The 54,364-nt window shown below is 64.5% G+C and carries 60 protein-coding genes and 2 riboswitches (2 of these 62 cut by a window edge); of the genes, 38 read left to right on the top strand and 22 right to left on the bottom strand.

Annotation, left to right across the window (positions count from 1 at the left end):
- The 19 genes from V3596_RS06015 to V3596_RS05925 all read left to right on the top strand — a co-directional run.
- Positions 1–1,047 carry the 3' portion of a replication endonuclease gene (locus tag V3596_RS06015; protein ID WP_334276782.1) on the top strand. The gene continues 939 nt to the left of window position 1, outside the view, so 1,047 of the gene's 1,986 nt are visible here — the last part of the coding sequence; its start codon lies off the left edge, out of view; the stop codon is at positions 1,045–1,047.
- The gene (locus tag V3596_RS06010; RefSeq protein ID WP_334276781.1) at positions 1,025–1,210 is read left to right on the top strand and encodes a KOW motif-containing protein; all 186 of its coding nucleotides are present in this window, start codon (positions 1,025–1,027) and stop codon (positions 1,208–1,210) included. The genes V3596_RS06015 and V3596_RS06010 overlap by 23 nt, the downstream gene beginning before the upstream one ends.
- Before the next feature lie 56 nt (positions 1,211–1,266).
- A complete protein-coding gene (locus V3596_RS06005; protein ID WP_334276780.1) occupies positions 1,267–1,518 on the top strand; it encodes a hypothetical protein in 252 nt (83 codons plus the stop codon).
- Complete coding sequence (locus V3596_RS06000) at positions 1,515–1,994, top strand: hypothetical protein (RefSeq protein WP_334276779.1); 480 nt, start codon at positions 1,515–1,517, stop codon at positions 1,992–1,994. Before V3596_RS06005 ends, V3596_RS06000 begins: the two co-directional genes overlap by 4 nt.
- Positions 1,991–2,602 (top strand): hypothetical protein, encoded by a 612-nt coding sequence (locus V3596_RS05995; RefSeq protein ID WP_334276777.1) that lies wholly within the window; start codon positions 1,991–1,993, stop codon positions 2,600–2,602. The genes V3596_RS06000 and V3596_RS05995 overlap by 4 nt, the downstream gene beginning before the upstream one ends.
- A 147-nt stretch (positions 2,603–2,749) precedes the next feature.
- A complete protein-coding gene (locus tag V3596_RS05990) occupies positions 2,750–2,902 on the top strand; it encodes a hypothetical protein (protein ID WP_334276776.1) in 153 nt (50 codons plus the stop codon).
- 14 nt (positions 2,903–2,916) lie between these two features.
- Positions 2,917–3,747 (top strand): major capsid protein P2, encoded by an 831-nt coding sequence (locus tag V3596_RS05985; protein WP_334276775.1) that lies wholly within the window; start codon positions 2,917–2,919, stop codon positions 3,745–3,747.
- A 12-nt stretch (positions 3,748–3,759) separates the two neighbouring features.
- Complete coding sequence (locus V3596_RS05980) at positions 3,760–4,029, top strand: hypothetical protein (protein ID WP_334276773.1); 270 nt, start codon at positions 3,760–3,762, stop codon at positions 4,027–4,029.
- 9 nt (positions 4,030–4,038) lie between these two features.
- Positions 4,039–4,350, top strand: coding sequence for a hypothetical protein (locus V3596_RS05975; protein ID WP_334276771.1), 312 nt, complete (start codon positions 4,039–4,041; stop codon positions 4,348–4,350).
- Positions 4,329–4,724, top strand: a complete 396-nt coding sequence (locus V3596_RS05970; protein WP_334276770.1) for a hypothetical protein — start codon at positions 4,329–4,331, stop codon at positions 4,722–4,724. The genes V3596_RS05975 and V3596_RS05970 overlap by 22 nt, the downstream gene beginning before the upstream one ends.
- A complete protein-coding gene (locus V3596_RS05965; RefSeq protein ID WP_334276769.1) occupies positions 4,721–5,479 on the top strand; it encodes a hypothetical protein in 759 nt (252 codons plus the stop codon). Before V3596_RS05970 ends, V3596_RS05965 begins: the two co-directional genes overlap by 4 nt.
- A 9-nt stretch (positions 5,480–5,488) precedes the next feature.
- Positions 5,489–6,070 (top strand): hypothetical protein, encoded by a 582-nt coding sequence (locus tag V3596_RS05960; RefSeq protein ID WP_334276768.1) that lies wholly within the window; start codon positions 5,489–5,491, stop codon positions 6,068–6,070.
- 3 nt (positions 6,071–6,073) lie between these two features.
- The gene (locus tag V3596_RS05955) at positions 6,074–6,415 is read left to right on the top strand and encodes a hypothetical protein (RefSeq protein WP_334276766.1); all 342 of its coding nucleotides are present in this window, start codon (positions 6,074–6,076) and stop codon (positions 6,413–6,415) included.
- A complete protein-coding gene (locus tag V3596_RS05950; RefSeq protein WP_334276764.1) occupies positions 6,415–6,750 on the top strand; it encodes a hypothetical protein in 336 nt (111 codons plus the stop codon). The genes V3596_RS05955 and V3596_RS05950 overlap by 1 nt, the downstream gene beginning before the upstream one ends.
- Before the next feature lie 3 nt (positions 6,751–6,753).
- The gene (locus V3596_RS05945) at positions 6,754–7,353 is read left to right on the top strand and encodes a lytic transglycosylase domain-containing protein (protein ID WP_334276762.1); all 600 of its coding nucleotides are present in this window, start codon (positions 6,754–6,756) and stop codon (positions 7,351–7,353) included.
- A gap of 11 nt (positions 7,354–7,364) precedes the next feature.
- On the top strand, positions 7,365–7,532 hold the full coding sequence (locus V3596_RS05940; protein ID WP_334276761.1) for a hypothetical protein: 168 nt from the start codon (positions 7,365–7,367) through the stop codon (positions 7,530–7,532).
- Between the two features lie 2 nt (positions 7,533–7,534).
- A complete protein-coding gene (locus tag V3596_RS05935) occupies positions 7,535–7,822 on the top strand; it encodes a hypothetical protein (RefSeq protein WP_334276760.1) in 288 nt (95 codons plus the stop codon).
- Positions 7,823–7,825: 3 nt separating this feature from the next.
- A complete protein-coding gene (locus V3596_RS05930; protein ID WP_334276759.1) occupies positions 7,826–7,993 on the top strand; it encodes a hypothetical protein in 168 nt (55 codons plus the stop codon).
- Positions 7,993–8,151, top strand: a complete 159-nt coding sequence (locus V3596_RS05925; RefSeq protein WP_334276758.1) for a hypothetical protein — start codon at positions 7,993–7,995, stop codon at positions 8,149–8,151. The genes V3596_RS05930 and V3596_RS05925 overlap by 1 nt, the downstream gene beginning before the upstream one ends.
- Positions 8,152–8,207: 56 nt before the next feature.
- Here V3596_RS05925 and V3596_RS05920 read toward each other — a convergent pair whose 3' ends face one another.
- Positions 8,208–8,447 carry a hypothetical protein gene (locus tag V3596_RS05920; RefSeq protein WP_334276757.1) on the bottom strand — a complete coding sequence of 80 codons (240 nt, stop codon included), beginning with the start codon at positions 8,445–8,447 and terminating at the stop codon, positions 8,208–8,210.
- Between the two features lie 386 nt (positions 8,448–8,833).
- Here V3596_RS05920 and V3596_RS05915 point away from each other — a divergent pair, with 386 nt between their 5' ends.
- The 3 genes from V3596_RS05915 (at position 8,834) to V3596_RS05905 (ending at position 11,412) form a co-directional block, all read left to right on the top strand.
- Positions 8,834–9,283: a hypothetical protein gene (locus tag V3596_RS05915; protein WP_334276756.1), complete on the top strand. Its 450-nt coding sequence runs from the start codon at positions 8,834–8,836 to the stop codon at positions 9,281–9,283.
- A gap of 298 nt (positions 9,284–9,581) precedes the next feature.
- Positions 9,582–10,421 (top strand): ParB/RepB/Spo0J family partition protein, encoded by an 840-nt coding sequence (locus V3596_RS05910; protein WP_334276754.1) that lies wholly within the window; start codon positions 9,582–9,584, stop codon positions 10,419–10,421.
- Position 10,422: 1 nt separating this feature from the next.
- Positions 10,423–11,412, top strand: a complete 990-nt coding sequence (locus V3596_RS05905; RefSeq protein ID WP_334276752.1) for a zonular occludens toxin domain-containing protein — start codon at positions 10,423–10,425, stop codon at positions 11,410–11,412.
- A 24-nt stretch (positions 11,413–11,436) separates the two neighbouring features.
- Here V3596_RS05905 and V3596_RS05900 read toward each other — a convergent pair whose 3' ends face one another.
- The 7 genes from V3596_RS05900 to V3596_RS05875 all read right to left on the bottom strand — a co-directional run bounded on the left by V3596_RS05900 (position 11,437) and on the right by V3596_RS05875 (position 16,016).
- Complete coding sequence (locus tag V3596_RS05900; RefSeq protein WP_334276750.1) at positions 11,437–11,739, bottom strand: DUF2523 domain-containing protein; 303 nt, start codon at positions 11,737–11,739, stop codon at positions 11,437–11,439.
- 1 nt (position 11,740) lies between these two features.
- Positions 11,741–11,932 (bottom strand): virulence factor TspB C-terminal domain-related protein, encoded by a 192-nt coding sequence (locus tag V3596_RS21740; RefSeq protein WP_416383968.1) that lies wholly within the window; start codon positions 11,930–11,932, stop codon positions 11,741–11,743.
- A 1,378-nt stretch (positions 11,933–13,310) separates the two neighbouring features.
- Complete coding sequence (locus V3596_RS05895) at positions 13,311–13,496, bottom strand: major capsid protein (RefSeq protein WP_334276748.1); 186 nt, start codon at positions 13,494–13,496, stop codon at positions 13,311–13,313.
- A gap of 68 nt (positions 13,497–13,564) precedes the next feature.
- Entirely contained in the window at positions 13,565–13,870 is a 306-nt protein-coding gene (locus V3596_RS05890) for a hypothetical protein (protein ID WP_334276747.1), read from the bottom strand.
- 435 nt (positions 13,871–14,305) lie between these two features.
- Positions 14,306–14,509, bottom strand: a complete 204-nt coding sequence (locus tag V3596_RS05885) for a hypothetical protein (RefSeq protein WP_334276746.1) — start codon at positions 14,507–14,509, stop codon at positions 14,306–14,308.
- Between the two features lie 9 nt (positions 14,510–14,518).
- Entirely contained in the window at positions 14,519–14,821 is a 303-nt protein-coding gene (locus V3596_RS05880) for a hypothetical protein (RefSeq protein ID WP_334276745.1), read from the bottom strand.
- A gap of 28 nt (positions 14,822–14,849) precedes the next feature.
- A complete protein-coding gene (locus tag V3596_RS05875; protein ID WP_334276744.1) occupies positions 14,850–16,016 on the bottom strand; it encodes a replication initiation factor domain-containing protein in 1,167 nt (388 codons plus the stop codon).
- Positions 16,017–16,387: 371 nt separating this feature from the next.
- Between V3596_RS05875 and V3596_RS05870 the strand changes: the two genes are divergently transcribed.
- Together V3596_RS05870 and V3596_RS05865 are read left to right on the top strand one after the other, a co-directional pair.
- Entirely contained in the window at positions 16,388–16,849 is a 462-nt protein-coding gene (locus tag V3596_RS05870; protein ID WP_334276742.1) for a DUF2726 domain-containing protein, read from the top strand.
- Between the two features lie 85 nt (positions 16,850–16,934).
- Positions 16,935–17,297, top strand: a complete 363-nt coding sequence (locus V3596_RS05865) for a hypothetical protein (RefSeq protein ID WP_334276740.1) — start codon at positions 16,935–16,937, stop codon at positions 17,295–17,297.
- A gap of 95 nt (positions 17,298–17,392) precedes the next feature.
- On the opposite strand, the gene V3596_RS05860 is transcribed toward V3596_RS05865, so the two are convergent.
- Positions 17,393–18,178 carry a hypothetical protein gene (locus V3596_RS05860; protein ID WP_334276738.1) on the bottom strand — a complete coding sequence of 262 codons (786 nt, stop codon included), beginning with the start codon at positions 18,176–18,178 and terminating at the stop codon, positions 17,393–17,395.
- 96 nt (positions 18,179–18,274) lie between these two features.
- On the opposite strand from V3596_RS05860, the gene V3596_RS05855 reads away from it, so the two are divergent.
- Complete coding sequence (locus V3596_RS05855) at positions 18,275–21,625, top strand: amidohydrolase family protein (RefSeq protein WP_334276737.1); 3,351 nt, start codon at positions 18,275–18,277, stop codon at positions 21,623–21,625.
- 78 nt (positions 21,626–21,703) lie between these two features.
- On the opposite strand, the gene V3596_RS05850 is transcribed toward V3596_RS05855, so the two are convergent.
- From V3596_RS05850 to V3596_RS05840, 3 genes are read right to left on the bottom strand one after another with little or no spacing between them, the layout of a single operon-like run.
- Positions 21,704–23,242 carry a Do family serine endopeptidase gene (locus V3596_RS05850; protein ID WP_334276736.1) on the bottom strand — a complete coding sequence of 513 codons (1,539 nt, stop codon included), beginning with the start codon at positions 23,240–23,242 and terminating at the stop codon, positions 21,704–21,706.
- Positions 23,243–23,297: 55 nt separating this feature from the next.
- A complete protein-coding gene (locus tag V3596_RS05845) occupies positions 23,298–24,659 on the bottom strand; it encodes an ATP-binding protein (RefSeq protein WP_334276734.1) in 1,362 nt (453 codons plus the stop codon).
- A complete protein-coding gene (locus tag V3596_RS05840) occupies positions 24,656–25,315 on the bottom strand; it encodes a response regulator transcription factor (RefSeq protein WP_334276733.1) in 660 nt (219 codons plus the stop codon). The genes V3596_RS05845 and V3596_RS05840 overlap by 4 nt, the downstream gene beginning before the upstream one ends.
- 57 nt (positions 25,316–25,372) lie before the next feature.
- Positions 25,373–25,477: riboswitch (glycine riboswitch) on the top strand.
- Between the two features lie 9 nt (positions 25,478–25,486).
- Positions 25,487–25,596: riboswitch (glycine riboswitch) on the top strand.
- Between the two features lie 63 nt (positions 25,597–25,659).
- Here V3596_RS05840 and gcvT point away from each other — a divergent pair.
- The 5 genes from gcvT to V3596_RS05815 all read left to right on the top strand — a co-directional run bounded on the left by gcvT (position 25,660) and on the right by V3596_RS05815 (position 33,235).
- Entirely contained in the window at positions 25,660–26,775 is a 1,116-nt protein-coding gene (gene gcvT, locus V3596_RS05835; RefSeq protein WP_334276732.1) for a glycine cleavage system aminomethyltransferase GcvT, read from the top strand.
- Between the two features lie 58 nt (positions 26,776–26,833).
- Positions 26,834–27,208: a glycine cleavage system protein GcvH gene (gene gcvH / locus V3596_RS05830; RefSeq protein ID WP_334276730.1), complete on the top strand. Its 375-nt coding sequence runs from the start codon at positions 26,834–26,836 to the stop codon at positions 27,206–27,208.
- Between the two features lie 119 nt (positions 27,209–27,327).
- The gene (gene gcvP / locus V3596_RS05825; RefSeq protein ID WP_334276729.1) at positions 27,328–30,204 is read left to right on the top strand and encodes an aminomethyl-transferring glycine dehydrogenase; all 2,877 of its coding nucleotides are present in this window, start codon (positions 27,328–27,330) and stop codon (positions 30,202–30,204) included.
- Positions 30,205–30,278: 74 nt separating this feature from the next.
- Complete coding sequence (locus V3596_RS05820; RefSeq protein WP_334276728.1) at positions 30,279–31,667, top strand: L-serine ammonia-lyase; 1,389 nt, start codon at positions 30,279–30,281, stop codon at positions 31,665–31,667.
- A 125-nt stretch (positions 31,668–31,792) separates the two neighbouring features.
- Complete coding sequence (locus V3596_RS05815) at positions 31,793–33,235, top strand: MFS transporter (RefSeq protein WP_334276726.1); 1,443 nt, start codon at positions 31,793–31,795, stop codon at positions 33,233–33,235.
- Here the strand turns inward: V3596_RS05815 and V3596_RS05810 are convergent.
- The 6 genes from V3596_RS05810 to aroC form a co-directional block, all read right to left on the bottom strand.
- The gene (locus V3596_RS05810) at positions 33,223–33,450 is read right to left on the bottom strand and encodes a hypothetical protein (protein WP_334276725.1); all 228 of its coding nucleotides are present in this window, start codon (positions 33,448–33,450) and stop codon (positions 33,223–33,225) included. The two genes, V3596_RS05815 and V3596_RS05810, sit on opposite strands and share 13 nt — an antisense overlap.
- A 126-nt stretch (positions 33,451–33,576) precedes the next feature.
- Positions 33,577–34,515: an exopolyphosphatase gene (locus tag V3596_RS05805; protein ID WP_334276723.1), complete on the bottom strand. Its 939-nt coding sequence runs from the start codon at positions 34,513–34,515 to the stop codon at positions 33,577–33,579.
- Between the two features lie 97 nt (positions 34,516–34,612).
- Positions 34,613–37,861: an efflux RND transporter permease subunit gene (locus tag V3596_RS05800; RefSeq protein ID WP_334276722.1), complete on the bottom strand. Its 3,249-nt coding sequence runs from the start codon at positions 37,859–37,861 to the stop codon at positions 34,613–34,615.
- Between the two features lie 17 nt (positions 37,862–37,878).
- Positions 37,879–39,042 (bottom strand): efflux RND transporter periplasmic adaptor subunit, encoded by a 1,164-nt coding sequence (locus V3596_RS05795; RefSeq protein ID WP_334276720.1) that lies wholly within the window; start codon positions 39,040–39,042, stop codon positions 37,879–37,881.
- A gap of 145 nt (positions 39,043–39,187) precedes the next feature.
- Positions 39,188–40,366 (bottom strand): MFS transporter, encoded by a 1,179-nt coding sequence (locus V3596_RS05790; RefSeq protein ID WP_334276718.1) that lies wholly within the window; start codon positions 40,364–40,366, stop codon positions 39,188–39,190.
- Entirely contained in the window at positions 40,366–41,463 is a 1,098-nt protein-coding gene (gene aroC, locus V3596_RS05785) for a chorismate synthase (protein WP_334276717.1), read from the bottom strand. The genes V3596_RS05790 and aroC overlap by 1 nt, the downstream gene beginning before the upstream one ends.
- Positions 41,464–41,634: 171 nt before the next feature.
- Here aroC and uxaC point away from each other — a divergent pair, with 171 nt between their 5' ends.
- From uxaC to V3596_RS05765, 4 genes are read left to right on the top strand one after another with little or no spacing between them, the layout of a single operon-like run.
- Positions 41,635–43,029 carry a glucuronate isomerase gene (gene uxaC / locus V3596_RS05780; protein ID WP_334276716.1) on the top strand — a complete coding sequence of 465 codons (1,395 nt, stop codon included), beginning with the start codon at positions 41,635–41,637 and terminating at the stop codon, positions 43,027–43,029.
- Between the two features lie 5 nt (positions 43,030–43,034).
- Positions 43,035–44,639 carry a UxaA family hydrolase gene (locus V3596_RS05775; RefSeq protein ID WP_334276714.1) on the top strand — a complete coding sequence of 535 codons (1,605 nt, stop codon included), beginning with the start codon at positions 43,035–43,037 and terminating at the stop codon, positions 44,637–44,639.
- Positions 44,636–46,024: a tagaturonate reductase gene (locus tag V3596_RS05770; protein ID WP_334276712.1), complete on the top strand. Its 1,389-nt coding sequence runs from the start codon at positions 44,636–44,638 to the stop codon at positions 46,022–46,024. The genes V3596_RS05775 and V3596_RS05770 overlap by 4 nt, the downstream gene beginning before the upstream one ends.
- The gene (locus tag V3596_RS05765) at positions 46,021–46,707 is read left to right on the top strand and encodes a GntR family transcriptional regulator (protein WP_334276711.1); all 687 of its coding nucleotides are present in this window, start codon (positions 46,021–46,023) and stop codon (positions 46,705–46,707) included. Before V3596_RS05770 ends, V3596_RS05765 begins: the two co-directional genes overlap by 4 nt.
- Here V3596_RS05765 and V3596_RS05760 read toward each other — a convergent pair.
- The gene (locus tag V3596_RS05760) at positions 46,697–47,161 is read right to left on the bottom strand and encodes a CBS domain-containing protein (protein ID WP_334276710.1); all 465 of its coding nucleotides are present in this window, start codon (positions 47,159–47,161) and stop codon (positions 46,697–46,699) included. The two genes, V3596_RS05765 and V3596_RS05760, sit on opposite strands and share 11 nt — an antisense overlap.
- Positions 47,162–47,242: 81 nt before the next feature.
- Here V3596_RS05760 and V3596_RS05755 point away from each other — a divergent pair, with 81 nt between their 5' ends.
- The 4 genes from V3596_RS05755 (at position 47,243) to V3596_RS05740 (ending at position 51,926) form a co-directional block, all read left to right on the top strand.
- Positions 47,243–48,535 (top strand): O-acetylhomoserine aminocarboxypropyltransferase, encoded by a 1,293-nt coding sequence (locus V3596_RS05755; protein WP_334276709.1) that lies wholly within the window; start codon positions 47,243–47,245, stop codon positions 48,533–48,535.
- Entirely contained in the window at positions 48,532–49,332 is an 801-nt protein-coding gene (locus V3596_RS05750) for an alpha/beta fold hydrolase (protein ID WP_334276708.1), read from the top strand. The genes V3596_RS05755 and V3596_RS05750 overlap by 4 nt, the downstream gene beginning before the upstream one ends.
- 10 nt (positions 49,333–49,342) lie before the next feature.
- Positions 49,343–49,666, top strand: coding sequence for an Mpo1-like protein (locus tag V3596_RS05745; RefSeq protein ID WP_334276707.1), 324 nt, complete (start codon positions 49,343–49,345; stop codon positions 49,664–49,666).
- A 106-nt stretch (positions 49,667–49,772) separates the two neighbouring features.
- Positions 49,773–51,926 (top strand): S46 family peptidase, encoded by a 2,154-nt coding sequence (locus V3596_RS05740; protein ID WP_416383963.1) that lies wholly within the window; start codon positions 49,773–49,775, stop codon positions 51,924–51,926.
- A gap of 15 nt (positions 51,927–51,941) precedes the next feature.
- On the opposite strand, the gene V3596_RS05735 is transcribed toward V3596_RS05740, so the two are convergent.
- The 3 genes from V3596_RS05735 to kbl form a co-directional block, all read right to left on the bottom strand.
- Positions 51,942–52,739: a MipA/OmpV family protein gene (locus tag V3596_RS05735; RefSeq protein WP_334276705.1), complete on the bottom strand. Its 798-nt coding sequence runs from the start codon at positions 52,737–52,739 to the stop codon at positions 51,942–51,944.
- A 96-nt stretch (positions 52,740–52,835) separates the two neighbouring features.
- Positions 52,836–53,789, bottom strand: coding sequence for an NAD-dependent epimerase/dehydratase family protein (locus tag V3596_RS05730; RefSeq protein WP_334276704.1), 954 nt, complete (start codon positions 53,787–53,789; stop codon positions 52,836–52,838).
- Between the two features lie 85 nt (positions 53,790–53,874).
- On the bottom strand, positions 53,875–54,364 hold the end of the coding sequence (kbl, locus tag V3596_RS05725; RefSeq protein ID WP_334276703.1) for a glycine C-acetyltransferase. It continues 710 nt past the right edge of the window; 490 of the gene's 1,200 nt are visible here — the last part of the coding sequence; its start codon lies off the right edge, out of view; the stop codon is at positions 53,875–53,877.

The following is a 54,364-nucleotide window of genomic DNA, read 5'->3' as shown; positions in this document are numbered from 1 at the left end:
GCTGCGGCCGACAGAGCCGGCCTTGACTTGTACGGATTCCGGATCGCAGAGCCAAACCATGACGCCACCCCCCACTGGCATGCGCTGTTGTTCTTCCCAGAAACTGCGGTTCCTCGGGGGCGTCGTCAGCCTGGACGGCCGCGTGAAGCGTACCGAGTCATGGTGCGTTTGCTGCGGCGCTATTTTCTGCACAACGATTCGGCAAACGAGCGTGGTGCTCGTCGGCACCGCTGCAAGGTTGAACGCATCGACTGGCAGCGCGGAAGCGCAGCCGGATACATAGCGAAATACGTCGCCAAGAACATCGACGGCTACAAGGTCGAAAAAGACCTGTACGGAAATGACACCCTGACCAGCTCGCAGCGCGTCGATGCCTGGGCCAGCACATGGCGGATTCGCCAATTCCAGCAGATCGGCGGGGCGCCTGTGGGAGTGTGGCGAGAGCTGCGCCGGCTGCATCCTGAACAGGCCGCGGCCTCTGCTGTTGTCGCGTTCGGGCTAGATGCCGCGAACCTCACAGCCATGGCGCAAGAGTCCGCCAGCGAGCCAATGCAGCGATACACGGCGGCGAACGGATGGGCCGGGTATGTGATGCTCCAAGGCGGCCACCGGCCCAAGCGTGGCAGCCTGCGCCTCAAGGTGCTGCGCGAGTCGACTGGCGAGCTGGGCCGCTATGGCGAGGCCATGCCGCCCCGAGCTGTGGGCGTGGTGACTGCTGAGACCGTCCGAGAAATCGTGCCGGCGTTCGGCATCGTCAAGGCCTACCCGCAAACGCGCCAGGTGCGCCGCGAAGTCGAGAGCGAGCGGGCAACCTGGCTCATCGTGCCGGGTGGGTTCGTCGAGCAGGCGCGCCAGCGCCTGAAGGGTTCCCAGGCGGGCGGCGCAGCCGCTCGCCCTTGGAGTCCTGTCAATAACTGCACGCGGCCGGCGCCGCTTTTCGCGCCATCGGTCGAGCGGATCAAGAAGCGGGGCCGCTGGCACCGCTGGAAATCGAGGGCCGGGGGGCTCAAAGAGGGTAACGACCATGCAGAAATTCCGCCCCCATGAAGCCGTCAAGGTCCGATCAGGCAAGTACCAAGGATTGGTGGGCACCGTCGTGGACGTGCGCCCGTCGTCGGTGCAGGTTCACATTGCCGGCGTGGTCGATGGCGAGTCCATCGACGCGCAACCCTGGCTCAAGCCGGCCCAACTGGAACACGCCCCGCTGTGAAGACGCGGGAAATCCTCGGGCACATCGACTGCCCAACCTGCGGCACCGCCAAAGGAATGCGCATCACGCATGACCGCAACGGAGAGCCCTTCGGCTACTGCGAAGCGAACTGCGATCAGCAGATGCGCATAGGCGGCAAGAAACACCGCGTGGCCGCGTTCCTGGCCCGCTATCCCTGGGCCGCTGGAAAAGCGGCGGCACCTACGGTAACGGCACCGGCACCGGTACAGCAGCCAGCGCCCAAGCCGGCCCCGGTCAAGCCTGCGGCACCGGCCCCCTATGACCCCTTTGCATTCCTGAAGACATGAACCAAGACACCGAGAACGACAAGGGGCCAGCCGTCGAGCAGGCCGCCGACCTGGCCGCGCTGCAAGCGGCGGCCGATGGCGCTACAGCTACGGTAACGGGTGCGGCAGTGCCGGCCCAGGGCCAGGCAGAAGATGCGCCGCTTCCACCCCCAAGCCCGCAGGCCCTGGCAGCGGCAAAGGTCCTCATCAAGCAACTGCGACCGCTGGCGACGGTGGCGCTGCCGGCGCTGCGCGAGGCGCCAGACGACTATTGGGAGCCCATCCCCGAGGGGATCGCGGTCATCATGGACCACTACGGCACGTCAGTGGACTGGATGCGCACCCCATGGGGCCGCCTGACGATGGCATTGCTTCCGCTGGGCGGGTTCGTGGCCGTGCAGGTGCTGAACAAGCCCAAGCCGGCGCAGGCGCTGGAGGCACCGCCACCGGTGGCGCAGGGCTCAAAGTCCGTCGTAATCGGGACCGTCGAGGCATGAAGACACAGGACGGCCGCCTGTACGTGATCGCCGGGGCCTCGCGCTCCGGCAAGACCGCATGGACCGCCCGCCAGGTCAAGAAGGCGCGGCGAATCTTCGCGTGGGACCCTGAGGCCCAATGGTGCGAGCTGCCAGGCTGGCGCAAGGTCACGACACGAAAACAACTGCTCGAAGCGGCACAGAAGCCAGGCGCGCAGCGCGTGGCCTACGTGGCGGGCGGAAGCCTGGCGGGTGAGTTTGACTTCTGGGCCGGGTGCGTCATGTACGCGGGCCGCTATGTCGAGCCGCTTGAGGCCATCGCGGAAGAGCTGGCCGACGTGACCACGCCAAGCAAGGCGCCGGGGAACTGGGGCATTCTGGTGCGCCGGGGCCTCAAGCGCGGCATCACCCTGCGCTGCATCTCGCAGCGCTGGAGCGAGGCCGACAAGACCGCGTTTGGCAATGCCTCGGACTACGTGGTCTTCCGGCAGTCGAGCGGCGACGACGCGGCCTACCTGGCGCGCAAGACCCGGATAGCCATAGAGGAAATCAACGGACTGGCCCCGTTGCAGTTCGTCCACATGGATGCCCTTACGGGAGGCATTCAGCGCGGAAAACTGAGCTTCTGACGGCGCCCGAGCCATACGGTAACGGGAAGAGATACCGGGCCTCGTGCCCGGTTCTCGTTTTCCTTTGAATGAGGCCTTGCAAGACGCCAGCACCGGGGCAACCGATGCGGCCAACCCTGTATGTGCAACTGTTCAAAGGAAATCAACGTGGACTCCGAATCGCTGAAGAAGCTCGCCATTGCTGGCGGCATCCTGTTTGCGGCCTACAAGTACGGCAATCCGATGGTCAAGGCTGCGGCCCTGGCCGTGGCTGCTGGCGCGGTCGCCAAGCGTGTTCCCTACGTCAAAGACGTGGTTTGAGTGAGGGCTGAAGCATGAGCGTCGGAAAACTCACCCGCTACGGCCTGCCGTTCGCAAATGTGGTCGCCACTGGCACCGCAACCAACAACATCACCCCCGGCCGCACGCTGGAAAACTTCAAGCTGAAGCTCGCCGGCACTGCGCTGACGAAAGCCATGCTCACGGCCATCAAGATCAAGGCCAACGGCAAGGTCATCATCGAAGGCACGGGCACCGAGCTGGACAAGATCAACGCCTATCGCGGCGATGCTGCGAACGCGGCCTATCTGGACATTCCGTTCGCCGACTACTCGCTGAACAATGAGTTTGACCGGATGGTCTCGGCCTTCGATACCTCAATCGGTATCGCCAACATCACCACGGAAGTGAGCATCGCGGGCGCTACGGCCCCGATCCTCACGCCCATCGTGACCGAGGCCGCAGCTCAGAAGTCGCAGGGCGGCGAGTACCAGCCCTTCGCACCGCTGCTGGCGAAAATCCTCAAGTACCCGTACAACATCAGCTCGGGCGGCAAGCTGCCGATCACGGTTCCCTTTGGCCCGCAAAACGGCGCCATCATCAAGCGGGTTCACGTGTTCCACGGCGGCAACATGACCGGTGCGACCGTCAAGCAAGACGGCCTCGTTGTGCATGAGAGCATCGCCGCTGAGAACCAGCAGGAGCAGACTCGCCAGAAGCGCGTTCCGCAGGCCAACGTCTACACGATTGACTTCGTGGTTGACGGCGACGTGCGCAAGGCGCTGGACACCCGCGATGCGCGCAGCCTGGAATGGCTGTTCGACTTCAGCGCGGCCGACACCGGCAGCGTGATCGTCGAATACATCGACGTGCTGGGCAACCTGTAAGGGACGGACCACATGGACGGAGAAAACACCTCCGGCTCGTGGTCCGATTGGGTCCAGAACATTGCCGGGAACGCCATCAGCAAGGCGGTCGAGGCAAAGTGGGTCCAGCCCTACGAGACTGAGCAAATGCGCCTCAAGGCCCTGGGCCAGACGGGCAGCTATTACGCGGAAGGTCAGCGCAATGGAGTGCCTCAGGGCACCGTGGCGGGCATGAACCCGAAAACGATGCTGTTGATTGGCGGCGCGGGCCTTGTGCTTGTGCTGCTGCTCGCCAAGCGATAAAGGACCCCCATGGACCCGATGACCATGGGCGCCCTCATCAACGGCGGCACCCAAGTGCTCGGCAAGGCGCTCACGACGCCACCTACCGGGCCTTCCGAATCGCACCTGACGGGAACCTACGACTTCGAGGCCGATCACTCGGGCTGGAATGTCAATTTCGGCGGCGGGACCATCGACAGCACGTCGACAAAGACCAAGACCGAAAGCAACCCGATCAGCGCGGACGGCATGGCCTCGGGCCTGGGCCTGGGCGGCGACTGGCAAACCATGGCCTTGATGGGCCTGGCTCTGGTGGCGGTATGGGCCATCGTGCGGCGCTGACCAGAGCCAGCGTGGAACAGGCGGCGGAAGCCTTCAAGGCTTGCGCAGGCCTGGACCCGCAGGGCAGGGCCACGCCAATGAGTGCGGCGCTCGCGGGTGAGTCCTTCAAGGTCGAGACAGATTCCGGCGCGTGCATCTACACGCTGAGCGCCAGGGCGGCGGGCCGTTGCTGGATACACGCGGCAGCCGGCACCGGCCAGGGCATGACCGAGGCGGGCTTGTCCGTCATTGAGGCGCAAGCGCGGGCCGTGGGCTGCGCAAGCGTTGCGTTTCAGACCATGAGGCGCGGGCTCGTTCATAAGGCGTTAGCCCTGGGATACAGCATCGCCGGCAGCGTCGGCCGTGGGTTCATTCTGGAAAAGCAGATCGCATGAAAGCACTGTTCAAATTCTTCATACCGGCGCTGGCCTTCCGGCTGAGCTTCGGAGGCGACTCGGGCGGGACGAACTCTTCGTCATCCACCCAAAACACCAGCACGGCGCTGGATAACCGCCTGGTGCTGGGGGATGGAAGCCTGGGCGCCACGGGCGGCAGCTCCATTGCCATCACCGACACGCGGGACCAATCGGTCAACGTGAACGACAGCCGCAACCTGTCAACCATGATGGACTTGACGGTTAACGACAGCAGCAACCGCTCGTCGTCGTCGTCTTCGGATTCGTCGGTCAAGTACACCGACAACAGCAACCGATCGGTCAACCAGTTCGACCCTGGCGCGCTGCGCGCCATGGAAACCGCGATCACGGCCAACACCAAGACCACGGACCGGGCGTTTAGCTTCGGCTCTGAAGCCTTCGGCTTTGCTGCCACGGCCAACAAAGACGCGCTCGGGTTCGCTCGTTCGTCGGCGAGCGAACTGGCTGACGCCCAGCGCGAATCGCAGGACAAAGCCTTTGCGTTTGCAGAGAAGTCAAACGCCACGGTCGGAGCCGGCTTCTCGCAGTTGCTATCGCTGGGTAAATCCATGTTCGACAGCAACATAAAGGCCGTTGAGAACGTCGGCGCCTTGACCACCGAGGCTTACCGCAGCGCGACCACCGAGAAGAGCGGCAGCCTCGATAACAAGACCATCACCATCCTGGGCCTGGCGGCGGCTGCGGCCTTCGCGCTCATGGCCTGGAAGAAGTAAAGGCACGCGATGTACTTCAACGAGAACATGGGGGCCGGCGCCGCTGGCGCCAAGGAAATAAACGAGGCCGGTGACTTCCTGCGGGTCCTGTCCAGCGCGGCCGAGGATGTGGCGCTCAAGTTCTACTTTCAGGGCCGCGAAGTCGCCGACGTGCAAAACGTCGGCGCCGGGTACAGCGAGTCGCTGAAGTTTGATCGCGTGCGAATCACCAGCGTGGCGGGCGGCGTGGTCTCCATCGTCACGCGCATGGGCGGCCAGGTCAGCTACGACCGCGCAGTTGGCGCCGTGAACATCACCGGCACCGTGACCGTGAAAAACGAGAACGGCGGCTTCAGTCAGACGCTGGGCAACGTGACCGGCGCATCCGGCCAGCTGCTGGCGGCCAATGCGAACCGCCGCTATCTGCTGATCCAGAACAACGATGCGGGCGTGACCATCTATCTGCGCCTGGACGGCACGGCCGCGACCGTGGCGAACGGCGTGAAGCTCCCGCCCGGTCAATCCCTGGAGATCCAGGGCCGAGCGCCTACGGGGCAAATCAATGTGATCGGCAGCGGCGCAACGACGGCCGTTGCCGTGCTGGAGGGCTGACGCATGGGCATTGGTGCAAGCAGCGGCTTCAAGGTGCAATCTGGCCTGGTGGACGTTGACCAGGCGGGGTTGACCGCAGGAACTGAACCTGAGGGCCATTACATCGACGTGACAGTCGCGGCCGTCAATACGGCCAAGGCGGTGATTCTTTTGAATGGTGTGGTGGGTGACGATGCGTCAGCCACAACGACAGCAAACACAGCGGGCCGCGTGGGCCGATTCAACACAAGCGCCAGCCTGCCGAAGGCCTACTTTGTGAACGCCACGACGATGCGGATTTTCTCGGGCACCTTGAACACGTACAAGCGAATGGTTGTGCGCTGGCAGATCCAGGAGAGCAACTGATGCGATACGCACAGATCAACGGCGCCGGCATCTGCGTTGGCGTGTCTGAATTGGGCGGCAAGGTGGACAGCCCGACCATGATCGAACTCGCACCAGGCGCGGCACCTATCGGCAAGCGCTGGGACGGTGCGGCCTTCGTTGCAGTCGCTGCGGTTCCTCCCAGCGATGCCGAGGCGGCGAGCGTCGAGCTAGAACAGATCGACCGAGACACCGGCATGAGCCGCACGGCTCGCGAGGTGTTTATCGCCATCGCAAAGAAGGTCGGCGCCGACGTGGCCTATCTGGAGGGCAAGGAAACGGCCGCCAAGGCTGCGCGCACGCGGCGAGGGGGCTGACGGGTGCGCGGCTCTGTACTGATCGGTGCTGCCGGCCTGCTGGCCGTGGGCGCGTGGGTCATGTACCGGCAGCGACAAGAAGAGGCGGCGCCGGATGCGGCGCCGGCAGATGGTGGCGGCTGGCTTGAGTCGGCCGCAGATGTGGGAGACACGATTGTGAGCAAGACGGTGAACCTTTTGCAGCTCTGGCGGGCGCCTGAACGCTACGCAGGCTTGATCGCGCAGGCCGAGCAGGACAACGGCCTGCCGGCGCTGATGCTCGAGCGCCTGCTGTACCAAGAGAGCCGGTACAGAGAAGACATCATCAGCGGCGCCACGCGCAGCCCTGCCGGCGCGCTGGGAATCGCCCAGTTCATGCCCGCCACGGCGCGGGATATGGGCATCGACCCGCTGAACCCGGCCCAGGCAATCCCGGCCGCTGCGCGCTACCTGCGAAGCCTGTTCAACCGCTTCGGCAATTGGTCGGAAGCGCTGGCCGCCTACAACTGGGGAATGGGCAATGTGTCGCGCAAGGGCCTGGAGGCGGCGCCACGCGAAACCCGCAACTACTTCGGGCAAATCCTCGCGGACGTGAACAGCACGGCCGGCACCGACTACGCATGAAAGGCGTGACCATGAAGAAAACAGAACTCATCGTCCTGGGCCTGGCCGCCGTGGCTGTCTGGATGATCGTCAAGGCATCGGGCGGCACCGCCAAAACGGCGGCCGGCGTGCGCGCTGGCGGCGGCCGGGTCAACCCGTCCGACAACCCCAACTGGGACCCGACGAAGGTCTATTTCTGACCATGGCGCGCATTCCACCCGTCTACCTGGCAGCCGGCGGCGCAGTCGTCCTGGCGCTCGCCTGGGTGGCCTACAAGGGCGGCTTCAAGGGAGCCGGCGCGGCCATTGGCGGCGCGGCCGTTGACCTGGTGGACGGCACCGTATCAGGTGGCGCCATCGCCATCGGAAAGGCCGTTGGCATCCCTGAAACCAATCTCACCGAGTGCGAGAAGGCGAAGGCCGAGGGCCGCACCTGGGACGCATCCTTTGCCTGTCCGGCAAAGGACTTTCTTTCCTACCTCTGGAGCTGAACCATGAAGCAATTTTTGAAGCGCCTGCGCGAGCCCAGCACCTGGGCCGGTATCTCGGCCCTCGGCCTGATCTTCGGTTTGCCGCCTGGCACCGTTGACCTGGCCGGCCAGGTCATTGCCGGCGTGGCCGGCCTGGTGGCCGTCCTGGCGCCCGAGAAGGCGCAGAGCTGATGCCTGACTGGCTGCTGCAACTGCTGCCACAGGCGGCGCTCGCTGCCAGCGTCTATGCCGGCATTCGGGCCGACCTGGCGCGGCTCAATGAACGGGCATCGCATGCGCTGGAGAGCGCCCGCGCAGCACACGCACGAATCGACAACCTGAAAGGCTGAAGCCATGGCAAAGAAGCGCAAGAGCAAGACCCCAGCACGAGCAAAGAACGGCCGCTTCAAGCGCCGTTGAGCATCGGCCTGCGCCGCAAGAGCTGCGCGGGCGTGTCGGCATTGAACGCGGGAGCGTTGGCCGAACCGAACTCACCAATTGCCGCGAGCCGAGCCAGCTCGCGGCGCAACTGCGCAACCTCGCGGGCCAGCGCTGCGGCCATGGCCGCAGCGTGCTGTGCTTCGTTCACGGCCTGCGCGTTGACGCTGGAAAGCCCCCAGGTCGAGCAGAAGAACAAGGCCAGCATGGCGGCGCGTGGCGCATGCTCGGCCTGAATCCAGCGCCTGGCGGTTCGTTCTGTAACGCCTAGCGCACGGGCGATGCACCGTGGCGGCGGGTTCCCAAGATCGGCGAGAAGTGTGACCAGATCGGGCAAGGATTGGCGGTTTAAGCTGGCTATCAATTCGGACTCCCTGGGGCAACTTGGTTTTTTGCTTATTGCCTGACTTGGGAGTTTCGTAGTAGCCGCTAACATGGAAGACCATACACTGCCTACCTTTTCACGACAATGTGTATTATGTCAACTGCCAAATGGGCCTACATGGCACGGCTCTTGGCACGAATCCTGGCCCGTTTGCAATACGCAAGACGTACACCTAAGGCAGCGCGCCTGGCTTGACGAAGGTATTCGCCATGCCCCACAAATTGCCTAGCCCGACCTGTACGCCCGACTTCTGCCAGATCCTGGACGACCTCGGCCAGCCCTCAAACGCCGCGATCGCCAAGGCGCTCGGGATTTCCGTCCGCACCGTGCAGACCTACCGCCGCGAAAATTTCGCGCCGCGCCCCGTATTGCTCGCGCTGTTCTGGCTCACACGCTGGGGCCGATCCGCGGCCAATGCCGACGCCGAAAATCAGGCGAAGATGATGTACAGCCAGGCCATGGCCGAGAAGTCAGAGAACCGCCGTCTACGCGCCCAGCTCGCGCAGCTGGCCCGAATCGCCGACTTCGGATGCGCCAACGACGCAGGACCGGCGATCCCTTCGGGCCGGGCTCTATGGCTTCGCCACCAAGCTCCTCGAGGATCTCGGCCCGTCCGGGTAACGATCCCTATCGCACCAGCTGCCACCGCCTCACGGTAAACCCGGCCTGGCTGCAATGCCCGCGCCAGTCGCAGGCTTTGTGTCACGGTCATCGCCGGGCGCCAGGCCTGGACAGCCTCAAAAGGGCTCAGCCACCGCAACACCCTGAAAACACCCCCATCGTCCCCATGCAGAGCGAGGGGCGCGATGGGGGTGTTTTTTAATCGGGTGTAGCGGCAGCTGCGCCCTTTTGTACGTTAGCGCGACGCCCCCACCCCCCGCCCGCCCCAAGGCGGGAGCGAGGAAGCATCTTCTGAAGGTATCCCATCCCGGGCGCCTCACTTCAGGAGATTCGCACATGAACACCGCTACTCATGCAGTCGCCGACCTCGCCGCCGTCAAGCTGGTTCCGCTTTCCCTCATCACCACCCACGAACAGATTCGCACGCGAAACGGGTTCGACAAAGAGAGCCTGCGCCAGCTGGCCGAATCGATCCAGCAATATGGCGTCTTGCAGCCTATCGTGATCCGCCGCGATCCCGAAGCCGATGAAGGCTTCATCGTCTTGTATGGTCACCGCCGCACCGCAGCCGCTCGCCTGGCAAAGCTGGAGCGCATCCCGGCAATGATCGTCGACCAGGAGCCCGTCGCCATCACTGAGGTGCAGCTGGCCGAGAACCTGCAACGCGAAGGCTTGAACCTGGCCGACACCGCAGACGGCGTGCGCAAGCTGTTCAACGTTTACAAGAAGCCCGCCGAGGTCGCGAAGCGCGTGAACAAGTCGCCGGCATGGGTGAGCAAACACCTTGCATTGACAAGCCCGAGTTTTGACAGCCGCGTCCGCACGCTGATCGACAGCGATGCCGTGAACGATGTCGAAATTCTGCATACGCTCAATCAGATTGCCAAGAGCAAGAACGAAGACGCGCCGCGAGTGCTTAACGCCCTCCTCACCCGCGCCATGAATGAGCAGCTGGCCCGCGCAGACGTTCGCGCTTCGCTTGCGAAACTGAAGGCGGATCCGGTGGACGAAGCCGCCGCAGAACAGGCAGACGACGAAGGCACCGACGAAAGCGAAGAACAGACCGAATTGTTCAATAAGGTGCAGCTTGACCTATCGCCGGAACAGTTCCGCAAGCTGCAAGCACTCGGCGGACACGACTGGATCCGCGAACAGATCGACGGCGCCGAGGTCTGACATGCCGATTACGCTCATCACCGGCCTGCCAGGCCACGGCAAGACCTTGTATGCGCTCGCCCGGTGGAAAGACTCGGCCATCAAGGAAGGACGGCCGGTCTTTCACAACAGCATTCGCGGCCTGAATATCCCCGGATGGCAAGAGTGGCCGGCCGAGGATTGGGAAAAGCTCCCAGCTGGCGCAATCATGGTCATCGACGAGTGCCAGAAACCGTTTCCGGTTCGTGGCCGAGGCGAGCCGCCGCCACATATCAACAACCTAGCAACCCATCGCCACCTGGGGCTGGATTTCGTCGTCATCACGCAAAACCCGATGCTGATGGACAGCTTTGTCCGGCGTCTGGTGGACCGGCATTTTCACGTAGTGCGCAAGTTCGGCACGCACAGAGCGACGATCCATGAATTCCCGAACGGCGTAAAAGAGAACGTCGCATCGAGCCGCGATGGATCGATCCGCCATGAGTGGAAGTATCCGAAAGACGTTTTTGACCTGTACCAGTCGGCAGAGCTTCACACGGTGAAACGGCGCATTCCCATGCGCGTTTGGATCCTGCTAGCCCTGCCTGTAGTTCTAGCCGCACTTGTCTGGTTTGCGTACCACCGGATGAAGCCAGAAAACGTACAAGCGCGGATGGATGCACAGGCAGGCATAACTGCCGACCAACGCCAATCCATGGGAGGCAATAACCAGCGGCCAGCCCAGCGCGAGACACTAACGCCGGTTCAATATGCGCAGGCCCACACGCCCCGCGTTGACGGCCTGCCCCACACCGCGCCAATTTACGACGAAGTGACGAAACCGACGCAGGCGCCCTACCCTGCGGCCTGCATTGCCAACAAAGACAAGTGCAGGTGCTACAGCCAGCAGGGAACGGCGCTAGAAATGGTGGAGGACCTGTGTAGGCGCATTGCTGATGGCGGGTTCTTCATCGCCTGGCAGCAGCAGGCAGTGCACGCCGTGCCGACACACAACGAGCGAAAGGTCGAGTAGTTTCGCAAGCGAAACCGCCCCGCCCTATTTCACCTTGAAGCGCTTCAGGCTGCCACCCGTTAGGCCGTTGATGGTCAGCCGTGCCACTAGCGCGCTAGTAAGAATCGAGATGCACACCCCGACCTTACAGGCGCTTGCGGCTGCCACGGTCTGGGCGTGCTGCGCCGAAATCTGCGAAATGACGTAATCGCGTGCCCAGGTGATCGAGGTATCGACCCCCGAGAAAACGGCATAACCGATGCCAAGGGACACCAGCACCTTACCGACGAGCGTACCTAGAACCTGAATCAGACCACCCCAAAGGGCCGCGATAAGTAGTGCTGGCATATCAGTTCCTAAAGACGATGAAGGCAGCCGCAAGCATGCAGACGGACACCATCAAATTACCGATTAGTTGCAGCTTGTCGCAGTGCTGGGACCATGGAATTACCCAGCTTCTGCCAGCGTAGGAAATAGACACATCCGAGGGACAGCCGCCACCCAGGCGGTTTGTTTGATCAATGGCAGACGCGAACGACATAGACGTAACTTCACCTTCTGCGCCTGGATGCCCTGGGGGTTGAGCCTGGCCGGCATTTGCGACGGCGCTATCCCATGCGCCTTTCATGCCCGGGTCTTGCTTCGCCCATTCGCAGTTGTTCCGGTGCACTTCGCGAGCGAGCGCGCATTGCACGCCGTCCCCGTTACAGGTGAAGCCACCCGCACAATTACCGCCAAAAGCGGATTCTTTGCAGATGCTCAGAGTCGGATTCTCCTGACAGAAGGACTTCTGATCCTTGGTTTCCGTCTTGGTGCCGACTGTGTTTCCACTCGCGTCTTTGTACGTGGTCGTCGTCGTGCAACTGGTGCCCGTGCACTCGGTTGTTTTGTTCTCGGACTTGATCGACCCCGAGCCATCATTGGCCGGCGTGGTGCCACTCGCAGCCGTGCTAGGCCCTTCGACCTTGGTTCCAGAACAGGCCACACAAACATTTGTGCCGTTAACTGAGCCCGGACATTGATTCGCCGGACACGCAACGGGCGCAGGATTGAGATTATTCAAATCCCCCGTGTCGTAAGCCGGTGCCGTTGCCGACTTAGCGCCGCCGCAGGTCTTCCCGGTAGACACAAACGGCCACGTAGCCCATATCTTGCCGTCCGCGCCAGCCTTCCAGCTTGACGGCTTGTTCTCGCAGCCCTGATCGCATTGCAGATCGCCAGCATTTGGCACGAGTTGGTCCGGCTGAGTGACAGCCGAGTACGTGCCAGGCGCCGCGCATGTGTAAGGCACGCACTTACCGGGGTTTGCGGGGTCAGGCTTCTGCCCAAGATCGCACTGACATTTGTCCGTGGTCCCGGCGATAAGTGACGAGCCCGAAACGCAACTCGTTGCCGTCGTCGCTAGCACGTCCACATGCCCAAACTGCGCCACGTCTGCCGGCTGCGGCTGGCACGTCCCAGGCGTGGCATACGTCCGATTGGCGTAAATGAAATGCCTGAAATTTCCAGGCGTGCTAAGGGCGTCGACGTGATGAATGAAGGCCACATGCGTGACAGCCCGCGTGCAGCCGTTAATGTAGACGGAGCCCGTCCAAGTCCAATTAGCAAGACACGCGGCCGTCGCACCGGCAGACGAAGAAGAGGTTACGTCGGCAACGCTCGACGAACTGCACTTACCTACATACGTCGTCACGGTTTCACGCGAAGCAAGCCCTATGGCATAGGCCGGCGAGCAAAGCGCCACCAGCGCAAACGCTAGAAGCGCCCACACCATGACACAAGCGACTAATCGCGAAGCACGATCCATAGACCCCCCAGCAGCGCGACACATACCCAAATTCCCATGACTTGCCTCTTTTGCAATGCGCACGTTTCGCATGCGAATTGGAAAAGGCCCCGAAGGGCCGGACCAGCTGCGCTTACAGGGCGCGGCGGATCCACTTGACCAGCTTGATGCCGACCATCACAACGAACACCGCGCCACCCACAGCCGCGATTTCAGTACCCGCGCCAGTGATGGCGGTCAGGTCCGTTGCAGCTTGCGAAGCGCCAGCGGCAACCAGGGCACCAGCGGCAACCAGGCCGCGAACGAGGTTCTTGTTCATCTTCAATCTCCGCGCCGAAAAGGTATGGACGAATCGAGCCGTATCGGCGTCGAGCCCGATTCGTAAATTCACGATGACTTCACAACCCAGTCGCCGTTGTGATCGACAACCCACGTTCTGCCGTCGTCATCTTCAAACGTTGGATTGGGATTCCCACCCACTTCTTCAGCAGGCTCCGTATCCCCCCATTCGTCCGGAGGCGGCCCCTCACCTGAAGCATCCCCGTGCAAATCTGTAGCCGTGTAGTCCCATCCGTAGCCCAACACATCGCGCAGCCAACGGTTAATGGCCAACGTGACATGAACAACAAACACAGCCGCACCAACCGCCGCAACCGTCACACCAGCCCCTTGAATCAAAGTGATATCAGCCACGATTACTCCAACGAGTTGTCACTGAGAACAGAGCGAATAGCCTTGAGCGCCCACGCCAGGCACCACACGGAAGCCACGGCAGAGCTAACAAGCAAGCCATCTTCCGTCGTCATCACAAACGGGTTAGGCGGGACATCGTTAGGCTCTAACACGGTCAAGCCCGCACAAGTCTCACCAGCCGCAAGCCGATAAGGCGCACCCCCGCCGCTAGGGTCACAAACGAACCCAGGTTCACACATGACTTCAGACGGCGGCGGTGGGATGCAAATCATGGCGACGACCTACCTACCGCGTCAGAAAAACGCAGGGAAGAAGCACCAGAACGGTTCCGAGTACCACAGAGCAAACGGCCACATATCAAACCCCTCACAGTGCGACAAGAAACGCGTTTACTGGTGCACTAGCCAGCAAGGCGCAAAGAACCATTGCCTAACGCTAGGTTTCCATGTCCAAATCGACATAGAACGCCTGCCCAGGGTCGCAGTGATCCTGCATAAGCTGATCTACCTCTTCCAGGTCGGACGCGACCCCGTGACGGATTGCGACGGCAAGGCTAGGCGTCCAATTCACGCCCCCGGTTCGTTCGTCCCAGTGCAGGAACTCAAACGTGTAGCCGCTCTGAATGAGGTAGCGCGCCATGGGGAAGCCTTAGGACTTCTTTGCCGGTTCCAACGGCTTGATGGCGTGAATCACCGTCTTCGTGGCCTTGCCACTGGTGACGATTTCGCAGTCGGCCATGGCGACGAACGGGAACGGCAGATGCTTGTATTTCGCCAGTTCATCGCTGGTGCCGATGTTGAATTCCGAGGTCGCCTGACCAACGGACATGCCCTTGCTGTTGTCAAGGTCGGTCAGCGCATAAACCTTGGTGCTGTCATACGCCTGGCCGTTTTCCATCGTGCCTTTGTTGGCCTTCATGCCGACGACGGTGATCTGCGATTGAAACTTCATGTCGATTCCTTTTGTTTCGCTTGCGAAACTACACAGCCCCACTCAACGACGGCGACGAAGCGGGGGCCATTGCTTCGGCGACTTTTTCGAATGCAGACCGGAGAGCGTCCGTCTTGATGCCGCGCAAGCGCTTAGGCATCCGATGACCCTCTTGGTCAAGAATCTGGCCGAGCAGATCACCGCCCAGGCTCAGAGCAACTGAGAGAGCCGGCGCAGCCGTGCGCTTGATCCAGCGCGCAACGCGAAGCACTGCGGCCTCTTCTGTTTTGTCAGCGACTTCCGGGACTGTCGGGATCCGGCAGGCGTTGGCGTTGACGCGTAACTGTTCAAGCATGTCCGCGCAGAACTCATACGCTCCTGCGAAGAAGTCAGACGGACGGGTCAACACATCAAGATCGATAATTCGATGGTTGTCCCGAAACTCGACCTCATACCGAATCCACGGGTCGTCCGCTTCCGGGCCGAGCTTTTCATCGCCCTTTTCATAGGCGCGCATCATCTTGCCGGTTTGGCGTGAGCCAACCTCAAACGTGCGCGAGTGCCCGAGGGTCCAGCTTCCAATCTCACGCTGACCAGGCCGCTTGCCCCGAACGTCGAAATCGCCGGCCAGGTAGGCCATGCGAACCTCATCGATGCACCGACCCTCGAACACATCAAGCGCCAGGTCAACCCGCGTTATGTTGCCGTCATTGGCAACGAGGAACTCCCGCAAGCCGTCAAGGCGATCCACCGGCACATGCAGCATTGCAGAGCCGAACAAGTTCACGTGAACCGTGCCGGATTGCGTCGTCGCCTTGCCGCCAGCCAGCACAAAGCCGACCGTTTCGCCAGCGAACACGAGAGGCGCACGGGCAGAGTAGAAGTCCATGCCCTTTTCCAGCGCTTCGCCTGGCTCAATGCCACAGTCCAGCAAACTGGCTATCAGCCGCGCCCCTGCTTCCGCAACCTTGTGAGCCGAGGTGTACTCTGCGCACTCAACCCCTGCCGCCATGCGAACCACATCGCGGGCGGACTGCTCAAGGAGGTCAAGCGCCGTCAGGTCCACCAGCGCAGGCTCACGCTTGACGATGGCATCGAGCGGAACCGTGAACCGGAGCCAGTCGATATGCACCATCCAACCCGTTTTGGCCTGGCGCTGTTCCAGCGTCCATTTCAGGTGCCTTCCGGCAAGGACCGGGCGGGCTTCTGTCCTCATGCCCCTGCCCCGATTGTTGTCCCCGTGTTACCGAGGGGGACAGCGCGAGACGCGCCAGGCGCGGCGCAAGCGCCCGCGGCTGGCGCGTCAGGCGCACAGCTGCACCCTTCGCCGCCGCAGATGCGTACGTTCGCAGCTGGGGCCGAGCAAAGCCCCAAGCTCGACTTGATCCGAAACCAGTCTTGGCCCTGCTGAGCCGGGATGGCCTCAATCGCAACGCCACAGAGAACAGCGCCCCGCTTACGAAACTGAACATAGACCGTGCGGATACCACCGTCCAATGGCTCACCCAGGCGTGCAGTCAGCCAATCCCTATAGGTAGGCGCGTCGCTAACCGGTATGCTTTGCGCGCTCATCACTGACCACCCACCATGAAGCTGATATTTTTTGCAGCCGTCCTGCTCGCCGTGGCAGCCCTTGCGTTCCTCGTGACGGCCAAGCTCCGAACGAATGAAGCAGGCGGCAAGGCCACCGGAACTCTGTTCGCAAAGCGACCGCTAACGGAGCGAGAGCAGGCAATGTTCTTCAGGCTTTCGCAAGCGATGCCCGACACATTGGTCTTGGCACAGGTGGCGTTCTCGGCTCTGCTCGACACAAAGGACCGCCCTACCCGAGCAACGTTCGACCGAAAAGTCGCTGACTTCGTCGTGTGCTCCAAAGCCTTCGAGGTGCTGGCCGTCGTTGAGCTGGACGACAGCTCACACAAGAACCGGGCGGCCGCCGATGCAGCGCGAGACACATTGCTCGCCAAGGCCGGATATCGAGTGCTGCGCTTCAAAAACGTGCCCGACACGGCAGACGTGCTGAAGGCGTTTGCATCCTCACCAGGTTGATGTACATTGCGGCGCATGTTGACCTTAGGTGCTCGTGCACCGGAGGTGCACACAATGTGGCGAACTATGACGACCGGAGGTGCACATGTCATCCGTAGAAACCCTTATCGCAGCCGCTGAAGAAAAGTTCGGCAGCAGGCGAAAGCTGGCTGATGCCATCAGCGAGAACCATTCGTTTCTCGGCCGCATCGCACGAGGTGAAAAGCAGCTCAGCCCAAACATCGCCGCCAAACTGGCCGAGGTCGCCGGCCTGGACCCGCGAGAAGCAGCGCTAGCCGCCATCGTTTCGCAGGAAAAAGACCCGGCAGAGCGTGAGCGCATGGCCCGACTCTTCGGCATGCCTGCAAAGGTCGCGGCTTGCGTAGTGGCCGCCCTAATTGCTTTCCCAAGCAACGAGGCAGCCGCAAATCCTAACAGTTATGTGACGGACCGTGTGTGTATTATGTAAACAAGCGAATTCGTACAGCAAATCCTGTCATCAATGATTCCCCCCCTAGGACCAATCACTCGAACTTTGGAGCCGGCGGCATTCGGTGGCGGAGGCTATTCCCGCGATGACCTCATCCGATTGATCGGATCGATCACCCGGAAGTCGATCGGGCGTTGGCCTTCTTCGCCGAACGGCGTGTGCAGCCGCATCGGCAGCTTGACACGGCCCGGCACCGCCTGACCGGCGAGTTGCTGAGGCTCGAACAGCCAGGTCTTGGCACTGTCCAGCGCCCACTTGCGCACGGGCTCGGGCATGGGCACCGGCGCCTCGATCGAGGGATCGCAATGGCCTTGCGTATCGATGTCGCAGACCACCATGAACTGGTGGTCGTAGGCCCGGGCCGCGGACAGCGCGCGCGGCAGATCCTGCAGCACCTGGCGCACAAGCAAAGGTGCAAAGCGAAGCTGCTTGATGGTGAGCTGGCCGGCGCCGTCGTCCTTGCGCTGAATCTCCACTTCCACCATGGCGCCGGTGCGCCAATCAACGGCCTGCTCGCCGATCACAGGCGGCTGCAGCTTCACGTTGAGCAAGCGCTGCTGAAGAACTTCGATGAAACCGGCAGGCACCTGCCCGTCGATATTGCGAAACTCCACCACTCGGGCCTGCCCGGTCAGATCAAAGTGCATCACGGCTCGCAACCAGACGCGCCGGTCGGCTTCGGCCGAAGCCACCGGTCGCCGATCGCCCGCGTCGAAGGCCTTTACCGGGGCCGGCTGCCCCAGCCCCAAGCAGATCAGGCTCAGCCATGCGCAGAGCCGCGTTGGCACGCCGATGACTCGTTGGTCCATGCTTGCTTTCTCCCTGATCGATGCATTGTCGAACCTGCCCAGTTTAGCCACGCAAGCCCCTGTCTTTGGTCACTTTTGCGAGGGGCCGCTATGCTCACGCGCCGCCCGTTTCTTTCCACACTTTTCCAACCACGAAAGAGCTGTCTCATGATCACTTTCGCTGTCCAGTCCGCGCCGCGCCACCCGCGCCTGAGCCTGCTGGCCGCCGCCCTGACCCTGGGCTTGAACCTCGGCGCCAACGCGCAAAATGCCCAGACCACCGCACCAGCCGCAGATGCGGCCTCGGCCGCCAGCGCCGCCAAGAAGCCGGCCTGGAGCGTCAACAACCCGCCCGGCCCGAGCAAGACCGTCAACATCGATGTGCGCACGGGCAGCTGGATGAGCGTGGACGTGAGCCCGGACGGCAAGACCGTGGTGTTCGACCTGCTGGGCGACCTCTACACCCTGCCCATTGGCGGCGGCGAGGCCAAGGCCTTGACGCATTCGATGGCCTGGGAGCACCAGGCCCGCTGGTCGCCAGACGGCAAGCAGATCGCTTTCCTGAGCGACGCGGGCGGTGGCGACAACGTCTGGCTGATGAACGCCGACGGCACCGGCGCGAAGGCCGTGACCAAGGAAGATTTCCGGCTGTTGAACAACCCCGTCTGGCATCCGAACGGCAAGTACCTGCTGGCTCGCAAGCATTACACCGGCACCCGCTCGGCCGGCTCCGGCGAGATCTGGATGTACCACGTGGATGGCGGCAAGGGCGTGCAGCTGAATGAGAAGCCGAACTGGCAGAAGGACCTGGGCGAGCCGGCCATCTCGCCCGACGGCAAGTACCTCTACTACTCGAACGACGCCACACCGGGCCGCGTGTTCGAGTACAACAAGGACAGCAATGCCGAGATCTTCAAGATCTTCCGCCAGGACCTGCGGGACGGCTCCACCGAAGCATTTGTGCAGGGCGCCGGTGGCGCGGTTCGCCCGACGCCCTCTCCCGATGGCAAGTATCTGGCCTTTGTGCGCCGTGTTCGCAACCAGAGCACCCTCTTCCTGAAGGACCTGCAGACCGGCCGCGAGTTCGCCGCCTGGGGCCACCTGGAACGCGACCTGCAGGAAGCCTGGTCGGTCTACGGCGTGTACCCGTCGTTCGCCTGGACGCCGGACGCCAAGAACATCGTCGTCTGGGCGCAAGGCAAGCTCTGGCGAGTCGATCCGTTCAAGGGTTCGGCCAGCGAGATCGCTTTCCACGTGAAGGACACGCGTGAGGTGCGCGAGGCCGTGCGCGTGCCGCAGGTGGTGGCGCCGGACGAGTTCGAGGTCAAGCAACTCCGCTGGGTCAGCGTTTCGCCAGACGGCAAAAACGTCGTCTATTCGGCGATGGGCCACCTCTACATCAAGGACCTGGCGGGCAACACGCAGCCACGCCGCCTGACCAAGCAGGCTGAGGCCTTCGAGTTCTATCCGAGCTTCTCGCGCGACAGCAAGGAGCTGGTGTTCGTGACCTGGAACGACGAGAAGCTGGGCAGCGTGCGCAAGCTCGACATCGCCAGCGGCCGCGAAACCGTGCTGACCACCGCGCTGGGCAAGTACCTGTCGCCGCGCTTCTCGCCGGATGGCAAGAGCGTGGTGTTCAGCAAGTCGCGCGGTGGCTACCTGACGACACCCTGGCATGGCCTGGAAACCGGCATCTTCATCGTCTCGGCCGACGGCAAGGGCACGCCCAAGCTCGTGACCAAGAGCGGCGACACGCCGCAGTTCGGTGCCAGCAACGAGCAGCTCTTCGTCAACCGCAGCCAGTCGACCAGCGAGGTGGACAGCGTCCGCAAGCTGGTCCGCATCGACCTGAACGACCGCAGCGAAATCGAGATCGCCCGCAACGACAACGGCGCCGACTATGCGGTCTCGCCGGATGGCCAGTGGCTCGGATTCACCGAGCGCTTCCACGCCTACGTGACACCCCTGCCCCAGACCGGCAAGGCCATCACCGTCGGCCCCAGGATGGACGCGCTGCCCGTGCGCCAGCTGGACGTGAACGCGGCTGACGGCATGCACTGGTCGGGCGACAGCCAGAAGCTGCATTTTTCGATGGGCAATGAGCTGTTCACCACGCCGCTGTCGGCAGCATTCGCTGTGGGCGCCGACGGCAAGGCCAGCTACAAGGCCAGCGAGAACGGCGTGAAGATCGGCTTCATGCAGGCGACCGACAAGCCGAGCGGCAAGATCGCCATCACCGGCGCACGCATTGCCACGATGCGCGGCAACGAGGTGATCGAAGACGGCGTGATCGTCATCGACGGCAACCGCATCGCCGCTGTCGGCCGGGCGGGCCAGGTCGCCGTGCCGGCCGGCGCCAAGACCGTGGACGCCAAAGGCAAGACCATCGTGCCGGGCTTCATCGACGCGCACTGGCATGGTGGCATGGGCGAGAGCGCGCTGATCCCGCAGCAGAGCTGGGTCAACTACGCCTCGCTCGCCTTCGGCCTGACGACGATCCACGACCCCAGCAACAGCAGCGGCGAGATCTTCACGCAGTCGGAGATGCAGCGCGCCGGCCTGGTGGTCGGCCCGCGCATCTATTCGACCGGCACCATCCTCTACGGCGCCAAGACATCCTTCACCGCGGTCATCAACAACTACGACGACGCGCTGACGCACCTCAAGCGCATGAAGGCCAATGGCGCCATCAGCGTGAAGAGCTACCAGCAGCCGCGCCGCGAGCAGCGCCAGCAGGTGATCGAGGCCGCGCGCCAGACCGGCATGATGGTGGTGCCCGAAGGCGGCTCGATGTTCCAGCTCAATATGAGCATGGTGGTTGACGGGCATACCGGCGTCGAACATGCCTTGCCGATTGCCAAGGTCTACGACGACGTGAAGCAGTTCTGGAGCCAGACGCAGGTCGGCTACACGCCAACGCTGAACGTGGCCTACGGCGGCCTGGACGGCGAGCACTACTGGTACTCGCGCACCGAGGTCTGGAAGCATCCGCTGCTGACCAAGTACGTGCCGCGCAGCGTGCTGGAACCGCGCAGCATCCGCCGCGTCACTGCACCCGAGGAAGACTTCAACGTCATCCAGGTGGCCAAGACGGCGACCGAGCTGCAGCGCACCGGTGTGCAGACCAATATCGGTGCCCACGGCCAGCGCGAAGGCCTCGGCGCGCACTGGGAAATGTGGATGTTCGGCCTCGGCGGCATGAACTCGCTGGAAGCGCTGCGCAGCGCCACCATCAACCCGGCGCGCTACCTCGGCCTGGACAAGGACATCGGCTCGCTGGAGGCCGGCAAGCTGGCTGACCTGGTGATCATCGAGGGCGATGTGCTCAAGGACATCCGCCAGAGCGACCGCATCAGCCACGTGATGATCAACGGCCGCCTGTACGAGGCTGGCACGATGAATGAAGTGGTCTCGCGCAACAAGCCGCGCAAGCCCTTCTTCTTCGACGGCGCTGATGCCAAGGGCATGCCGGTGGACCTGGAGCTGACTGGTCACGGTCACGGCAGCCACGGCGACTGAGTTCGGCGCGAGAGAAAAAACAGGGCGGGGCCTTGCGGCGCCCGCCCTGTCAACTTCTTCGTCGTCAATTCATCAAGATCAGCCGATGCGCACCGGCAAGAAGATCTTCTCGCGGCCCCGCTGAACCAGTAGCGCGACGGACTTGCCTGAATCGGCCACGGCCGCCCTCACCTGCTCCACGCTGGTGACCGGGCTGCCATTCACGGCCAGCAGCACGTCGCCGGCCCGAACGCCGGCCATGGCGGCCGGGCCCGCAGCATCCTGCACCAGCAGGCCATCGCGGGCACCGCTCTGGCGGCGCTCAGCCGGCTGCAAGGGCCGCAGGGCCAGGCCCAGCTTGCCTTGCGGCGCGCCGGCCTCGTCGTCCTCACCCTCGGCAAGCTGCTCACCCTTGGCGTTGGCATCACCCAGCTTGGCCGAGATGCTCTCGCGCTTGCCCTTGCGCCAGACTTCCAGCTTCACCTGCTCGCCCGGCACCCTTTGGCCAAGCATGGCCGGCAGATCGCTGCTCGCAACGATGGGCTGCTCGTCGAGCTTCAGGATCACATCACCCGAGCGCAGGCCGGCCTTCGAGGCCGGACCGCCCTCCTCCACCGAGGCGACCAGCGCGCCCTCGGGCTTGTCGAGCTTGAAGGAATCAGCAAAGCCCTGGTTCACGTCCTGGATCACCACGCCCAGCCGCGCATGCTGCGGCTTGCCGCCCTTCTCGATCTGCTGCTGAACGCGCTTGGCCACTTCGATCGGAATGGCGAAGGACAGGCCCTGGTAGCCACCATTCTGGCTGTAGATCTGCGAGTTGATGCCCACGACCTCGCCGCGCGTGTTGAACAGTGGGCCACCGGAATTTCCGGGGTTGATCGCCACATCGGTCTGGATGAAGGGCACAAAGCTTTCCTGCGGCAGGGCACGGCCCTTGGCGCTCACCACGCCAGCGCTGACGCTGTTCTCGAAGCCGAAGGGCGAGCCGATGGCCAGCACCCATTCGCCCACGCGCAGGTCCTTGGTGGCGCCTAGCTGGACCACGGGCAGGTTCTTGGCCTCGATCTTCAACACGGCCACGTCGGTCTTGGGGTCGGTGCCCAACACCTTGGCGCGGAACTCGCGGCGGTCGGTCAGCTTGACGCTCACCTCCTGCGCGTCGCGCACCACGTGCGCATTGGTCAGGATCACGCCGTCGTCGCTGATGATGAAGCCTGAGCCCTGGCCGCGCATCGGCATCTGGCGCTGGCCTGGCTGGTTCGGGATCTGGAAGCGGCGGAAGAACTCGCTGAACGGATCGTCCTCGTCGAACTGCGGTTGCTGTTGACGGCGGTTTGCTGTCGCCTTGACCGCGCCGGTCACACTGATGTTGACGACGGCAGCGCCCTGCTTGGCCGCGATGGCTGCAAAGTCGGGCAGGGTCACGAGATTGCCCTGCACCGCCGTTGCTGGCGCAGCTGCTGCAACAGGCGTTGCCACGGCCGCTGCGACCACCGCGGGTGCGGCCGCAGCGCTTGTCTTCAAGCCGGCTGCAGCGCTTTGCATGACCAGCGCTCCCGAACCCAGGCCCAGCACACCACCGGCGGCCAGGGCCCAGACCAGGCGCTTGGCCGGAATCAGTCGTTGACTCTTGTTCATGGCAATCCTCTCTGGAAGAAAGTGAAGGGATGCCGTGAACTTTGAAGCTCAAGACTTAGGCGTGTCTTAAATCGGCCAGTGGCATGCGCAAGCAAACGTCCAGGCCACCGAGCCGCGGCGACGACGACAGCGAGAGCCGGGCGCCGTGCCGCTCGGCAATGGCACGAACAATGGCCAGCCCGAGGCCTGCGCCGCCGGCCTGCGCCTGACCCTGGCCGCGATAAAAGCGGTCGAACACGCGCTCACGCTCCCCGGGCGATATTCCAGGGCCGCTGTCCTCCACGCAAAGCACGGCTTGCCGGCCTTCGAGCCGCAAGCTCAGGTCGACCCTGGAGCCAGGCGGGCTGTACTTGATTGCGTTGTCCAACAGGTTGCGCACCAGGATGCGCAATGCTTCGGGCTGGCCTTGCACTGTTGCAAGCTCGCTGGCGGCCAATCCGATGTCGATGCTGCGCAATTGCGCGGCCTGGCTGGCTTCGACCACGGCATCGCGACACAGGGCTTCCAGGTCAACAGCCTTCATGAGCTGCGGCTCGCGCCCCTCGGCGCGCGCCAGCAGCATCAGTTGTTCGATCAAGTGACTGGCACGCTCGATGCCGGCCGACAAGCGTTGCGTGGCAAGTTCACGATCCGCGACTGACTCGGCCCGTTGCAAGCCCTGAAGTTGCAGCTTCAAGGCGGCCAGGGGCGAGCGCAACTCGTGCGCAGCATCGGCCACGAAATGCTCTTGCGCCTCGAAGGCGCCGCGCACCCGCTCAAGGAGCGAATTCATCTCGCGCACCAGCGGCTGCACCTCGGCCGGCAGCTCTTGTTCAGGCAATGGCGATAGCTCCTCCACCTTGCGCGCAGCCAACTGCGAGCGCACCCGCGCCACCGGCACCAGGGAGCTGCTGACCACCCACCAGACCACGAGCGCGAGGATGGGCAGCATCATCGCAATCGGCGCCACGGTGCGCAGTGCCAGCTGGCTGGCCATGCGTCGACGCACCGAAAGGTCTTGCGCGACTTGCACGACCTGGTAGCGCGTCTGCATCGAGAACACGCGGTAGCGCTTGCCGCGCGACTCGACCTCGGAGAAGCCCAGCACCGCGCGCGCCGGCAGCCCGTCTTCACCTGGCGAGCGGAACAGCGGTGCGCCGTCCAAACCCCAGACCTGGACCAGGAAGTCGAAGCTGCGGTCTTCGCCCACCGGCACGCTCAAGGTGCCGCTGGCTGACGCACCGCCAAGGTTGCCGCGCAGCGAGAAGGCCATCTGCTGCATCTGGTAGTCGAAGATTTCATCGGTCTCGGCCAGGGCATTGCGGTAGGCGCTCAGGCCTTGCAGCAAGGCGGCCACCGACAGCAGGACGATCAGCGACACGATCAGTCGGTAGCGCAAGGAGCGCGGCATCAGGCCCCAGTCGAGCAGTTTGTTCATTCGCGCGGCACCCGGTAGCCCACGCCACGCACGTTTTCGATCAGGCCGGCGCCCAGCTTCTTGCGGATGCCATGGATGTAGACCTCGACCGCGTTGCTGGAGATCTCGTCCTTCCAGCTGTAGAGCTTTTCTTCAAGCTGCTGGCGCGAGAGCACGAGGCCCGGCCGTGCCAGCAGCGGCTCCAGCACCGCCCATTCGCGAGCCGACAGCGTCACTGGCCTGCCCTCAGCCAGCACTTCGCGGCTGACCGGGTTGATGCTGACGCCCTTGTGGCTGTAGACCGGCTCGGCCCGACCACTTGCACGGCGCAGCAAGGCGCGGATGCGCGCAAGCAGCTCGTCCAGGTCAAAAGGCTTGAGCACGTAGTCGTCGGCGCCCGCGTCAAGGCCGGCGATGCGCTGTTCCACCGCATCGCGGGCCGTCATGATCAGCACCGGCATCGCCTGCTTGCGGGCCCGCAGCGAGCGCAGCACGCTCATGCCGTCCTTGCGCGGCAGGCCCAGGTCGAGCAGCACCAGGTCGTAGGCCTGCGCCTGCAGGGCGGCATCGGCCAGCTCGCCGTCGCGAACCCAGTCGACCGCATAGTCTTCGGCGCGCAGCAGGTCCAGCAGCTGCTCGCCGATCATTGAATCGTCCTCGACCAGAAGAATGCGCATGTTTGGGAGGCAATTCTGCATGGCCGCCTTAGGTGAGGCTTAAAACCGTGGCTACAATCCCGCCCGTCAGGAGAGAGTTTTCTAGCGAGAACCGCCGAAGGCGCAGAAGCACTGGTTGATCCCACGCTTCAAACGCTCAGGCAAAAGGACTGACAAGACGCTCCGACCGGGGCGTTCCTCACTGGAGAGAGGCGGGTCATCGAATCCGTCCACTGAAGGGGCAAGTTGCCGGCGAGACGCTGGCGGCGAATCTCTCAAGTACCAAGGACAGCGAGGGCATCAACACCCACCTTCCGTCATCTGATGGGGTGGGCCAGACGACTGCCCTCGAAAGCCTCTCCGCCATGTCCGCCGAACTGCTCAAGACCCCCCTGCACGCCCTCCACATCGAACTTGGCGCCAAGATGGTGCCCTTCGGCGGCTACGACATGCCCGTGCAATACCCGATGGGTGTGATGGGCGAGCACAAGCACACGCGCGCCTCGGCCGGACTGTTCGATGTCTCCCACATGGGCCAACTGCGCCTCGTGGGCGCTGGCGCCGCCGCCGCGATGGAGACCATCGTGCCGGTGGACGTGATCGATCTGGGCGTGTTCAAGCAGCGCTACGCCCTGTTCACGAATGAGCAAGGCGCCATCCTGGACGACCTGATGATCTGCCGCCGCCCGGACGACCTGTTCGTGGTCGTCAACGCCGGCTGCAAAGTGCAGGACATCGCCCACATGCAAGCCACGATTGGCAGCAAGTGCGAAGTCATTCCCATGCCCGAACAGGCACTGCTGGCGCTGCAAGGCCCGCAGGCTGTGACCGCCCTCTCCCGCCTGAACGCGGATGTGGCCAAGCTGACCTTCATGACCGGCGGCTTTTTCGAGCTCGACGGCATCCCCACCTTCCTGACCCGCTCCGGCTACACCGGCGAAGACGGCTTCGAGATCTCGGTCCATCAAGACCAGGCCGTGGCCCTGGCCCGCAAGCTGCTGGCCCAGCCGGAAGTCGCCCCCATCGGCCTCGGCGCCCGCGATTCGCTGCGCCTGGAAGCGGGTCTGTGCCTCTACGGCCATGACATCGACACCACGACCACACCGGTCGAAGCCTCGCTGACCTGGGCGATCCAGAAAGTGCGCCGCGCCGGCAGCGCCCGTGCCGGCGGCTACCCCGGCGCTGCCGTCATCGACCAGCAGTTGGCCAGCGGCGCTTCGCGCAAGCGCGTAGGCCTGGTCGGCAGTGAGCGCATGCCGGTGCGCGAAGGCGCCAGAATTGTTGACGAAGCCGGCATCGAGATCGGCGTCGTCACCAGCGGCACCCTGGGCCCTACGGTCAACAAGCCGGTGGCGCTGGCCTATCTGAACATTGCTCACGCTGCACTGGGCACGCAAGTCTTTGCCGTGGTCCGCGACAAGCGCACGCCGATGACGGTTTCCAGCACGCCTTTCACGCCCAACGGTTATTACCGCGGTTGATTCGCGGTTGATTCAGAACTCTTTCCCTTTTCCTCATCCGACCAACACGGAGCACTCCATGAGCATCAAGTACACGCCCGACCACGAGTGGGTCAAGATCGAAGCCGACGGCATCGTCACCGTGGGCATCACGGTCCACGCGCAGGATGCGCTGGGCGACGTGGTCTTCGTCGACCTGCCCGAAGTCGGCAAGGCCTTTGCCGAGAAGGAAGTGGCCGGCGTGGTCGAGTCCGTGAAGGCCGCCGCCGACGTCTACATGCCGGTCGACGGCGAGATCACCGAAGTGAACGAAGGCCTGCGCGACGACCCTTCGCTGGCCAACAGCGACCCGCTGAACGCCGGCTGGTTCTTCAAGGTCAAGCTCAGCAATCCGGCCCAGCTGGACGGCCTGATGGACGGGACCGCCTACGACGAGCTGGTCAAGAACAGCTGATCGGCTGATTGTTTTGAAGCGGGCACTGGGTGCCCGCTGTTTTATCGCCCGGGCATCCGGGCCACCCCAGATTTCGCGTCCGCCGGCCACGAGCCGGTCGACGCACAAGGATTGTTGCCATGCTGATGTCCGCCCTGAAGCCGCTCGCCGAGCTCGAGAACGCCGCCGAATTCCAAGCCCGCCACATCGGCCCCGATGCCGCTGATGAAGCCGCGATGCTGTCCGTCATCGGCGCTGCTTCGCGTCGCGCGTTGATCGAATCCATCGTGCCCGCCAGCATCAAGCGCTCGCGCGGCATGGACCTGCTGCCCGTGGCTTCGGAAGCCCAGGCGCTGGCCGAAATGAAGGCCGTGGCTGCGCAGAACAAGGTGCTCAAGAGCTACATCGGCCAGGGCTACTACGACACGCTGACGCCTGGCGTCATCCTGCGCAACATCCTCGAGAACCCCGCCTGGTACACCGCCTACACGCCCTACCAGGCCGAAATCTCGCAAGGCCGCATGGAGGCACTGGTCAACTTCCAGACCATGGTCTGCGACCTGACCGGCATGGCCATCGCCAACTCCTCGATGCTGGACGAGGCGACGTCCGCCGCCGAGGCCATGACGCTGGCGGCCCGCGTGGGCAAGAGCAAGAGCCAGGTCTTCTTCGTGGCCGACGACGTGCTGCCGCAGACGCTGGAAGTGGTGAACACCCGCGCCAAGCCGCTGGGCATCACGGTGCAGGTCGGCCCGGCTGCTGACGCTGGCAAGACCGAGTGCTTCGCGGCGCTGGTGCAGTACCCGGCCGTGAGCGGCGAGATCCGCTCGCTGCAGCCCATTGCCGATGCAGTGCACGCCCAAGGCGGCCTCCTGATCGCCGCCTGCGACCTGCTGGCCCTGACACTGCTTAAGTCGCCCGCCGAGCAAGGCGCCGACATCGCCGTGGGCACGACCCAGCGTTTCGGCATGCCTATGTGCAATGGCGGCCCGCACGCCGCCTTCATGGCCTGCAAGGACGAGTACAAGCGCAACCTGCCCGGCCGCCTGGTCGGCGTCTCGGTGGACGTACACGGCCACCCGGCCTACCGCCTGGCGCTCCAGACGCGCGAGCAGCACATCCGCCGCGAAAAGGCCACCTCGAACATCTGTACCGCCCAGGTGCTGCCGGCCGTTGTCGCCAGCATGTACGCGGTCTATCACGGCCCGCAAGGCCTCAAGCGCATCGCCCAGCGCGTGGCCAGCTACACGGCTGTGCTGGCTGAGGCCCTGGGCGACCGCAAGGGCAATGGCTTTGCCTTCGACACGCTGACCATCAACACCGGCGACAAGACTGACAGCATCCTGGCCGCCGCTTTGAAGGCCGGCATGAACTTCCGCCGCGCCTCCGGCACCAGCGTCTCGATCTCGCTGGACGAGACCACGACGCGCGCTGACCTGGCAGCCATCCTGACTGCCTTCGGCAAGTCGCTGGACCTGTCCAAGTTCGAGAAGGGCGTCGCTTCCCTGGTCCCGGCCGAGCTGGTCCGCACGAGCGAGTACCTGACGCATCCGGTCTTCAACACGCACCACTCGGAAACCGAGATGCTGCGCTACATCCGCGCGCTGTCCGACAAGGACCTGGCGCTGGACCGCACGATGATCCCGCTGGGTTCGTGCACCATGAAGTTGAACGCCACCAGCGAGATGATCCCCATCACCTGGCCCGAGTTCGCGAACATCCACCCCTTCGCACCGCACGACCAACTGAAGGGTTATGCGCTCCTGAACGAGCAGCTGACGGCCTGGCTGTGCCAGGCCACCGGCTATGCCGGCATCTCGCTGCAGCCGAACGCTGGCTCGCAGGGCGAGTACGCCGGCCTGCTGGCGATCAAGGCCTTCCATGAGGCGCGCAACGAAGGCCATCGCAAGATCTGCCTGATCCCCGAGTCGGCTCACGGCACCAACCCCGCATCGGCCCAGATGGTGGGCATGCAGGTCGTGGTCACCAAGTGCGACAAGGAAGGCAACATCGACCTCGTGGACCTGAAGGCCAAGTGCGAGCAGCACAGCGCCAATCTGGCCGCGATCATGATCACCTACCCCTCCACCTACGGTGTGTTCGACACGCATGTGAAGGAAATCTGCGCCCTGGTGCGCTCGCATGGCGGCCGTGTGTACGTGGACGGCGCCAACATGAACGCCCTGGTGGGCGTGGCGGCACCGGGTGAGTTCGGCGGCGATGTGAGCCACCTGAACCTGCACAAGACTTTCTGCATCCCCCACGGCGGTGGCGGCCCCGGTGTCGGCCCGGTCTGCGTGGTCGCCGACCTCGTGCCCTACTTGCCCACGCACCGCTCGGCTGGCTACGTGAGCGATACCGCCATCGGCGCTGTGTCTGCCGCGCCGCTGGGCAATGCCGCCGTGCTGCCGATCTCGTGGATGTATGTCCGCATGATGGGCGCGGAAGGCCTGACCGCCGCGACCGAAGTGGCCATCCTGGCCGCCAACTATGTGGCCGCCCGCCTGGCTGATGCCTACGACATCCACTTCAGCGGCAATATCGCCGGCGTGAAGGGCGGTGGCGTGGCGCACGAGTGCATCCTGGACATCCGCCCGCTGAAAGACGCGACCGGTGTGGGCGCCGAAGACGTGGCCAAGCGCCTGATCGACTATGGCTTCCATGCACCGACCCTGTCCTTCCCGGTGGCCGGCACGCTGATGGTCGAGCCGACCGAGAGCGAATCCAAGTACGAGCTGGACCGTTTCTGCGACGCGATGCTGGCCATCCGCGCCGAGATCGCACAAGTTGAAGCCGGCACCTGGACGGCCACGGACAACCCGCTGGTCAATGCGCCGCACACGGCCGAAAGCCTGATGAAGGCCGAATGGGCCCATGGCTACAGCCGCGAAGTCGCAGCCTATCCGGTGGCCACACTGCGCCGCCAGAAGTACTGGGTGCCGGTCGGCCGCGTGGACAACGTCTACGGCGACCGCAACCTGGTCTGCTCCTGCCCGCCGATCTCCTCGTACGAGTAAGTTGGTCGATCAGACCGGATCAATCGCCTAGAACCTAGAAGAGCCTCCACCAGAGGCTCCATGGAGGAGCCAGCATGGCAGTCTCGGTCTTCGACCTTTTCAAGATCGGCATCGGGCCATCGAGCTCGCATACCGTGGGCCCGATGCGCGCCGCGCGCCTGTTCGGCCTGCGCCTGGACCACGAAGGCCTCTTGGCCCGCGTGGCCCGCGTGCAGGTGATCCTGTACGGCAGCCTCGGCGCCACCGGCAAGGGCCATGGCAGCGACACGGCCGTGCTGCTGGGCCTGGCCGGCCATGAGCCGGACACGGTGGACATCGAGGCCATCCCTTCGCTGCTCGCAGCGATCCGCGCTGGCGACCTGAATTTGCTTGGCAAGCAGGTGGTCAGGTTCGACGAGGCCAAGGACCTGGTCTTCAAGCGCCGCGAATCCCTGCCGTTCCATGCCAACGGCATGCGCTGCCTGGCTTTCGATGCCGAGGGCAACGAAGTCGCCAACCGCATCTACTACTCGGTCGGTGGGGGTTTCATCGTCAGCGACGAGGTCGCGGCGGACGGCTCGAAGCAGAAGGTCATCGCGCCCGATGCCACGGTACTGCCCTACCCCTTCAAGACCGGCGACGAGCTGCTGGCCCTGACCAAGGAGCACGGCATCACGATTGCCGAGGTGATGCGCCGCAACGAGCGTCACTGGCGCAGCGATGAAGAGACCCGAACCGGCCTCTTGAAAATCTGGCAGGTGATGCAGGACTGCGTGACGCGCGGCTGCAAGACCGAAGGCATCCTGCCGGGCGGCTTCAAGGTCAAGCGCCGAGCCGCGCAGCTGCACCGCGATCTCACTGCCAACCCCGAAGCCGCATTGCGAGATCCGCTGCAGGTCATGGACTGGGTCAACCTGTACGCGCTGGCCGTGAACGAAGAGAACGCGGCAGGCGGTCGTGTCGTCACGGCGCCGACCAACGGCGCGGCCGGCATCGTGCCCGCCGTCTTGCACTACTACTCGCGCTTCGTCCACCATGCCAATGACGACGGCGTGATCGACTTCCTGTTGACCGCCGCCGCCATCGGCATCCTCTACAAGGAAAACGCATCCATCTCTGGCGCCGAAGTGGGCTGCCAGGGCGAAGTCGGCGTGGCCTGCTCGATGGCTGCCGCGGCACTCTGCCAGGTCATGGGCGGCACACCCGAGCAGGTCGAGAACGCCGCCGAGATCGGCATGGAACACCACCTGGGCCTGACCTGCGACCCGGTGGGCGGCCTGGTGCAGATACCCTGCATCGAACGCAATGCCATTGCCTCGGTCAAGGCCATCAACGCCGCTCGCATGGCACTGCGCGGCGACGGCACGCACTTCGTCAGCCTGGACAAGGTCATCAAGACCATGCGCGACACCGGCGCCGACATGATGACCAAGTACAAGGAAACGGCCCGCGGCGGGCTGGCGGTGAACATCGTCGAGTGCTGAGGCTGGCGGAAGCCATTCCTGGAGATTGTCTTTGCCTGTCGAAGTCCAAGCATCCTGATCGTCGTGTCTGCAACTGCCGGCCAAGCGGCCTGCTAACCTCGCCGACCGTCGAAAACAGGAACTCCATGACAGAACAAGACCTGCATCCCCGCCGCCGCTGGCTGGCCCTGATGGTGCTGTGCCTGGGCGTGCTGATGATCGTGCTGGACACGACCATCGTGAATGTCGCCCTGCCCTCCATCCGTGCCGACCTGGGCTTTACCGAGACTTCGCTGGTCTGGGTGGTCAATGCCTACATGCTGAGCTTTGGCGGTTTCATGCTCCTGGGCGGCCGTCTGGGTGACCTCTATGGACACCGGCGAATGTTCCTGCTGGGCCTGGCCTTGTTCACTGCGGCTTCAGCCGCCTGCGGAATGGCCGGTTCGCAGACGATGCTGATTGCAGCGCGCGCCGTGCAGGGCCTGGGTGGCGCCGTGGTGTCGGCGATTTCGCTGTCACTGATCATGAATCTGTTCACCGAGGATGGTGAACGGGCCAAGGCAATGGGTGTCTACGGCTTTGTCTGTGCCGGCGGCGGCAGCATCGGCGTGCTGCTCGGCGGCTTGCTGACCAGCGCGCTGGACTGGCACTGGGTGTTCCTGGTCAACCTGCCCATTGGCGCCGTGGTATTCGGCTTGTGCCTGTTGCTGCTGCCGCGCAGCAAGGCGCTGCACGCGGTGAAGTTGGACCTGGCCGGCGCTGTGACGGTGACGAGCGCCCTGATGCTGGCTGTTTATGCGGTAGTGAACGGCAATGAGGCTGGTTGGACCTCGCCGGTCACGCTGGGCCTGCTGACGGGCGCCGTGCTGCTGCTGTTCAGCTTCCTCCTGATTGAATCCAGGGTGAAACAGCCCTTGATGCCGCTCTCGCTTTTCAAGCTGCGCTCGGTGGCCGTGGCCAATGCTGTGGGGGTGTTGTGGGCGGCCGCGATGTTCGCCTGGTTCTTCATATCGGCGCTGTACATGCAGTTGGTGCTGGGTTTCACGCCGATGCAGATCGGCCTGGCCTTCCTGCCCGCCAATCTGATCATGGCCGGCTTCTCCTTGGGCCTCTCAGCCAAGATCGTGATGCGCTTCGGCATCCGCGGGCCTCTGGTCTGTGGCCTGCTGCTGGGTGCCAGCGGCCTGGCGCTGTTTGCCCGCGCTCCGGTGGACGGCACGATGTGGCTGGACATCGTGCCCGGCATGCTTCTGCTGGGACTCGGCTCCGGTGTCGCCTTCAACCCGCTGCTGTTGGCGGCAATGAGCGAGGTGAAGCCGGAAGATTCGGGCCTGGCCTCAGGCGTGGTGAACACGGCCTTCATGATGGGCGGCTCCCTTGGGCTGGCCGTGCTGGCCAGCCTGGCCGCGGCACGCAGCAGCGCCCTCGCCGCCGCGGGTTCGGCCCTGCCTCAGTCGCTCAGCGGCGGCTACCAACTGGCGTTCGGCCTGGGTGCCGGCTTCGCACTGCTGGCGACGCTGCTCGTCGCCGTGGTCTTGCGCTCAAGCCCGAAGCCGACAGCCGCGGGCGCAGGCTCTCATCCCGGCTGAATCGCGGCTGCCAAAGGTGCACCTAGCGCGACCTCGAGTGACGAGGCTTCATTCATGCCCGCATCATGGATGCTGCCCTCCATCGAGGCCGGTTCGAACGCCCCACCCATCAAACCCAGGATCACGAACACGGCGATCAGGCAGACCCAGGCGTTGGGGTCCTTGAGGCGGTTCAAACGGCTCAGAAGCGAAGAGACAGAAGAAAAGCGGCCCATGCGAACTCCGGTGGAAACGGTGAATCGATGGGCCGGATGATACTGTATTCACATACAGTACTGTCAATAACACCAGGTCAACTATTTTCGAAGCGAAGCCACCGTAGCACCGCACCAGCGCCCAGCTCAGCCATCCTGATTGATCTTGGCGATCAGCTCGGCCAGCACCGTTTCGGCCTGGTCGTTGGCAATCTGGCAGGTGCCGGCCGCATTGTGGCCACCGCCGCCGTACTTGAGCATCAGCTCGCCCACATTGGTCTTGCTGCTGCGGTCCAGGATGGACTTGCCGGTGGCGAACACCGTGTTCTGCTTTTGCAGGCCCCACATTGCGTGGATGGAGATGTTGGTCTCCGGGTACATCGCATAGATCATGAAGCGGTTGCAGGCAAAGATGGTTTCTTCACCGCGCAGGTCCAGCACAGCGAGGTTCTTGTGCACCGTGGTGCAGCGCTCGATCTGCTCACGCGCCTGTGCTGTGTGCTCGAAGTAGAGGTCGATGCGTTCGACCACGTCGGGCAAGCGCAGGATGTCATCGATGTCGTGGTCGGCACAGTACTTGATCAGGTCCATCATCAGCGCGTAGTTGCTGATGCGGAACTCGCGGAAGCGGCCCAGCCCAGTGCGTGAATCCATCAGGTAGTTCAGCAGCACCCAGTCGCTCGGGTCGAGGATTTCTTCGCGGGTGAACTGCGCCGAGTCGGCCTTGTCGACCGCCGCCATCATGGCCTCGCTGATGCGCGGAAAGCGCGCCTTGCCACCGTAGTAGTCGTAGACCACGCGAGCCGCCGACGGCGCCTTCGGGTCGATGATGTGGTTCTTGCGTTCGCCGGTGTTGCGCACCGTTTCCGACTCATGGTGGTCGAACACCAGATGGGCGCCCGGCACGAAAGGCAGGTTGGTCGTGATGTCGCGCTCGGTGATCGCAACCTTGCCGTCCTGCATGTCCTTGGGATGGACGAAGCTGATGTCGTCGATCATGTCCAGCTCGTTCAGCAGCACGGCACAGACCAGGCCATCGAAATCGCTACGGGTGACCAGGCGGTACTTCTGGGTGGTTTCGCTCATCACTGACTCCTTGGATCGAGCGGACCATGCTACCGCGACCGTGTGAAAGGAAAAGGGGCGCCAGTGCGCCCCTTCTCACATTCGCCGCAAAAAAACTTCAGTCATCACCGGCCGGCATCACTGCGCCAGGCAAGGTGCCTGGGCGACGGCCGAACAAAGCTTTGACCCAGCTCACGGCCTCGCTGCAGCGGCGCGGCACGTTGAGCACATAGCTGTAGATCACCGGCACCACGACGAGGGTGAGCAGCGTCGAGGTGAGCACGCCGCCGATGATGGCCCGGCCCATGGGCGCCTGGATCTCGCCGCCCTCGTTGAAGGCGATGGCCATGGGCAGCATGCCGAAGATCATCGCGGCCGTGGTCATGATGATCGGGCGCATCCGGATCAGCCCGGCCTCCCGCAAGGCATCGGCCACCGTCGCCCCGGCCTTGCGGGCATGGTTGGCGAAGTCCACAAGAAGAATCGCGTTCTTGGTCACCAGGCCCATCAGCATCACGAGGCCGATCATCGAGAACACGTTCAGCGTCGAGCCCGTCACCAGCAGCGCCAGCATCACGCCCAGCAGCGCCAGTGGCAAGGAAGCCATGATGGCAATCGGCTGCAGGAAGCTGCCGAACTGGCTGGCCAGCACGATGTAGATGAAGATCACCGCCAGGCCCATGGCACCGACCAGGCCCATGAAGGCCTCTTGCTGCTGCTTGCCTGCGCCGTCCACCAGGAAACTCACGCCCGGCGGCAGCTGGTGGTTCTTGACGAGCTTGGCGACTTCCTCGTTCACTTCACCCGAGCTGCGGCCTTGCACGCCGGCATAGACGGCCTCACGGCGCTGCAGGTTCTGGCGACGGATGACCTCGGGGTTGAACACCTGCTCGATGGTGGCGACCTGGTCCAGCGAGATCGGTGCGCCGTCCTTGGAGAACGCGACCGGCAGCTTGTACATCTGCTCGACGCGCTGGCGCTGCTCGATGGGCAGGCGCAAGAGCACCTCGACCTGGTTGCCGTCCGGCGTGGTCCAGTAGGTGGCAACCTCGCCGTTCACATAGGCACGCAGCGAAGAAGCGATTTGCGGCGCGGTCAGACCCAGCTCACGGATCGCCGAGTCCTTCAGCTTCACCGCGAAGGCAGGCAGGCCGGCGCGCACCGTCGTGTCCACGTCCACGGTGCCCTTGACCTTGCGGATCTTGTCGGCCAGGTCGTTGGCGGCCTTGGTCAGCTGCTCGGCGTCGTTGCCCAAGAGCGTGATCCAGACCGGGCGGTTGAAGCCGACACTGACCTCGATGCCCGGAACCTTGGCGATGGCCTCGCGGACCGCGTTCTCCACTTCCTTCTGCGTGCGCTTGCGTTCCTTGCGGTCCACCAGCGAGAGATTCAATTGAGCCTGGTTGCGGCCCGTGGCCATGCCCTCGCCCGAAGCGCCCACCACGGTGGAGACCATCTTGATCTCCTTGAACTGCGACAGGATCTCCTCGACCTGCTGCACCTTGGCATTGCCGCGGTCCAGGCTGGTGGCCGTGGGCATGCGCAGCGTCAGCTGGGTGAAGCCCTGGTCGGTCTCGGGCACGAACTCGCTGCCCACGAAGCCAGCCAGGAACAGCGCAAGCACAAAGCTGCCCACGCCCGACCAGGCGACGATGCCACGCGGCGTCAGGGTGGCAAAGCGCAGGCCGCGCTTGGCAGAACGGTCACGTGAGCCATCAGCCTTGAAGGGACGACCGTAGGCCGGCACCGGCGGCACGAAGACGCGATATCGGCGGCCCGAGAAGATCCAGCGGATAGCCCGCTCGTAGAAGGCGTGCAGCCCCTCCATGCCACGGTCGGTGCCACGGATCAGGTGGCCGATCACCGGCAGCTTCTTGAGCATCGTGCTCGGCGGGTCCTTCCAGATGCTGGAGAGCATCGGATCCAGCGTGAAGCTGACAAAAAGGCTCACCATCACGGCCACCGCCACGGTGATGCCGAAGGGGTAGAAAAACTTGCCGATGATGCCGCCCATGAAGGCGACCGGCACGAACACGGCGCAGATGGCGAAGGTGGTGGCCATCACGGCAAGGCCAATCTCGTTCGTGCCGTCAGCCGCGGCCGTGTGATGGTCCTTGCCCATGGCCACATGGCGCACGATGTTCTCTCGCACCACGATGGCATCGTCGATCAGCAGGCCGATGCACAGGCTCAAGGCCATCATCGTCATGAAGTTCAAGGTGAAGCCGAAGGCATGCACGGCGATGAAGCTCGAGATCACAGCGATAGGCAGGGTCAGGCCAGTGATGATGGTCGAGCGCCAGCTGTGCAGGAACAGGAAGACGATGGCCACCGTCAGCAGCGCGCCTTCGATCAGCGTGTGCTTCAGGCCCTCCAGCGAGCCCTTGACGAAGTCGCTGTTGACGTACATCAGCTCCAGCTTGATGTCGTCCGGCAGGGTTCTCTGGATCTCCTTCACCGCGTCCTTCACCGCTTCGCCGGTGGCGACGATGTTGGAATCCTGCTGCTTGAAAACGTAGAAGCTCACGGCCGGCTGGCCATTGATGCGGGCGATGGAATCGGGCTCGCGCTCACGCTCCACCAGGGTGCCGAGGTCGGTCAGCGTCAGCGCCAGATTGCCGCGGCGGGCCACGACGATCTTGGCGAATTCCTTGGGGTCCTTGACCTTGCCTTCGACGCGCAGCATGGCGTCCGACGTGCCGTCCGACAGCATGCCCACCGGCTGGTCGGCATTGGCCTGGTTCAGCGCCGAGGCGATCTCGGCCGGCGTGACCCCATAGGCGCGCAGCCGCTGTGGGTCGAGGTCGATGCGGACTTCGCGCGAGACCATGCCGCCGATGTCCACCTTGGCCACACCGTCCACACGCGCCAGGCGCTTGGAAATGGTGAACTCGGCCAGCATCGACAGCTCGCGCGCCGGCCGCGTCTTGCTCATCAGCGCCATCACGACGATGGGCTGGGCGTTGTCGCCCTGGTAGCGCATCACCATCGGCGGCTTCACGTCCTTGGGAAAGCCGGCCTGCGCCATGGCCACGCGGTCGCGCACGTCCTGCATGACGCGGCTCATGTCGGCGTTCAGGCCGAACTCCACATTGACCTGGGTGCGCCCCTCGAAAGCGCGCGAGTTGATGCGCTCGACACCGGCAATGGTGTTCAGCGCTTCTTCGAGCGGGCGCGACACCTCGCGCTCCACTGCCTCGGGCGAGGCGCCGGGATAGCGGACGTCGATGTAGACGCCGGGGAAGCTGATGTCGGGCATCTGCTCGACACCCAGCTTGGCGTACGAGAACATGCCCAGCACGCAAATTGCCACCATCACCATGGTCGCGAAGACCGGGTTCTGGATGGAGACACGGGTCATCCACATGATGCTTGCCTCCGGTTTCAGTTGCGCAGCGGTGTCGATGCGGCAGCGCTGGCGAACTTGGCTCGCGCCTCGACCACGGTGGCCTTGGCGCCTTCGCGCAGATTGTCAAAGCGGGCGGCCAGCACCTGGGCATCGGGCTTCAGGCCATTCAAGACTTCGACCTTGGCAGTGCTGCGGTCGCGGCGGCCGGTGGTGACGATGCGGCGCACCAGCGCGCCGTTCTCGATCATCCAGACATGGTCCTGACCTGAGGTGCTGCCCACGGCGGTGTCGGGCAGCGTGAGGCGCTCGGTATCGTCCGGCAGCTCGACCTGCGCCACGGCGTACTGGCCGGCGCGGAAGACTTCCTTCGGGTTGTTCAGTTCCAGCGTCACGCCAATGGAGCGCGTGCCCGGCTCGGCGGCCGGTGCGATGCGGGAAATGCGCGCCTCGACGGGCTGGTCCACGCCCTCAATGCGCAGCGTCGCGACCATGCCGGGCTTGAGCCGGCTCACCTCGTGCGTGGCGACCAGACCGGCCAGCTCCAGCTTGCTCAGGTCGACGATAGCCAGCACCGGCTGCTCGCCCGCCACCTTTTCACCCGGCAACGCATGGCGCTTGGAGACCACACCGCTGATCGGCGCCACCAGGGCTGCCTGCTTCAAGAGCACCTGCGCGGTTTCCTGCTGAGCCTTGGCCACACCAAGTTGGGCCCGCGCAGCCTCCAGCGATGCGCGTGAGGCGTCGAGCGCCGTCTTGGAAATGAAATTCTGCGCCGCCAGGCCTTCATTGGCCTTGTGCTGGCGTTCGGCCTGATCGGCCTGGGCGCGGGCAGATTCGATGCTGGCGCTGCGCTCGGCGACACGGTAGCGCAGCTCTTCCAGGTCCAGTTGGCCCAAGGCCTGGCCGGCGCGGACACGGCTGCCTTCGGCCACGTTCAGCGCCACCAGCACGCCGGCCGCCTTGCTGCGCACGACGACCGTGCCCGGTGCGACGAGAGGCCCGGAAAATTCAATGCGGCCGGGCATCCTCGCCACTGTGGGCTTGACCACTTCGCTGGCCACGAATTCCAGCGTCGGCGCGGGCTTGTCGCCCTCCTTTTTCTTGGGCTCTTCGCCACCCTTGCTGGCCCAAACGGCCACACCGGCGCCACTGGCCAACACTGCGGCGGCGATGCCACCAAAAAGCCATTGCTTGCGCATGGAAGTCCCCGCTCAATATGGAAAGTGAGCGGACTGTAGGGACGCCATTCCGGCTTTAGCGCACGCTTGCGACGAAATGCAGATTGCTCGCACCAGAGCGCAATCGGCGCCGACCGGCGCTTTCGATGCGCGACGAACTGCAGATTCAGTGGTCGAGCTGCGCGCAACGCCAGGCGCATGCCGCGCCGGCCAGGGCTGCGAGGCTGGCGGCCCAAAAGATGCTGCCCAGGCCCAGGTGCGTGACCAGCCAGCCGCCGCCGATGGCGCCCACCACGCCCGAGAAGCCATAGCCCAGCACCGAGTACAGCGCCTGCCCGCGGCCGCGCAGGCGACCGGGGAAGTAGCGTGTGATCAGGGCGATGCAGACCGTGTGCTGAGCCGCGAAGGTGATGGCGTGCAGCGTCTGCAGCGCAACCAGCACCCACAGCGTGGCGCCGAAGGCAGCGGTCAGCGCAAACCGCACCACGGCCACCACGGCACAGGCCAGCAACCATCGGTGCAAGGTGCTGCGCTCCAGCAGCCGGCCCTGCAGACCGAACCAGCAGACCTCGGCAACGATGGAGGCGCCCCACAAGAGACCCACCACCGACTTCGCATAGCCCAGCTCGTCCAGATAGAGGCTGAAGAATGAGTACAGCGCCGTGTGCGCCAGCACCGTCATGAAGACACCGGCGAAGAACCAGCGAACCGCCGGCCGCCTCATCACTTCGGCCAGCGGCGGGCCTTTTTCATGGCCATGCGCCGCCACCCGCTGCAGCGGCATCCACAGCGCTGCGGCCAGCACCAGGGTCAGGCCCACGAGCACGCCCGGCACGAAATAGCCGAGGCCGAGATGCTCGAGTGCCCAGCCCGCGCCGACCACGCTGGCCATGTAGCCGACAGAGCCCCACAGGCGCACGCGACCATAACGACGTGCATCCACGCCGCCGTCGGCCGTCATCAACTGGGCCGCGACAACGGTCTCGTTCAAGGGCGTGATCGCCGCATTGAAGGTGAACATCAGGAAGGTGGCCGACGCCAGCACCCAGACGCTGGGCTGGAGCAGGAACAGCAGGCCAGCCAGCAAGGTGGCCAGCGACGAGAAGCGGATCAGCTGCACGCGGCGGCCGCTGGCGTCGGCCAGCGAGCCCCAGACGAAGGGCGCGAAGAGTCGTGTCCAGCTGGACAGCGAGAGCAGCCAGCCGATCTCGATCAGCGGAATGCCGAGCGACTTGTACCAAAGCGGCGCGTAAGTGCTGAACAGGCCGATGGCCGCAAAGTAGGCGGCGGACAGCGCACCGCTGGCAGCCAGAACGCGGCGGCGCCTGGCGGCATCATCAAGCATCAGCGGCTGGCCGCGATCGGCGGCAGCTCATGGCGCACATCGCCGCACTGGGCGCGGTGGCGCAAGGCATGGTCCATCAGCACCAAGGCCAGCATGGCCTCGGCAATCGGTGTGGCGCGGATGCCCACGCACGGGTCGTGGCGGCCAAAAGTTTCGACCGTGGCAACCTGGCCGGCGCGATCAATCGACGCCTTGGGCGAACGGATCGAGCTGGTCGGCTTGATCGCGATGGCCACGCGGATGTCCTGGCCGGTGGAGATGCCGCCCAGCATGCCCCCGGCGTTGTTGGTGGCGAAGCCTTCAGGCGTCAGTTCATCACCATGCTCGCTGCCGCGCTGGGCGACGACGGCAAAGCCGGAGCCGATCTCGACGCCCTTCACCGCGTTGATGCCCATCATGGCGTAGGCGATGTCGGCATCGAGCTTGTCGAACAGCGGCTCGCCCAGGCCGACCGGCACGCCGCAGGCTTCAACCGCGATGCGCGCGCCAACCGAGTCGCCGGCGCGGCGCAGCTCGTCCATATAGGCCTCGAGCTCGGCAATCTTGCTGGCATTGGCGGCGAAGAACGGGTTGTTCGGAACGTGCTTCCAGTCCTCGAACGGTATTTCCAGTTCGCCCAGGTTCGTCATGCAGCCACGGAAGGTGGTGCCGTACTGCTGATGCAGCCATTTGCGGGCCACGGCGCCGGCACCGACCATGGGCGCCGTCAGGCGGGCCGAGCTGCGGCCACCGCCGCGCGGGTCGCGCAGGCCGTATTTGCGCCAGTAGGTGTAGTCGGCATGGCCGGGGCGGAAGGTGTCGAGGATGTTGCCGTAGTCCTTGCTGCGCTGATCGGTGTTCTTGATCAGCAGGCAGATCGGCGTGCCGGTGGTCTTGCCCTCGTAGACGCCGGAGAGGATTTCGACCACATCGGGTTCATTGCGCTGCGTCACGTGGCGCGAAGTACCGGGGCGGCGGCGGTCCAGCTCGGGCTGGATGTCGGCCTCGCTCAATTCAAGCCCCGGCGGGCAGCCGTCGATCACGCAGCCAATGGCGGGACCGTGGCTCTCGCCAAAATTGGTGACACGGAACAACTCGCCAAAAGTGCTGCCAGACATGCGAAATCCGAAAGGGTGACGGTACCGGGGAAGCCTGCGATCTTAGCCGCAGAGCAGTGGCGATCTCCGGGCAAACCCGGAACATGGCCGGAACAAGCGGGGAACAAGTCGCTTGCCTTCTGAAATATCAGATAGATAATTCAGATACTTCAATTCGAACCTGCCGCCGCCATGCCCGCCTTTCTGGACCACGACTTCCTGCTCGACACCGGCATCGCCCGCAGGCTCTATCACGAGGTGGCTGCCGGCCTGCCCATCATTGACTACCACTCGCACCTGCAACAAGGCGAAATCGCCGAGCGCAAGCGCTTCCGCAACATCACCGAGCTGTGGCTGGGCGGCGACCACTACAAATGGCGCCTCATGCGCAGCGCCGGCGTGAACGAGCAGCTGGTGACCGGCGCGGCCAGCGATGAAGACAAGTTCAGGGCCTTCTGCTCGGTGCTGCCGCTGGCGGCAGGCAATCCGATCCATCACTGGAGCCATCTGGAGCTGCAACGGCTCTTCGGCATCGACCTGACGATCAACGCCACGAATGCCCCGCGCATCTGGCAGGCCGCCAACAGCCGCCTGGCCGAGATGGACTGCTGGAGCTTCCTCGACCTGGCCAAGGTCGAGATCGCCTGCACGACGGACGACCCCGCCGACGACCTTGGTCAGCATGCCGAGCTGGCCAACTCGGCACTGAAGACCCGCGTCCTGCCAGCCTTCCGACCCGACGCGGCCATGCGCTGCAACAAGCCCGATTTCCCCGCCTACCTGCAGCGCCTGGGCGGTGTCGCCGGCGTGCGCATTACCGACTTCGCTTCGCTCGTCGAGGCCTTGGCGGTGCGCGTCCGGTTCTTCCATGCCCAGGGCGGAAGAATCTCGGACCATGCCATCGACCTGGCGTTGCCACCTGGCGAGATCACGCCAGCGCTGTGCGAGGCGCTGCTGTCGCGCCGGCTCTCGGGCGCCGAATTGAGCGAAGCCGAGCTCGGTGCCTTCCAGCGCGGCCTTCTCCAGGCATTGGGCAAGGTCTATGCGCAGCAGGGCTGGGCCATGTGCCTGCACATCGGCGCGCAGCGCAACAACAACCGCAGGCGCTTGAACACGCTGGGTCCCGACACCGGCTACGACTCGATCTCCGACTTCACCACCAGCGCCGGCCTCGCCGACTTGCTGGATGCCCTGGACGCTGAAGACCAGTTGCCCAAGACCCTGCTGTTCTGCCTGAACCCGGCAATGAATGAAGTGCTGTCGACCTTGATAGGGGCCTTTCAGGACGGCGCGACCCGCGGCAAGGTTCAGTTCGGCCCGGCCTGGTGGTTCAACGACCACAAGGACGGCAATCTGCGCCAGTTGCAGACGCTCGCCGCACATGGCGTGCTGGGCACCTCGGTGGGCATGGTGACGGACTCGCGCAGCTTCGCCTCCTATCCGCGCCACGAGTACTTCCGCCGCCTGCTGTGCCGCCAACTGGGCCAGTGGGTCGAGGCCGGCGAGTATCCGGACGATGAAGAAGCGCTCGGCCAGATCGTTCGCGGCGTCAGCTACGAGAACGCCAAGCACTACTTCGGGCTGTGAACGTCATGAACAGCAAATTGCTTTGCATCCATCCCGATGACGACATGCTGGTCGCCCTGGTCGACCTGCAGGACGGCGAGCAGGTCCATTGGGAGCAGGAACAGATCACCACCGCGGGCCCGGTCGCTGCCAAGCACAAGCTGGCGCGGCGCGACTTCGTGGTCGGCGAGACACTGAAGCTCTACGGCGTGCCGGTCGGCAAGGCGCTGCATCCGATCCGGCGCGGTGAAGCGATCAGCACGAGCAACCTCGCCCATCACGCGGCCGAGGTCGACCTGCAATCGACCGCGCCCTATCAATGGACGGCGCCAGACGTAGCGCGCTGGCATGGCCAGACCTTCCAGGGCGTGGTGCGCAGCGATGGCCGCGTGGGTACCGCCAATCACTGGCTGGTCTTCCCGCTGGTGTTCTGCGAGAACCGCAATATCGAACAGCTGCGTCAGGCGGTGGAGAGACCATTGGGCTACGCCAGCGACGATCTCGCCGCCTATACCCTGAGCCTGCTCGGTGAAGACATGCAGGCCGCGCCGCGCACACCGGCCCGGCCCTTCCCTAATGTGGACGGCGTTCGCTTCATCACCCATGCCGGTGGCTGCGGTGGCACGCGGGCTGACGCCCGTGCGCTGTGCAAGTTGCTGGCTGCATACGCCGATCATCCGAACGTCGCGGGTGTCACGGTCTTGAGCCTCGGCTGCCAGAACGCGCAGATCTCCATGTTCAAGGAAGCGCTGGCCGCGCAGAACCCGAACTTCGACAAGCCCTGCCTGATCTACGAGCAGCAGCGCGAGAGCGACGAGGCGTCGATGATGAAGTCGGCCTTGCAAGACCTGCTGAAGGCACTGGCGCTAGCCAACAAGGTGCAACGCCAGCCGGTGCCGATGTCGATGCTGAAGATCGGCGTCAAGTGCGGCGGTTCGGATGGCTTCTCAGGCATCACGGCCAACCCGGTGATGGGCCTGGTGTCGGACCTGGTTGTGGGGCTGGGCGGATCGTCCATCCTCGCTGAGTTCCCGGAACTCTGCGGCGTTGAAGCCGAGCTGATCGCACGCTGCCTTGATCCGCAAGACCAACAGCGCTTCGTCGCGATGATGAAGACCTTCGAAGCGCAGGCCCAGGCCGTGGGCACCAGCCTGGCCGAGAACCCCAGCCCAGGCAATATCCGCGACGGCCTGATCACCGATGCGATGAAGTCTGCCGGCGCGGCCCGCAAGGGCGGCAGCTCGCCCATCGTGGGTGTCTTGAGCTATGGCGAGCAGTTGCACAAGCAGGGGCTCTCGCTGCTCTGCACGCCGGGCAACGACGTCGAATCGGTCACGGCCATCGTCGCCTCGGGCGCGAATGTCGTGCTGTTCTCGACGGGCCTGGGCACACCGACCGGCAACCCCATCGTTCCGGTCTTGAAAATCGCCAGCAATACAGCAGTGGCTGAGCGGCTCAACGACATGATCGACTTTGACTGCGGCCCGGTCTTGAAAGGCATGCCGCTGCCGCAGCTCGCCAATGATTTGCTCGGCCTGATCCAGAACACAGCAGCCGGCCAGTATCAAAGCAAGGCCGAACGGCTGCAGCAGTACGACTTCCTGTTCTGGAAGCGGGACATTTCGCTGTGAGCGCAAGGCTTCGGATCAAGGTCCTGCAGTTCGGCCAGGGTGTTTTCCTGCGCGGCTTTGTCGAAGACTTCATCCAGCAGCTGAACGAGCGCCAGGGGCTCGAAGCCGGCGTGGTCATCGTGCGGCCGACCAGTCGCTCGACTGCGCCCTTGATTGACGCGCCCTTTCACGTGCTGCTGCGCGGGCTCGATGACGAAGGCTTGCCACTGAAGCAATGGCGCCGCATTGATTGCGTGCAGCGCGAGCTGGATCTGGCCAGGCATTGGCAGGACTATCTGGCGCTGGCTGCCGAGCCGCAGCTGCGCTTCATCGTTTCCAACACAACGGAAGCGGGCATCGCCGTCAACACGACAGACCAGCTTGACGACGCGCCACCGGCCAGCTTCCCGGCCAAGCTCTGCCGCTGGCTGGTCGAGCGCTTTCGCCAAGGCGGCGCGGGCGTCTACCTCCTGCCCTGCGAGCTGATCGAGGACAACGGGCCGGCGCTGAAGGCTGCCGTCATGCATTTCGCGCAGCGCTGGTCGCTGGAGCCCGGCTTCGGGCGCTGGCTCGACGAGGAATGCCATTTCTGCTCGACGCTGGTGGACCGCATCGTCAGCGGTGCGCCGAGCGATCAAGAACGGCCGGTGCTGGAAGCAGAGCTGGGCCAGGCCGATCCCTTCATGGTCTGCGCCGAACCCTTCCACAGCTGGCTGATCGAAGGCCCGGCGTCGTTGGCAGCTGAACTTCGCCTCGAAGGTTCCGGCCTTTGCATCGAGCGGGTCGACGACCTCAAGCCCTATCGTCGCCGCAAGGTCGGCCTGCTCAACGGCGGCCACACCTTGCTGGTGCCGGTGGCGATCTTGCTCGGCCTGGAGACCGTGGGCCAAGCCATGAGCGACCCGGACCTCGCCCGCTTCCTCGATGAGGCGATGCGCGAGGAGCTGATGCCCGCCCTGCCCTTGCCCGCGCCTGACTTGCAGCCCTTTGCCGAAGCCGTGCTGCGGCGCTTTCGCAACCCCTTCGTTCAGCATCGCCTGCAGTCCATCGCGCTGAACAGCTGGCCCAAGTTCGCGACTCGATTGCTGCCGGCCCTGCTCGCAAATGCGCAGCCGGCGCCGCGCATCGTGCTGGCGCTGGCCGCGACCATGCATCTCTACCGCGGCCAGAAGGTCAGCTTGTCCGATGCGCCTTCGCATCTGGCCTGGTTCGAGGCCGCCTGGGCGCGCTGGCAATCCGGCGAATGGTCCTGGCACGATCTCGCCAATGGCTGGCTGGCCCAGGATTCGCTCTGGGGCGAGCGCCTGAACCTCCGCCCCGGCCTCAGCAAGGCCCTGGCCGATCAGTTGGCGCTGATCGAATCGCAAGGCATGCGCGCCGCCCTCACTATGATCGCCCGCCCATGAGCTCATCCTCGTCCAACAACACCAAGGCTTCACTGCAGGTCTATGAAACCCTGCGCCAGCGCATCCTCGCGCTGGAACTGGCGCCGGGCGAGCGGCTCAACGAGAAGGACATCGCCGCCGAGTTCGAGCTCAGTCGCACGCCGGTGCATGAAGCGGTGCAGCGCCTGACCGAAGAAGGCCTGATCGAGATCCGGCCTCGCTCGGGCACCTTCGTCGCCCGGATCCCGGTGCATGAACTCGAAGAAGCGATGCTGGTCCGCACCGCGCTGGAACTCGCGATGATCGAGCGCGCCGCGCAGCGCCTCACGCCGGCGGCCCTGACCAGGCTGGACGAGTTGCTCAGCGAGCAGCGCCGCTGCGCCGAGACGACAGACCAGCCCGGCTTTCATCGTGCCGACGAAGCCTTCCATGCCCAGCTCGCCGAGCTGGCCGGCTTCCCCGGCGTCTGGCGCACGATTGCCCAGGCCAAGACGCAGGTGGACCGTTTCCGCCGCCTGACCTTGCCGATCCAGGGCCGGATGCAGGAAGTGATTGCCGAGCATGCCGCCGTCGTGGAAGGCTTGCGCAGCGGGAGCGCAGAAACGGCGATGGCGGCCATGCGCCGCCATCTGGACCATGTGCTGCCCGCGATTGCGCTGACGCGCGCGCTGCAGCCGGACTACTTCATCAATCTCAGAGCTTAGATTCCGGCGCCGGCTCGTCCTCGAGCGGCCAGTCGCGGATATAGGCCTTGAGCATGCGGTTCTCGAAGTCCTGGCTGTCGACCACGGCCTTGGCCACGTCGTAGAAAGAGATGACACCCATCAGCGTGCGGCCATTCAGCACAGGCATGTAGCGGGCGTGGCGGCCAAGCATCATGCGGCGCACCTCGTCAATCTCGGTTTCGGGTGTGCAGGTCAGCGGATGGTCGTCCATCACGCTGCGCACCAGCGATGTGCCGACCGTTCCGCCATTCTTGACCACGGCCGCGATCACTTCGCGGAAGGTCAGCATGCCGACGAGGTCGCCGTGCTCCATCACCACCAGCGAGCCCACATCCAGCTCGGCCATTGTTGACGTGGCCTCGCCCAGCTGATGGTCCGGCGAAACGGTGAACAGCGTGCCGCCCTTGACGCGCAGGATATCGATGACTTTCATGGGGCTCTCCTCGGGACGCAGCTTGATTCAGACGCGGCCAACATAGCACACAATCTGCGCTCCAAACACCTCGGAGAGACCATGCCCGGCTTCGACACCCTGGCCCTTCATGCCGGCGCCGCACCTGACCCCAGCACCGGCGCGCGCGTCACGCCGCTGCACCTGAGCACCTCCTTCGTGTTCGAAAACTCCGAACACGCGGCCGCGCTTTTCAACATGGAGCGCGCCGGCCATGTCTACTCGCGCCTGTCCAACCCGACCACGGCCGTGTTCGAGGAGCGCATGGCCGCGCTCGAAGGCGGCGCCGGCTCCATCGCCACCGCCAGCGGCCAGGCGGCCCTGCACCTGGCCATTGCCACGCTGGCCGGTGCCGGCTCGCACATCGTTTCTTCGGGTGCCCTGTACGGCGGCTCGCACAACCTGTTGCACTACACGCTGGCGCGCTTCGGCATAGCAACCACCTTCGTGAAGCCCGGTGACCTCGATGCCTGGCGCGCCGCAATCCGGCCGAACACCAAGCTGCTGTTTGGCGAGACCTTGGGCAACCCGGGGCTGGATGTGCTGGACATCCCGAATGTGGCGTCGATTGCACATGAAGCCGGCCTGCCGCTGCTGGTCGACTCGACGCTGACCACCCCCTACCTGCAGCAGCCCTTTGCCTTGGGTGCCGACCTGGTCTACCACTCAGCCACCAAGTTCCTGTCCGGCCACGGTACGGTCGTCGGCGGCGTCCTGATCGACAGCGGCGCCTTCGATTGGCAAGCGGCGCATGACAAGCACGGCCAGTTCCCCGAATTCTGCGAGCCCTATGCCGGTTTCCATGGCATGGTGTTCAGCGAAGAAAGCACCGTCGGTGCCTTCCTCCTGCGTGCCCGCCGCGAAGGCCTGCGCGACTTCGGCGCCTGCATGAGCCCGCACACCGCCTGGCTGATCTTGCAAGGCATTGAGACGCTCGGCCTGCGCATGGAAAGGCACGTCAAGAATGCGCAGAAGGTGGCCGAGTTTCTGGCGGGGCAATCGATCGTTGCCAAGGTCGGCTACCCCGGCCTTGCCACGCATCGCGACCATGCACTGGCACAGAAGCTCCTGCCTCGCGGCTGCGGCTCGGTCTTCAGCTTCGACCTCGCGGGCAGCCGTGAGCAAGGCCGGCGCTTCATCGAATCCCTGAAGCTGTTCTCGCACCTGGCCAATGTCGGCGATTGCCGCTCGCTGGTCATCCATCCGGCCAGCACCACGCACAGCCGCATGGATGACGCCGCGCTGACGCTCGCCGGCATCGCGCCCGGCACGATCCGGCTGTCCATCGGCCTGGAGGACGCCGACGACCTGATCGACGACCTCAAGCGCGCCCTGAAGATCGCGAGCAAAGCATGAAGATTACCGTCAACGGCCGCGAGGCCTACGCCTACACCGGCGGCAAGACTTTCGATGCCGCCCTGCCCTGCGTCGTGCTGATTCATGGCGCCCTGAACGACCACAGCGTCTGGACCCTGCTGGCGCGCTCACTGGCCCACCATGGCCATGCGGTGCTCGCCATCGACCTCCCAGGCCATGGCCGCAGCGCGGGGCCGGTGCTCGCCAGCGTGGAAGCAGCGGCGGACTGGGTCTGGGCGCTGCTCGACGCCGCGGGCGTGCAGCAGGCTTCACTGGCCGGGCACAGCATGGGCTCGCTGATCGCCCTGGAAGCCGCGTCGCGCCAGCCCGAGCGCGCCAGCCGGCTCGTGATGCTGGGCACGGCCTATCCGATGAAGGTATCCGAAGCGCTCTTGAGCACCGCGCGCGATGAGCCCTTGAAGGCCATCGACATGGTCAACGCCTTCTCATTCGCAAGCATGGCCAGCAAGCCCTCCTACCCAGGCCCGGGTGCCTGGCTGCAAGGCGGCGAGATCGCCCTGAAACGCCGCATGCAGGCGAAGCAGACCGAGCTGAACCTGTTTGAGCACGACTTCCGGATGTGCGATACCTATGCCGGTGGGCTTGAGGCCGCCGCAAAGGTGAGCTGCCCCACCACCTTCATTCTCGGCGACAAGGATCAGATGACCACGCCCAGGCAGGCTGCGCCGCTGGCACAGGCGTTGAAGGCCCGCGTCGTCAGCCTTTGCGCCGGGCATTCACTGATGGCCGAGGCGCCCGATCCGGTTTGGAATGCAGTCAGACAAGCCCTGAACTGAAAGACACATCATGAGCAGCAGTACCGAGGCCGTGAAGCAGATGGCGAGCTTCGCCGAGTTCTATCCCTACTATCTGGGCGAGCACAGCAACACCACCTGCCGGCGCCTGCACTTCCTGGGCAGCAGTCTCGGCCTGGCCTGCCTGGCCCTGCTGGTCTACACCGGCCAGTGGTACTGGCTGCCGCTGGGCCTGCTGTGTGGCTATGCCTGTGCCTGGATCGGACACTTCGTGTTCGAGAAGAACAAGCCGGCTTCGTTCTCGCGCCCGCTCTACAGCTTCATGGGCGACTGGGTCATGTACAAGGACATCTGGACCGGCAAGATCCCGTTCTGAGCACGGCGCCCGGTGCGCTGGGCGGCCCCATGCGCATCGTAAGGCTGCGCCGGCCGTGTCAAACTGGCGGGCTTGAGCCTCCTTTGACACCCGAAAGAGCCTGATCTTGAACCGTCGTACCCGCCTTTTTCCCCTGCTGGCCAGCCTCACCCTGGCTGCACCCCTCGCCCATGCCGATGAAGGCCAGTGGCAGCCCTATCAGCTGCCCGAGCTCCAGAAAGAGCTGAAGCAGCTGGGCATCACGATTCCGGCCAGGCAGCTGGCCGACCTGGGCAAGCACCCGATGAGCGCCATCGTCTCGCTGGGCGGTTGCTCGGCCTCCTTTGTTTCCAATGCCGGCCTGGTGGTCACCAATCACCATTGCGCCTATGGCGCCGTGCAGCGCAATTCCAGTGCCAAGCGCAACCTGATTGCCGACGGCTTCCTGGCCAAGACCCGGGCCGAGGAACTGCCGGCCGGCGCGAGCGATCGCATCTATGTGACCGACAAGCTCGAGAACGTCACGGCCCAGGTGACCGGCGGGCTCGACACCAGGCTCGCAGGTGCCGAACGCCACAAGCAGATCCAGAGCCGCATCAAGGCCCTGATCGCCGAATGCGAGCAGGACAAGGCCTACCGCTGCTCCGTGCCCAGCTTCCATCGCGGGCTGGAGTACTACCGCATCCGCCAGCTGGCGATCCGCGATGTGCGCCTGGTCTATGCGCCGTCCGACAAGATCGGCAACTTCGGCGGTGACGTGGACAACTTCGAATGGCCCCGCCACACCGGCGACTTCGCCTTCCTGCGCGCCTATGTGGGCAAGGACGGGCGCCCGGCCGACCCCTCGCCCGACAACGTGCCCTATCACTCCAAGGACTTCCTGGTCGTCTCGGCCGCGGGCCTGAAGAACGGCGACCCGATCCTGCTGGCCGGCTACCCGGGCCGAACCAGCCGCTACAAGCTGCCGGTCGAGATCCGCGCGGCCCGCGATGTGAGCTACCCGCGCAGGGTGCAGGAATCTCAGGCCGACCTGGCCGTGATCGCGCAGGCCACCGCTGGCAATGCCGAGTGGGCCGTGCGTTATGCCGCCGTGGCCAAGAGCATCAACAACGGCATGAAGAAGACGCAAGGCCTGATCGACGGCTTTGCCCGCAAGGACATCGCCGCGATCAAGGACACACAGGACGCCGAGTTCCGCCAATGGTTCGCCAAGAACGGTGCGGGCAGCGAGCCCACGCTGCTGGCCGAGCTCGATGCCGTGATTGCCGAAGACATCGCGCTGACCGAACAGGAGTTCGCGATGGCCGTGGCCACGCAGAGCGATCTGTACCGCGCCGCACGCACGCTGTACCGCGCAGCGCTGGAGCGCAAGAAGCCGGATGCCGAACGCGAACTGGGCTACCAGGAGCGTGACCAGGCACTGATCAAGGCACGCCTGACACGCCTGGAGCAATCCCTGGTGCCGGCCGTGGACCAGGCGCGCTGGCAAGCAGCGCTGCAGCGCTATGCCCGCTTGCCGGCTGCCACCCATCCACAAGGCCTGGACGCGAAGCTGCCCGCCGCAGAGGCCGTGCCGGCGCTCTATGCCAACACGCTTCTGAATGCCACGGCAAATCGCCTGTCCTGGCTGAGCAAGGATGCTGCTGCCATCGAGCAATCCGAGGACCCGTTCCTGCGCCTGGCCGTGGCCAACCAGGGCCTCGCCGAAGCCATGGAGCAGCGCCGCAAAGAGGTGGACGGCACGCTGGAGCGCGTCATTCCGCGCTACATGCAGGCCTTCATTGCCTTCAAGAAATCGCAGGGCAAGCCGGTCTACCCAGATGCCAACTCCACACTGCGCGTGACCTTCGGCAGCGTCGCGCCCTACACGCCGCGCGACGGCATCATCAAGGGCCCGTTCACCAAGGTGGAAGGCATCCTGGAAAAACACAACGGCCAGGCACCTTTCAACGCACCCCAGGCCCTGCGAGATGCGGTGCAAGCCAAGCGCTTTGGCGCCTACCGTGATGCTGCCCTGGGCAGCGTGCCCGTGAACTTCCTGTCCAGCGCGGACACCACCGGTGGCAATTCCGGCTCGGCGGTGATGAACAGCAAGGGCGAGCTGGTGGGCCTGAACTTCGACTCGACCTACGAATCAGTCACCAAGGACTGGTACTTCGACACCGCGATCACGCGCGCCATCCATGTCGACATCCGCTACATGCTGTGGGTGATGCAGGAGGTCGATGGAGCCCACAACCTCCTGAAGGAAATGACGATCAAGGGCGCGCCGCGCCGTTGATCGCAGTGAGCTGATTCAGCGGCTGCGGTAGGCGAGGCCGAAGGCGACCTGGCCGGCACTGCGGCGCTCCACCAGGGGGCTGTCGGCCGAGGGGCCCAGCAGGCGGCCGACACTGGCCGAGCTGAAGGCAATCCAGTGGTGCGTGATCGCGTAGGTCCAGCCCAGGCCCAGATAGGCGTCGCGCAGGCCGCTTCCCGGCTGGTAGGCCGCATAGATGGTGTTCGGCGCCACCTCCGGCGCGACGCCGAAGTAGGCTTGCTGGTAGCGCCGGCTGCCCCAGCTGACGCCACCGCCGGTGGTCCATTCGGTCTTGGCATCGCGATAGATGCGATAGCCCAGGCCGAGGCCGGCCACCGAGCCGCCGCCATGCCCCAGCACGTCGGCAGACCAGGTGAGCCCCAGGCTCAGATCATCTGCCAGGCTGTAACGCGTGGACAGCTGCGCCCGCAAGGTCTTGCGCACATCGGGCAAGCCAGCCAGGCGTGGCGAGTCGTCGCTGCTTCGGCCGCCATCGAAGCGCAGCGACAGGCTGACCTTGATGCGGTCCCGGCTCAGCAGGTCGGTGCTGGCGCCGCTGCCCTGCACTTCACGGCCGAAGCCCATCACGGCGCTGGCGCCGCTGGAGGAGAGGCGGAACTTGCCCCACTGCAAAGAGAGGATTGGCCGTGCCGATGCCTTGTAGTCGCGCGCGCCCATGAACTCGGGCTGGTAGGCCGCGCGCAGGCCCAGCACGTAGCGGAAACCATCGGCAGAAGAACTGCTGACGGCATCCTCGGCGCCCTTGCCCTTGGGCGGTTCTTCCCCAGCTTGCACGGCAGCTGGAAATGCAACTGACAGCAAGACGGCAAGGCGCAAGCGGGAAGGGAACTTTGGCATGCGAGCCAGCTTAACAGTCGCCTGCCGCGTGCCTCAGCTGTTCTGGGCGAACTGCTCGCGCAGATGCATCAGCATGTCACGGACCATGGCTTCCAGACCAAAGGCAGGCTTCCAGCCCCAGTCGCGCGCAGCCGCGCTGTCGTCGATGGACTGCGGCCAGCTCGCCGCGATGGCCTGGCGGAAGTCGGGCGCGTACTCGATCTCGAAGCCTGGCACCTGGCGGGCGATCTCGGCCGCGATCTCGGCCGGCGTGAAGCTGCAACCGCTCAGGTTGTAGGAGCCGCGCTCGCGAATGCTCTCGGCCGGCGCTTCCATCAGCTCGATGGTGGCGCGCAGCGCGTCGGGCATGTACATCATCGGCAGCGCCTGGCCCTCTTCCAGGAAGCAGCTGTAGCGGCCGGCCTTCAGCGCGCCGTGGAAGATGTCGATCGCGTAGTCGGTCGTGCCGCCGCCGGGCGGCGTCTTGTAGCTGATCAGGCCCGGATAACGCAGGCTGCGCACGTCCACGCCATGCTTGGCGTGGTACCAGGCGCACCAGCGTTCACCGGCCAGCTTGGAGATGCCGTAGATCGTGGTCGGATCCATCACCGTGGTTTGCGGCGTGTTCAGTTGCGGCGTCGAAGGGCCGAAGGCGGCGATGGAGCTCGGCCAGAAGATGCGCTCGAGCTTCTGCGTGCGGGCCAGTTCCAGCACGTGCAGGAGACCCTTCATGTTCAGGTCCCAGGCCCACATCGGATGCTTTTCACCGGTGGCGGAAAGCGCTGCGGCCAGCAGATAGATCTGCGTGATCGCGTGGCGTTTGACCACCGCAGCCAGTGCGGCAGCATCCGTCACGTCCAGCATCTCGTGCGTCAGGTAGGGCACGCGGCCGTCCGGCGCCAGGTCGCTGGTGATCACGTTGGCATTGCCGTGCCGCTGGGCCAGCTCCACGGCCAGCTCGGTGCCGATCTGGCCGTTGGCGCCGATGATGAGGATCTTGGTGGTCATTCAGGTCTCCTGCAGGGCCGCCCCAAGGGAGGCCTGCGCCCCCTCGGGGGGCAGTGAAACGAAGTGGAACGTGGGGGCCTAAAGCTCAACCCTTGATCAGACCGACGTCGCGACCAGCCTGCGCGAACACCGCGACAGCCTTCTCCAGCTGCTCACGCGAATGGCCGGCCGAGACCTGCACGCGGATGCGCGCCTGGCCCTTGGGCACGACCGGGAAGAAGAAGCCGACGGCATAGACACCCAGCTCCAGCAGGCGGGCGCTGAGCTTCTGCGCCGACACCGCGTCGTAGACCATGATGGGAACGATGGGGTGCGTGCCCGGCTTGATCTCGAAACCGGCGGCCTGGATGGCTTCACGGAAATAGGCGGTGTCGGCTTCGAGCTTGTCGCGCAGTTCGGTCGATGCTTCCAGCAGGTCCAGCACGGCGATGGAGGCGCCAACGATGCTCGGCGCCACCGTGTTGGAGAACAGATAGGGGCGCGAACGCTGGCGCAAGAGCTCGATCACTTCGCGCTTGCCGGTGGTGAAGCCGCCCGAAGCGCCGCCCAGGGCCTTGCCCAGGGTGCCGGTGATG

It is taken from the genome of Roseateles microcysteis, from assembly GCF_036880965.1.
GTDB lineage: Bacteria > Pseudomonadota > Gammaproteobacteria > Burkholderiales > Burkholderiaceae_C > JAUASW01.
This window is presented reverse-complemented; position numbering and strand designations above follow the sequence as displayed.

What these genes read in the sequence shown, in the direction of transcription:
- V3596_RS06010 (WP_334276781.1), top strand. Translation starts at nt 1,025, where the DNA reads ATGCAGAAATTCCGCCCCCATGAAGCCGTCAAGGTCCGATCAGGCAAG.
- V3596_RS06005 (WP_334276780.1), top strand. Translation starts at nt 1,267, where the DNA reads ATGCGCATCACGCATGACCGCAACGGAGAGCCCTTCGGCTACTGCGAA.
- V3596_RS06000 (WP_334276779.1), top strand. Translation starts at nt 1,515, where the DNA reads ATGAACCAAGACACCGAGAACGACAAGGGGCCAGCCGTCGAGCAGGCC.
- V3596_RS05995 (WP_334276777.1), top strand. Translation starts at nt 1,991, where the DNA reads ATGAAGACACAGGACGGCCGCCTGTACGTGATCGCCGGGGCCTCGCGC.
- V3596_RS05985 (WP_334276775.1), top strand. Translation starts at nt 2,917, where the DNA reads ATGAGCGTCGGAAAACTCACCCGCTACGGCCTGCCGTTCGCAAATGTG.
- V3596_RS05980 (WP_334276773.1), top strand. Translation starts at nt 3,760, where the DNA reads ATGGACGGAGAAAACACCTCCGGCTCGTGGTCCGATTGGGTCCAGAAC.
- V3596_RS05975 (WP_334276771.1), top strand. Translation starts at nt 4,039, where the DNA reads ATGGACCCGATGACCATGGGCGCCCTCATCAACGGCGGCACCCAAGTG.
- V3596_RS05970 (WP_334276770.1), top strand. Translation starts at nt 4,329, where the DNA reads ATGGGCCATCGTGCGGCGCTGACCAGAGCCAGCGTGGAACAGGCGGCG.
- V3596_RS05965 (WP_334276769.1), top strand. Translation starts at nt 4,721, where the DNA reads ATGAAAGCACTGTTCAAATTCTTCATACCGGCGCTGGCCTTCCGGCTG.
- V3596_RS05960 (WP_334276768.1), top strand. Translation starts at nt 5,489, where the DNA reads ATGTACTTCAACGAGAACATGGGGGCCGGCGCCGCTGGCGCCAAGGAA.
- V3596_RS05955 (WP_334276766.1), top strand. Translation starts at nt 6,074, where the DNA reads ATGGGCATTGGTGCAAGCAGCGGCTTCAAGGTGCAATCTGGCCTGGTG.
- V3596_RS05950 (WP_334276764.1), top strand. Translation starts at nt 6,415, where the DNA reads ATGCGATACGCACAGATCAACGGCGCCGGCATCTGCGTTGGCGTGTCT.
- V3596_RS05940 (WP_334276761.1), top strand. Translation starts at nt 7,365, where the DNA reads ATGAAGAAAACAGAACTCATCGTCCTGGGCCTGGCCGCCGTGGCTGTC.
- V3596_RS05935 (WP_334276760.1), top strand. Translation starts at nt 7,535, where the DNA reads ATGGCGCGCATTCCACCCGTCTACCTGGCAGCCGGCGGCGCAGTCGTC.
- V3596_RS05930 (WP_334276759.1), top strand. Translation starts at nt 7,826, where the DNA reads ATGAAGCAATTTTTGAAGCGCCTGCGCGAGCCCAGCACCTGGGCCGGT.
- V3596_RS05925 (WP_334276758.1), top strand. Translation starts at nt 7,993, where the DNA reads ATGCCTGACTGGCTGCTGCAACTGCTGCCACAGGCGGCGCTCGCTGCC.
- V3596_RS05920 (WP_334276757.1), bottom strand. Translation starts at nt 8,447, where the DNA reads ATGCTGGCCTTGTTCTTCTGCTCGACCTGGGGGCTTTCCAGCGTCAAC.
- V3596_RS05915 (WP_334276756.1), top strand. Translation starts at nt 8,834, where the DNA reads ATGCCCCACAAATTGCCTAGCCCGACCTGTACGCCCGACTTCTGCCAG.
- V3596_RS05910 (WP_334276754.1), top strand. Translation starts at nt 9,582, where the DNA reads ATGAACACCGCTACTCATGCAGTCGCCGACCTCGCCGCCGTCAAGCTG.
- V3596_RS05905 (WP_334276752.1), top strand. Translation starts at nt 10,423, where the DNA reads ATGCCGATTACGCTCATCACCGGCCTGCCAGGCCACGGCAAGACCTTG.
- V3596_RS05900 (WP_334276750.1), bottom strand. Translation starts at nt 11,739, where the DNA reads ATGCCAGCACTACTTATCGCGGCCCTTTGGGGTGGTCTGATTCAGGTT.
- V3596_RS21740 (WP_416383968.1), bottom strand. Translation starts at nt 11,932, where the DNA reads ATGTCGTTCGCGTCTGCCATTGATCAAACAAACCGCCTGGGTGGCGGC.
- V3596_RS05895 (WP_334276748.1), bottom strand. Translation starts at nt 13,496, where the DNA reads ATGAACAAGAACCTCGTTCGCGGCCTGGTTGCCGCTGGTGCCCTGGTT.
- V3596_RS05885 (WP_334276746.1), bottom strand. Translation starts at nt 14,509, where the DNA reads ATGGCGCGCTACCTCATTCAGAGCGGCTACACGTTTGAGTTCCTGCAC.
- V3596_RS05880 (WP_334276745.1), bottom strand. Translation starts at nt 14,821, where the DNA reads ATGAAGTTTCAATCGCAGATCACCGTCGTCGGCATGAAGGCCAACAAA.
- V3596_RS05875 (WP_334276744.1), bottom strand. Translation starts at nt 16,016, where the DNA reads ATGAGGACAGAAGCCCGCCCGGTCCTTGCCGGAAGGCACCTGAAATGG.
- V3596_RS05870 (WP_334276742.1), top strand. Translation starts at nt 16,388, where the DNA reads ATGAAGCTGATATTTTTTGCAGCCGTCCTGCTCGCCGTGGCAGCCCTT.
- V3596_RS05865 (WP_334276740.1), top strand. Translation starts at nt 16,935, where the DNA reads ATGTCATCCGTAGAAACCCTTATCGCAGCCGCTGAAGAAAAGTTCGGC.
- V3596_RS05855 (WP_334276737.1), top strand. Translation starts at nt 18,275, where the DNA reads ATGATCACTTTCGCTGTCCAGTCCGCGCCGCGCCACCCGCGCCTGAGC.
- V3596_RS05850 (WP_334276736.1), bottom strand. Translation starts at nt 23,242, where the DNA reads ATGAACAAGAGTCAACGACTGATTCCGGCCAAGCGCCTGGTCTGGGCC.
- V3596_RS05845 (WP_334276734.1), bottom strand. Translation starts at nt 24,659, where the DNA reads ATGAACAAACTGCTCGACTGGGGCCTGATGCCGCGCTCCTTGCGCTAC.
- V3596_RS05840 (WP_334276733.1), bottom strand. Translation starts at nt 25,315, where the DNA reads ATGCGCATTCTTCTGGTCGAGGACGATTCAATGATCGGCGAGCAGCTG.
- gcvT (WP_334276732.1), top strand. Translation starts at nt 25,660, where the DNA reads ATGTCCGCCGAACTGCTCAAGACCCCCCTGCACGCCCTCCACATCGAA.
- gcvH (WP_334276730.1), top strand. Translation starts at nt 26,834, where the DNA reads ATGAGCATCAAGTACACGCCCGACCACGAGTGGGTCAAGATCGAAGCC.
- gcvP (WP_334276729.1), top strand. Translation starts at nt 27,328, where the DNA reads ATGCTGATGTCCGCCCTGAAGCCGCTCGCCGAGCTCGAGAACGCCGCC.
- V3596_RS05820 (WP_334276728.1), top strand. Translation starts at nt 30,279, where the DNA reads ATGGCAGTCTCGGTCTTCGACCTTTTCAAGATCGGCATCGGGCCATCG.
- V3596_RS05815 (WP_334276726.1), top strand. Translation starts at nt 31,793, where the DNA reads ATGACAGAACAAGACCTGCATCCCCGCCGCCGCTGGCTGGCCCTGATG.
- V3596_RS05810 (WP_334276725.1), bottom strand. Translation starts at nt 33,450, where the DNA reads ATGGGCCGCTTTTCTTCTGTCTCTTCGCTTCTGAGCCGTTTGAACCGC.
- V3596_RS05805 (WP_334276723.1), bottom strand. Translation starts at nt 34,515, where the DNA reads ATGAGCGAAACCACCCAGAAGTACCGCCTGGTCACCCGTAGCGATTTC.
- V3596_RS05800 (WP_334276722.1), bottom strand. Translation starts at nt 37,861, where the DNA reads ATGTGGATGACCCGTGTCTCCATCCAGAACCCGGTCTTCGCGACCATG.
- V3596_RS05795 (WP_334276720.1), bottom strand. Translation starts at nt 39,042, where the DNA reads ATGCGCAAGCAATGGCTTTTTGGTGGCATCGCCGCCGCAGTGTTGGCC.
- V3596_RS05790 (WP_334276718.1), bottom strand. Translation starts at nt 40,366, where the DNA reads ATGCTTGATGATGCCGCCAGGCGCCGCCGCGTTCTGGCTGCCAGCGGT.
- aroC (WP_334276717.1), bottom strand. Translation starts at nt 41,463, where the DNA reads ATGTCTGGCAGCACTTTTGGCGAGTTGTTCCGTGTCACCAATTTTGGC.
- uxaC (WP_334276716.1), top strand. Translation starts at nt 41,635, where the DNA reads ATGCCCGCCTTTCTGGACCACGACTTCCTGCTCGACACCGGCATCGCC.
- V3596_RS05775 (WP_334276714.1), top strand. Translation starts at nt 43,035, where the DNA reads ATGAACAGCAAATTGCTTTGCATCCATCCCGATGACGACATGCTGGTC.
- V3596_RS05765 (WP_334276711.1), top strand. Translation starts at nt 46,021, where the DNA reads ATGAGCTCATCCTCGTCCAACAACACCAAGGCTTCACTGCAGGTCTAT.
- V3596_RS05760 (WP_334276710.1), bottom strand. Translation starts at nt 47,161, where the DNA reads ATGAAAGTCATCGATATCCTGCGCGTCAAGGGCGGCACGCTGTTCACC.
- V3596_RS05755 (WP_334276709.1), top strand. Translation starts at nt 47,243, where the DNA reads ATGCCCGGCTTCGACACCCTGGCCCTTCATGCCGGCGCCGCACCTGAC.
- V3596_RS05750 (WP_334276708.1), top strand. Translation starts at nt 48,532, where the DNA reads ATGAAGATTACCGTCAACGGCCGCGAGGCCTACGCCTACACCGGCGGC.
- V3596_RS05745 (WP_334276707.1), top strand. Translation starts at nt 49,343, where the DNA reads ATGAGCAGCAGTACCGAGGCCGTGAAGCAGATGGCGAGCTTCGCCGAG.
- V3596_RS05730 (WP_334276704.1), bottom strand. Translation starts at nt 53,789, where the DNA reads ATGACCACCAAGATCCTCATCATCGGCGCCAACGGCCAGATCGGCACC.